At 61.1% G+C, this 56044-nt stretch carries 54 protein-coding genes, 1 pseudogene and 1 riboswitch (1 of these 56 cut by a window edge); of the genes and pseudogenes, 27 read left to right on the forward strand and 28 right to left on the reverse strand.

Translation table 11 applies throughout. The features are described from left to right. Positions 1-57: 57 nt before the first annotated feature. Together ppk2 and ABLV54_RS13940 are read right to left on the reverse strand one after the other, a co-directional pair. Positions 58-804, reverse strand: a pseudogene (gene ppk2, locus ABLV54_RS13935) (polyphosphate kinase 2); the annotation flags it as partial. Between the two features lie 86 nt (positions 805-890). Further along, positions 891-1328: a VOC family protein gene (locus ABLV54_RS13940; protein ID WP_101881155.1), complete on the reverse strand. Its 438-nt coding sequence runs from the start codon at positions 1326-1328 to the stop codon at positions 891-893. Between the two features lie 278 nt (positions 1329-1606). Here ABLV54_RS13940 and araJ point away from each other — a divergent pair, with 278 nt between their 5' ends. Then, on the forward strand, positions 1607-2761 hold the full coding sequence (gene araJ / locus ABLV54_RS13945) for an MFS transporter AraJ (RefSeq protein ID WP_101867243.1): 1155 nt from the start codon (positions 1607-1609) through the stop codon (positions 2759-2761). A 6-nt stretch (positions 2762-2767) separates the two neighbouring features. Here the strand turns inward: araJ and ABLV54_RS13950 are convergent, their stop codons facing one another. The 7 genes from ABLV54_RS13950 to adhP form a co-directional block, all read right to left on the reverse strand. After that, entirely contained in the window at positions 2768-3859 is a 1092-nt protein-coding gene (locus ABLV54_RS13950; RefSeq protein WP_101881157.1) for an alkylhydroperoxidase domain protein, read from the reverse strand. Between the two features lie 9 nt (positions 3860-3868). Continuing rightward, on the reverse strand, positions 3869-4855 hold the full coding sequence (locus ABLV54_RS13955; RefSeq protein ID WP_164481505.1) for a putative FMN-dependent luciferase-like monooxygenase: 987 nt from the start codon (positions 4853-4855) through the stop codon (positions 3869-3871). Further along, entirely contained in the window at positions 4855-6471 is a 1617-nt protein-coding gene (locus ABLV54_RS13960; protein ID WP_101881159.1) for an ABC transporter ATP-binding protein, read from the reverse strand. The genes ABLV54_RS13955 and ABLV54_RS13960 overlap by 1 nt, the downstream gene beginning before the upstream one ends. Further along, entirely contained in the window at positions 6468-7316 is an 849-nt protein-coding gene (locus ABLV54_RS13965) for an ABC transporter permease (protein WP_101881160.1), read from the reverse strand. Before ABLV54_RS13965 ends, ABLV54_RS13960 begins: the two co-directional genes overlap by 4 nt. Then, positions 7313-8257 carry an ABC transporter permease gene (locus ABLV54_RS13970; protein WP_023289836.1) on the reverse strand — a complete coding sequence of 315 codons (945 nt, stop codon included), beginning with the start codon at positions 8255-8257 and terminating at the stop codon, positions 7313-7315. The genes ABLV54_RS13965 and ABLV54_RS13970 overlap by 4 nt, the downstream gene beginning before the upstream one ends. 10 nt (positions 8258-8267) lie before the next feature. Next, the gene (locus ABLV54_RS13975) at positions 8268-9890 is read right to left on the reverse strand and encodes a TIGR04028 family ABC transporter substrate-binding protein (protein WP_101881161.1); all 1623 of its coding nucleotides are present in this window, start codon (positions 9888-9890) and stop codon (positions 8268-8270) included. A gap of 171 nt (positions 9891-10061) precedes the next feature. After that, positions 10062-11072 carry an alcohol dehydrogenase AdhP gene (gene adhP / locus ABLV54_RS13980; RefSeq protein WP_002906221.1) on the reverse strand — a complete coding sequence of 337 codons (1011 nt, stop codon included), beginning with the start codon at positions 11070-11072 and terminating at the stop codon, positions 10062-10064. A 253-nt stretch (positions 11073-11325) separates the two neighbouring features. On the opposite strand from adhP, the gene ABLV54_RS13985 reads away from it, so the two are divergent. Both ABLV54_RS13985 and ABLV54_RS13990 read left to right on the forward strand, forming a co-directional pair. After that, complete coding sequence (locus ABLV54_RS13985; protein ID WP_023289834.1) at positions 11326-11925, forward strand: inorganic diphosphatase; 600 nt, start codon at positions 11326-11328, stop codon at positions 11923-11925. 143 nt (positions 11926-12068) lie between these two features. Then, positions 12069-13022, forward strand: coding sequence for a helix-turn-helix domain-containing GNAT family N-acetyltransferase (locus ABLV54_RS13990; protein WP_032452996.1), 954 nt, complete (start codon positions 12069-12071; stop codon positions 13020-13022). A gap of 35 nt (positions 13023-13057) precedes the next feature. On the opposite strand, the gene ABLV54_RS13995 is transcribed toward ABLV54_RS13990, so the two are convergent. Both ABLV54_RS13995 and ABLV54_RS14000 read right to left on the reverse strand, forming a co-directional pair. Beyond that, positions 13058-14770, reverse strand: a complete 1713-nt coding sequence (locus tag ABLV54_RS13995) for an ABC-F family ATP-binding cassette domain-containing protein (protein WP_101881162.1) — start codon at positions 14768-14770, stop codon at positions 13058-13060. A gap of 522 nt (positions 14771-15292) precedes the next feature. Then, positions 15293-16990 (reverse strand): NAD-dependent malic enzyme, encoded by a 1698-nt coding sequence (locus ABLV54_RS14000; protein ID WP_101881163.1) that lies wholly within the window; start codon positions 16988-16990, stop codon positions 15293-15295. 78 nt (positions 16991-17068) lie between these two features. Between ABLV54_RS14000 and ABLV54_RS14005 the strand changes: the two genes are divergently transcribed. Then, positions 17069-17176, forward strand: a complete 108-nt coding sequence (locus ABLV54_RS14005) for a hypothetical protein (protein WP_032425875.1) — start codon at positions 17069-17071, stop codon at positions 17174-17176. Here ABLV54_RS14005 and sra read toward each other — a convergent pair. Next, on the reverse strand, positions 17173-17313 hold the full coding sequence (gene sra, locus ABLV54_RS14010) for a stationary-phase-induced ribosome-associated protein (protein ID WP_012541615.1): 141 nt from the start codon (positions 17311-17313) through the stop codon (positions 17173-17175). The genes ABLV54_RS14005 and sra overlap by 4 nt on opposite strands. Before the next feature lie 177 nt (positions 17314-17490). Then, positions 17491-18342: a Vmh family MBL fold metallo-hydrolase gene (locus tag ABLV54_RS14015; RefSeq protein WP_050533468.1), complete on the reverse strand. Its 852-nt coding sequence runs from the start codon at positions 18340-18342 to the stop codon at positions 17491-17493. Positions 18343-18456: 114 nt separating this feature from the next. Between ABLV54_RS14015 and ABLV54_RS14020 the strand changes: the two genes are divergently transcribed. After that, the gene (locus ABLV54_RS14020; protein WP_101881164.1) at positions 18457-19350 is read left to right on the forward strand and encodes a LysR family transcriptional regulator; all 894 of its coding nucleotides are present in this window, start codon (positions 18457-18459) and stop codon (positions 19348-19350) included. A 67-nt stretch (positions 19351-19417) separates the two neighbouring features. Here the strand turns inward: ABLV54_RS14020 and ABLV54_RS14025 are convergent, their stop codons facing one another. Together ABLV54_RS14025 and ABLV54_RS14030 are read right to left on the reverse strand one after the other, a co-directional pair. Then, the gene (locus ABLV54_RS14025) at positions 19418-19663 is read right to left on the reverse strand and encodes a DUF2543 family protein (RefSeq protein ID WP_101881165.1); all 246 of its coding nucleotides are present in this window, start codon (positions 19661-19663) and stop codon (positions 19418-19420) included. 190 nt (positions 19664-19853) lie between these two features. Next, a complete protein-coding gene (locus tag ABLV54_RS14030) occupies positions 19854-20768 on the reverse strand; it encodes an SDR family oxidoreductase (protein WP_023289828.1) in 915 nt (304 codons plus the stop codon). A 655-nt stretch (positions 20769-21423) separates the two neighbouring features. Here ABLV54_RS14030 and ABLV54_RS14035 point away from each other — a divergent pair. The 5 genes from ABLV54_RS14035 (at position 21424) to ABLV54_RS14055 (ending at position 24556) form a co-directional block, all read left to right on the forward strand. Beyond that, on the forward strand, positions 21424-21609 hold the full coding sequence (locus ABLV54_RS14035) for a general stress protein (RefSeq protein ID WP_008804757.1): 186 nt from the start codon (positions 21424-21426) through the stop codon (positions 21607-21609). Positions 21610-21955: 346 nt separating this feature from the next. Then, the gene (locus ABLV54_RS14040) at positions 21956-22171 is read left to right on the forward strand and encodes a hypothetical protein (protein WP_226563928.1); all 216 of its coding nucleotides are present in this window, start codon (positions 21956-21958) and stop codon (positions 22169-22171) included. Between the two features lie 23 nt (positions 22172-22194). Then, on the forward strand, positions 22195-22701 hold the full coding sequence (locus ABLV54_RS14045; protein WP_060589514.1) for a ferritin-like domain-containing protein: 507 nt from the start codon (positions 22195-22197) through the stop codon (positions 22699-22701). A 16-nt stretch (positions 22702-22717) separates the two neighbouring features. Beyond that, positions 22718-22891 (forward strand): hypothetical protein, encoded by a 174-nt coding sequence (locus tag ABLV54_RS14050; RefSeq protein WP_044523443.1) that lies wholly within the window; start codon positions 22718-22720, stop codon positions 22889-22891. A 39-nt stretch (positions 22892-22930) separates the two neighbouring features. Next, positions 22931-24556 (forward strand): alpha-amylase family protein, encoded by a 1626-nt coding sequence (locus ABLV54_RS14055; protein ID WP_348814184.1) that lies wholly within the window; start codon positions 22931-22933, stop codon positions 24554-24556. Here the strand turns inward: ABLV54_RS14055 and ABLV54_RS14060 are convergent. The 3 genes from ABLV54_RS14060 to ABLV54_RS14070 form a co-directional block, all read right to left on the reverse strand. After that, positions 24553-25548 carry an SDR family oxidoreductase gene (locus tag ABLV54_RS14060; RefSeq protein ID WP_023289824.1) on the reverse strand — a complete coding sequence of 332 codons (996 nt, stop codon included), beginning with the start codon at positions 25546-25548 and terminating at the stop codon, positions 24553-24555. The genes ABLV54_RS14055 and ABLV54_RS14060 overlap by 4 nt on opposite strands. Before the next feature lie 320 nt (positions 25549-25868). Then, on the reverse strand, positions 25869-26315 hold the full coding sequence (locus ABLV54_RS14065; protein ID WP_023289822.1) for a YetF domain-containing protein: 447 nt from the start codon (positions 26313-26315) through the stop codon (positions 25869-25871). Between the two features lie 8 nt (positions 26316-26323). After that, positions 26324-26827, reverse strand: coding sequence for a hypothetical protein (locus ABLV54_RS14070; protein ID WP_101881166.1), 504 nt, complete (start codon positions 26825-26827; stop codon positions 26324-26326). Between the two features lie 145 nt (positions 26828-26972). Here ABLV54_RS14070 and ABLV54_RS14075 point away from each other — a divergent pair, with 145 nt between their 5' ends. From ABLV54_RS14075 to ABLV54_RS14090, 4 genes are all read left to right on the forward strand, one after another. Further along, positions 26973-27377 carry a YdeI family stress tolerance OB fold protein gene (locus tag ABLV54_RS14075; protein ID WP_032452981.1) on the forward strand — a complete coding sequence of 135 codons (405 nt, stop codon included), beginning with the start codon at positions 26973-26975 and terminating at the stop codon, positions 27375-27377. Positions 27378-27392: 15 nt separating this feature from the next. Beyond that, positions 27393-27539, forward strand: a complete 147-nt coding sequence (locus tag ABLV54_RS14080; RefSeq protein WP_032452980.1) for a hypothetical protein — start codon at positions 27393-27395, stop codon at positions 27537-27539. A 114-nt stretch (positions 27540-27653) separates the two neighbouring features. After that, positions 27654-28085: an OsmC family protein gene (locus ABLV54_RS14085; protein ID WP_004202630.1), complete on the forward strand. Its 432-nt coding sequence runs from the start codon at positions 27654-27656 to the stop codon at positions 28083-28085. A gap of 113 nt (positions 28086-28198) precedes the next feature. After that, positions 28199-29068 carry an oxygenase MpaB family protein gene (locus ABLV54_RS14090; protein WP_050533451.1) on the forward strand — a complete coding sequence of 290 codons (870 nt, stop codon included), beginning with the start codon at positions 28199-28201 and terminating at the stop codon, positions 29066-29068. Between the two features lies 1 nt (position 29069). Here ABLV54_RS14090 and ABLV54_RS14095 read toward each other — a convergent pair whose 3' ends face one another. Beyond that, entirely contained in the window at positions 29070-29756 is a 687-nt protein-coding gene (locus ABLV54_RS14095; RefSeq protein ID WP_023289818.1) for an ABC transporter substrate-binding protein, read from the reverse strand. A 220-nt stretch (positions 29757-29976) separates the two neighbouring features. Here ABLV54_RS14095 and ABLV54_RS14100 point away from each other — a divergent pair, with 220 nt between their 5' ends. From ABLV54_RS14100 to ABLV54_RS14115, 4 genes are all read left to right on the forward strand, one after another. After that, positions 29977-30918 (forward strand): cation diffusion facilitator family transporter, encoded by a 942-nt coding sequence (locus ABLV54_RS14100; protein ID WP_101881167.1) that lies wholly within the window; start codon positions 29977-29979, stop codon positions 30916-30918. 242 nt (positions 30919-31160) lie between these two features. Then, the gene (locus ABLV54_RS14105; protein ID WP_060589518.1) at positions 31161-32078 is read left to right on the forward strand and encodes a bestrophin family ion channel; all 918 of its coding nucleotides are present in this window, start codon (positions 31161-31163) and stop codon (positions 32076-32078) included. A 320-nt stretch (positions 32079-32398) separates the two neighbouring features. Next, positions 32399-34699, forward strand: a complete 2301-nt coding sequence (locus tag ABLV54_RS14110) for an FdhF/YdeP family oxidoreductase (RefSeq protein ID WP_101881169.1) — start codon at positions 32399-32401, stop codon at positions 34697-34699. Positions 34700-34845: 146 nt separating this feature from the next. Then, positions 34846-35727 carry a LysR family transcriptional regulator gene (locus ABLV54_RS14115; protein WP_101881170.1) on the forward strand — a complete coding sequence of 294 codons (882 nt, stop codon included), beginning with the start codon at positions 34846-34848 and terminating at the stop codon, positions 35725-35727. An 8-nt stretch (positions 35728-35735) separates the two neighbouring features. On the opposite strand, the gene ABLV54_RS14120 is transcribed toward ABLV54_RS14115, so the two are convergent. Then, on the reverse strand, positions 35736-37142 hold the full coding sequence (locus tag ABLV54_RS14120) for an MFS transporter (RefSeq protein ID WP_023289806.1): 1407 nt from the start codon (positions 37140-37142) through the stop codon (positions 35736-35738). 590 nt (positions 37143-37732) lie between these two features. Here ABLV54_RS14120 and ABLV54_RS14125 point away from each other — a divergent pair. Both ABLV54_RS14125 and zapE read left to right on the forward strand, forming a co-directional pair. Continuing rightward, a complete protein-coding gene (locus ABLV54_RS14125; protein WP_064154571.1) occupies positions 37733-38413 on the forward strand; it encodes an MgtC family protein in 681 nt (226 codons plus the stop codon). 96 nt (positions 38414-38509) lie between these two features. Further along, positions 38510-39571, forward strand: a complete 1062-nt coding sequence (zapE, locus tag ABLV54_RS14130; protein WP_101881172.1) for a cell division protein ZapE — start codon at positions 38510-38512, stop codon at positions 39569-39571. Positions 39572-39604: 33 nt separating this feature from the next. Here the strand turns inward: zapE and katG are convergent, their stop codons facing one another. Continuing rightward, entirely contained in the window at positions 39605-41782 is a 2178-nt protein-coding gene (gene katG, locus ABLV54_RS14135) for a catalase/peroxidase HPI (protein ID WP_060589523.1), read from the reverse strand. Between the two features lie 343 nt (positions 41783-42125). Next, a riboswitch (ZMP/ZTP riboswitch) is annotated at positions 42126-42205 on the forward strand. A gap of 17 nt (positions 42206-42222) precedes the next feature. Between katG and ABLV54_RS14140 the strand changes: the two genes are divergently transcribed. From ABLV54_RS14140 to ABLV54_RS14150, 3 genes are all read left to right on the forward strand, one after another. Beyond that, positions 42223-42855: a LysE family translocator gene (locus ABLV54_RS14140; RefSeq protein WP_023289802.1), complete on the forward strand. Its 633-nt coding sequence runs from the start codon at positions 42223-42225 to the stop codon at positions 42853-42855. 221 nt (positions 42856-43076) lie between these two features. Further along, positions 43077-44987, forward strand: a complete 1911-nt coding sequence (mrdA, locus tag ABLV54_RS14145) for a penicillin-binding protein 2 (RefSeq protein WP_181939565.1) — start codon at positions 43077-43079, stop codon at positions 44985-44987. Positions 44988-45096: 109 nt separating this feature from the next. Beyond that, the gene (locus ABLV54_RS14150; protein ID WP_226564139.1) at positions 45097-45834 is read left to right on the forward strand and encodes a glutamine amidotransferase; all 738 of its coding nucleotides are present in this window, start codon (positions 45097-45099) and stop codon (positions 45832-45834) included. On the opposite strand, the gene pqqF is transcribed toward ABLV54_RS14150, so the two are convergent. From pqqF to ABLV54_RS14185, 7 genes are all read right to left on the reverse strand, one after another. Then, positions 45831-48116, reverse strand: a complete 2286-nt coding sequence (gene pqqF / locus ABLV54_RS14155) for a pyrroloquinoline quinone biosynthesis protein PqqF (RefSeq protein WP_101881174.1) — start codon at positions 48114-48116, stop codon at positions 45831-45833. The genes ABLV54_RS14150 and pqqF overlap by 4 nt on opposite strands. Further along, complete coding sequence (gene pqqE / locus ABLV54_RS14160) at positions 48116-49258, reverse strand: pyrroloquinoline quinone biosynthesis protein PqqE (protein ID WP_032452962.1); 1143 nt, start codon at positions 49256-49258, stop codon at positions 48116-48118. Before pqqE ends, pqqF begins: the two co-directional genes overlap by 1 nt. After that, a complete protein-coding gene (gene pqqD, locus ABLV54_RS14165; RefSeq protein WP_044523416.1) occupies positions 49245-49523 on the reverse strand; it encodes a pyrroloquinoline quinone biosynthesis peptide chaperone PqqD in 279 nt (92 codons plus the stop codon). The genes pqqE and pqqD overlap by 14 nt, the downstream gene beginning before the upstream one ends. 2 nt (positions 49524-49525) lie before the next feature. Beyond that, positions 49526-50281 (reverse strand): pyrroloquinoline-quinone synthase PqqC, encoded by a 756-nt coding sequence (pqqC, locus tag ABLV54_RS14170; protein ID WP_023289796.1) that lies wholly within the window; start codon positions 50279-50281, stop codon positions 49526-49528. Beyond that, the gene (pqqB, locus tag ABLV54_RS14175; protein WP_101881175.1) at positions 50275-51201 is read right to left on the reverse strand and encodes a pyrroloquinoline quinone biosynthesis protein PqqB; all 927 of its coding nucleotides are present in this window, start codon (positions 51199-51201) and stop codon (positions 50275-50277) included. The genes pqqC and pqqB overlap by 7 nt, the downstream gene beginning before the upstream one ends. A gap of 54 nt (positions 51202-51255) precedes the next feature. After that, positions 51256-51327, reverse strand: coding sequence for a pyrroloquinoline quinone precursor peptide PqqA (pqqA, locus tag ABLV54_RS14180; protein ID WP_002905689.1), 72 nt, complete (start codon positions 51325-51327; stop codon positions 51256-51258). Positions 51328-51463: 136 nt separating this feature from the next. After that, positions 51464-52483 (reverse strand): dipeptidase, encoded by a 1020-nt coding sequence (locus ABLV54_RS14185; RefSeq protein WP_049013689.1) that lies wholly within the window; start codon positions 52481-52483, stop codon positions 51464-51466. Positions 52484-52725: 242 nt separating this feature from the next. Here ABLV54_RS14185 and ABLV54_RS14190 point away from each other — a divergent pair, with 242 nt between their 5' ends. The 4 genes from ABLV54_RS14190 to ABLV54_RS14205 all read left to right on the forward strand — a co-directional run. After that, complete coding sequence (locus ABLV54_RS14190; protein WP_072421627.1) at positions 52726-53718, forward strand: alpha/beta hydrolase; 993 nt, start codon at positions 52726-52728, stop codon at positions 53716-53718. An 86-nt stretch (positions 53719-53804) separates the two neighbouring features. Then, positions 53805-54545: a response regulator gene (locus tag ABLV54_RS14195; protein ID WP_017900551.1), complete on the forward strand. Its 741-nt coding sequence runs from the start codon at positions 53805-53807 to the stop codon at positions 54543-54545. Continuing rightward, positions 54542-55885, forward strand: a complete 1344-nt coding sequence (locus tag ABLV54_RS14200; protein WP_101881176.1) for an ATP-binding protein — start codon at positions 54542-54544, stop codon at positions 55883-55885. Before ABLV54_RS14195 ends, ABLV54_RS14200 begins: the two co-directional genes overlap by 4 nt. A 102-nt stretch (positions 55886-55987) precedes the next feature. Then, a protein-coding gene (locus ABLV54_RS14205; protein ID WP_226564135.1) for a cytochrome c biogenesis protein/redoxin crosses the window boundary here: on the forward strand, positions 55988-56044 show its 5' portion. 1134 nt of this gene lie beyond the right edge of the window; 57 of the gene's 1191 nt are visible here — the first part of the coding sequence; its start codon is at positions 55988-55990; its stop codon lies off the right edge, out of view.

A 56044-nucleotide genomic window follows, 5' to 3' on the forward strand; every position in this document is an offset into this window, starting at 1 on the left:
ACACAACCCGCTACGGGGGAGACTTACCCGAAATCTGATTTATTCAACAAAGCCCAACGTGACATGCTCCACTGGCAAGGCTTCGTAGGGGATCTGCGACAGCAGGTGGGTAATGATATTCAGACGCACCCGCTTTTTATCCTCGGAGCGGGCGACGAACCACGGCGCCCAGGCGGTGTCGGTGGCGGCGAACATGGCGTCGCGGGCAGCGGTATATTCATCCCAGCGGTTGAAAGACTTGATGTCCATCGGCGAGAGCTTCCAGATCTTGCGCCCGTCGTCGATGCGATCCCGCAGGCGCCGCTCCTGCTCCTGCGGCGAGACCTCCAGCCAGTACTTGAGCAGGATAATGCCCGACTCGACCATGCCGCGCTCCACCATCGGCGCGCCGTCGAGGAACTTCTGCACTTCCTCCGGGGTACAAAAGCCCATCACCCGTTCGACGCCGGCGCGGTTATACCAGCTGCGATCGAAAATCACGATTTCGCCAGCCGCCGGGAGGTGCTTGATATAGCGCTGAAAATAGAGCTGACTTTTCTCGCGTTCGGTGGGCGAGGGTAAGGCGACGACCCGGAAGATCCGCGGACTGACGCGCTCGGTGATCGCCTTAATCGTGCCGCCTTTGCCGGCGCCGTCCCGGCCTTCAAAGACGATGCATACCTTCAGCCCTTTATGCACCACCCAGCGCTGCAGTTTTACCAGCTCAACGTGGAGCTTGCGCAGCGCCTTCTCGTACGCTTTATTGTCGAGCGGGGCGATCTTCACCGCCGCGTCGACAGGATGACCGCTTTTCTTATTACCCATCGCCATGCTCCGTGTTGCCGAGGTATCCCTTTGAAGTGTAATCCTTCACAGGCGTGGCGGTGGAAAATATTCGCGCCCGGGACGGGCTAGCTGACGTTCCCCGCGGCAATGACTTCCAGCCCCACCCGCTGCCCCCATGACAGCTCCAGGGTGTTACCGTCCGGGTCGGCAAAGAAAGCGAAATAGCCCACAGGATCGCCCAGCTGCTCCGGTTCCCGGCGCAGAACGCCTTCCCGCCGCGCCTGGGCGACCTTCTCATCGATCTCCGCCTGGGTGGCGCAGGCGACGCCCAGATGGCCGAACAGACCCAGCGGCGTGTCGGCAGGGTCATCACTTTGCACCAGCACCAGGGCGAAAGGTCGGGTGCGATCGCTGAGCCACGCCACTTTACGCGCCGAGGGGAGGTTGGGTTCGCGCTGGTGAATAACGGTCATCGCCGTGTAGCGGGTATAAAAATCGATGCTGCTGGCCAGACAGCGGACGGTAAAGGCGACATGGGTAAAGCCAACATCAACATTTTGCATGGATGATTCTCCCGAGGTGAACGATGTCTCGACTTTACAACCTCAAGTTAACTTGAGATCAATCCACAATGTGTCCCTGCGTGCCCACCAATTTTTACAGGGAATTATCCACCGCCAGGCGCCTCTGCCGCCAGCAGGACCGCCATGGTGGCGCTGGCGAGCGCATGAACGAATCAGGCCGTTGTATGGAGGATACTGCCGTCGGGCGTTTTTAGCTGGTGTGGCGAGGCGGGATGGTCAATAATGCCGGCCGTCTCCTCAATACCCCTATAAGATGTATGAAAAAAACGATTTTTTCACTGGCGCTGGGCACTTTCGGACTCGGCATGGCGGAATTTGGCATTATGGGCGTGCTGCCGGACATGGCGCGCGATGTCGGGATTTCAATCCCCGCCGCCGGCAATATGATTGCCTGGTATGCCTTCGGCGTGGTGATCGGCGCGCCGATCATGGCGTTGCTCTCCAGTCGGTTTTCGTTGAAATCGGTGATGCTGTTTCTCGCCGCCCTGTGCATTCTCGGCAATACCCTGTTTACCTTCTCCAGCAGCTACGCCATGCTGGCGCTTGGCCGGCTGGTTTCCGGGTTTCCCCACGGGGCTTTCTTCGGCGTGGGGGCGATTATCCTGTCGAAAATCGCGCCGCCGGGGAGGGTGACCGCCGCGGTGGCGGGGATGATCGGCGGCATGACGGTGGCTAACCTGGTGGGCGTTCCCGGGGGCACCTGGCTTGGGCATCATTTTAGCTGGCGCTATACCTTCGCGCTTATCGCGGTGTTTAACGTCGCGGTGTTTATGGCCATCTTCTGCTGGGTCCCTACGCTGTATGATCGGGCCACCACCCGGCTGCGCGAGCAGTTCCGTTTCCTCACTTCCCCGGCGCCGTGGCTGATTTTTGCCGCCACCATGTTCGGCAACGCCGGGGTATTCGCGTGGTTCAGCTACATTAAGCCCTTTATGCTCAACGTTTCCGGCTTTGCCGAAAGCCGGATGATGCTGATTATGATGCTGGCGGGGCTGGGGATGGTGGTCGGCAACCTGTTCAGCGGCAAAATTTCCGGGCGCTACAGTCCGCTGCGCATCGCAGCCATCACCGACGGGGCGATCGCTGTGACGCTGCTGCTGATCTTTGCCTTCGGGGAGCATAAAATCGCTTCGCTGACGCTGGCGTTTTTCTGCTGTGCCGGGCTGTTTGCCCTGTCGGCGCCGCTGCAGATCCTGTTGCTGCAGAACGCCAAAGGCGGCGAGATGCTGGGGGCGGCAGGGGGGCAGATCGCCTTTAACCTCGGGAGCGCCATCGGCGCCTTCTGCGGCGGAATGATGATTGCCCAGGGCTTCGGCTGGAACAGCGTGGCGCTCCCCGCCGCCACGCTGTCGTTTCTGGCGATGAGCGCCTTGCTCATCTACGGCCGCCATCAGCGCCGACAGGCTTGCTAACGACGCTTACTCACGCCAGGGCTCGCCGAGCGTCAGCATCAGCCGGTTGGCCCAGGCGAAAAAGGCCGCTGACTGCAGCAGATCCAGCTGGGCCAGAGTATCTAAGCCCTGTTCATCAAGCGCTGCCAGGTGGCTGGCATTCAGCGCGGGCGGCGTCACCGATAGCGCGGCGGCGGCGTCGATTTCCGCCTGCCAGCGCGGCGACTGCCCACCGCGCAGATCCTCTCCCGGCGTCACCGCCAGCAGCGTGTCGACGGCGGTCTCGTCCTTCGCCAGCTGCGCCGCTTTGCGGGCATGCACCGAGGCGCAGTAAATACAGCCGTTGATTTTACTGGCCACCGTGGCGGCCAGTTCACGTTCGGCGCGCGGCAATCCCCCCGGGGTATAGAAAATGCCTTTATCGGTCAGCGTCCGCTGCTCCAGCACCGGCTGGTTGCGCGCCAGCAGGCGGAAGTAGGGCGAATCGCTATGGCCATATTTGGCCAGAATCGCCTGTTCTTCAGCGCTAAATTCCACCAGCGGTTTATCCGCCAGCCAGGGTTCCCAGTGCAGCTCCTCGCGGGTGAAGCGCACGGGGGCCGCTTTACCGCTCTGCGCGTGCGGGGTGGTGTGCCAGTACCCGGCCACCACCGGCGTATCGGCGCTGACGATGGGCTGGTGGTTGAGCGCCCGCAGACCCAGCAGCAGGCGGCTCTGGAAGCTGACAAAGGCCACCAGCTGCGCCAGGGTGACAATGCCCCGCAGGCTCCAGCCCGCGTTTGTCAAAGCCTGCAGCGCGCCGGGTGTCGCTTCGACGGGGGTGAAGGTCAGCAGGCGGGCAAAGGCCAGCGCCGGAACCAGACGATCCGTGGTCGGATCGGCCAGGCCGAAGCCGGCATAGTGCGCCGCCAGCGCGTCCGCCTGATGGAGCTTCGCCACCTTTGCCGCCACCGCGAAGCGTTCATCGAGGGGAAAGTCGGCGTCCTGCTGGCTGAACAGCACTTCATAACTTCCCTGCGCATGTCGGGTAGCGGCATCGCGGACTGCGCGCGCCCGGTCGAGCGGGGAACCGGCGGCGATCTCCGCCAGTTCGGCCAGAATATCCTGACTCAGCGTCATGGTGACTCCTTATCTGATGTGGGGGGCAATATGCTGAGCGATCAGCTCAATGGAACGCAGCGTATCCCGGTGCGAAGGCTCCACCGAGTGCACCTGGAACGAAACTTCGGTGGCGCGGGCCAGCACGCTGTCCTGCGCCAGGGAGGCAACAACATGCTCAGGATCGCCCACGTGGGCATCCAGCTGTTGCAGATAGTCAGTGACACTGTCACCTTCTATCAGATGACCCGCAGCCCGGTGCTGTGCCGCCTGCTTGCGCAGGCCGGGTTCGGCGACCTGCAGGGCGTGGGCGTGACTGTCGGCGACGAAGGCGGTGCGCGAAGCGAGGATCCGCGGCGCAACGCCGTCCGGCAGCGCCGCCAGATAGGCGTCGACGATCGGGTTCTGAATGACGTCCAGCGGCAGGCGTGGCTCACCGGGCGGCCGGGGCTGCGTGCGCGACAGCATCAGCCCGTGCCCCGCCTGACCGGCGCGGATGGCGCCTTCCACCGAGAAGGTGGCGATCCAGATGCGCGCCGCCAGCTGCGGCGCGGGCGGATAGAGACGGTTGTCCGGGTGGCTGAGGGTGTCGCCGCGCCAGGCGCTGTGGATCAGGTGCAGATGGTCGGCAAACACCGCCCCGCGCTGCTCGCTGGTCAGGCCGAAGGGCAGAAACGACGTTGGCGTGCCGCCGGAACCAAATCCCACCTCCAGACGCCCGTCGGTGAGTAAATCCAGCACCGCCGCGTCTTCGGCGACGCGCAGCGGATTCTCCATGGGCAACGTGATAATCGCTGTGCCGAGGCGAATGCGGTCAGTCTGCGCCGCCACGTGGGCGAGGAACACCAGCGGGGAAGGCAGGCCGCCTTCCTGTTCATGAAAATGGTGCTGGGCAATCCATGCGCTGTCGAAGCCGACGCGCTCCGCGTGGCGGATCTGTTCGGCTGCCAGCCGGTAGCGCGTTTGTGCGGAGCCCTGATCGAGCAGACGGGTAAAAAAGCCGAGGCGTTTAGGCATTATGCGTTCTCCATGTGGGCCTGAGCCAGGCGTGGGGAAACCTGGGGAATGGCGGCGATCAGTTCGCGGGTGTAGGCCTGCTGCGGAGCGGCGAACAGGCGCCCAACGTCGCCATGCTCCACCACCTGGCCGGCGCGCAGCACCGTGACGCTGTCGGCAATCCGCCTCACCGTCGCCAGATCGTGGGTAATGAACAGGTAGCTCAGACCAAGCTGCTGCTGTAGCTGCTGCAGCAGGGCGAGGATCTGCGCCTGAACGGTGACATCGAGCGCCGAGGTCGCTTCGTCAAGAACCAGTATCGCCGGCTCGAGGATCAGCGCCCGGGCAATCGCCACCCGCTGCCGCTGGCCGCCGGAAAGCTCCCGCGGCGTCCGCGACAGTAGCTCCGGGGCCAGGGCTACCCGGGCGGCGACGCTTTCAACCCGCTGGCGACGCGTCGCCGCGCTGAGGCGCTCAAAGTTTTTTAACGGCTCTTCGATAATCGCAAACAGCGTCTGGCGCGGGTCGAGCGAAGCGAAGGGGTTCTGGTAGACGAACTGGATTTTGCGCCGCAGCTGACGCTGCGCCTCGCGGCTGAGATGCCCGGCGTCAATACCGTCGATGGTCACCTGTCCGGCGTCGGCGCGCTCGAAGCCCAGCAGGATCCGCGCCAGGGTGGTTTTCCCGGAGCCGGATTCGCCCACCAGCGCATGGGTGCTGCCGCGTCTGACCTCAAAGCTGACGCTGTCGAGCGCCTGCAGGGCCTGTTTGCCCAGCGAGAAGCGTTTGCTGATCCCTTCGACGCGAATGGCCGGCGTGGCCAGCGGACGGTGACGATCCGCCGTCAGCCTCAGCGGCGCGTCCTGCAGATCGTGGAGCAACTGGCGGGTGTAAGGGTGCTGCGGACGCCGGATAATCGCCTCGGTGGCGCCCTGTTCCTGAATCTCGCCCTGGCGAAACACCATGATCCGGTCGGCGCGTTCGGCGGCCAGCGCCAGATCGTGAGTGACAAACAGCACGGCGGTTCCCGACTCGCGCCGCAGGATGTCGAGCAGATCGAGAATGCGCTTTTGCACCGTAACGTCGAGGGCGCTGGTGGGCTCGTCGGCAATAATCAGATCCGGCTGCAGGGCGATGGCGATGGCGATCAGCACCCGCTGTTTCATCCCGCCCGACAGCTGATGCGGGTACTGGTCAAAACGCTGTTCCGGGTGGCTGAGCCCGACTTTAGCCAGCAGGTTGAGGACCTGCTGCCGGCGTTCGGCGGCGGAAAGGGACTGATGCAGCCGCAGGATCTCTTCCACTTGCTGACCAATGGTTTTTACCGGATTAAGCGAATTGCCGGGGTCCTGCGGCACCAGGCTGATGCTCACCCCGCGCAGGCGGTTCAGGCGTTTTGCCGACCAGTCGCTGATCACTTCGCCATTGAGGATAACCCGCCCGGCGTCGCGGCGGGCGTTATCCGCCAGCAGGCCGATAATGGCCTGCGCGGTCGTGGTTTTCCCCGAGCCGGATTCACCGACGAAGGCCAGCATTTCGCCGCGCTGAATGGAAAAGCTGACGTTATGCACCACTTCGCGCCATTCGCCCCGCGACCGGTAGCTGATGCGCAGATCTTCAACAGAGAGAACGTTCATGGGCGTACTCCACTCCACTGGCGGCTAAGACGATTGGCGGCCAGGACCACCGCGGCCACGGCGAGGCCGGGGAAGGTGGTCAGCCACCAGGCGGTCGACAGGTAATTACGACCTTCGGCGATCAGTAATCCCCACTCCGGGACCGGCGGCGGGGTGCCGTAGCCAAGGAAGCTGAGGGTGGCCAGCGCCAGCATCGCCTGACCAAACTGCAGCGTGGCGAAGGCGAGTACCGCGGTGAGCGAGTTGGGCAGGATATGACGCCAGAAGATGGCGAGAAAGGTGCCGCCGCTGCCCCGGGCCGCCTCGACGTAATCACTGTGGCGCACGCGCACCACCTCCGCCCGCGCCAGGCGCGCGAAGCTGGCGATGGCCGCCACGCCGACCGCCACCGCCGCATTCACCGTGCCAAAACCCAGCAGAATGATTACCGTCAGCTGCAGCAGCAGAGAAGGGATAGCCAGCAGGACATCCACCAGGCGCATGATGGTTGATTCCACGCGGCCGGCCAGCGCCCCGGCGAGGGTGCCAAGGGCGGTGCCCGCCACCAGACCGATGGCGACGGCGATCAGCGCCGCCGACAGAGAATGTACCGCGCCGTAAACCACCCGCGTCCACAGGTCGCGGCCCAGCTGGTCGGTACCCAGCCAGTAGTGCGCCTGCGGCGCCAGGCGCTGAGCGCCGGGGATCCCTTCCAGCGGGTTAGCGGAGGTAAACCACTGTGGGGCAAGGGCCATTAACAGGGCGGTGATCATCACCGCCCACGCCAGCCACAGGCCTGGCTGCAGACGCACTTTGCGCCACTCCGGGCGGCGGCGAACCGCGATGGCATAGTCGACCAGGCTCATTTCGCACCTCCGGTCTGTAATTGGAGTCGGGGATCCAGCCGCGGCATGACCAGGTCGACCAGCAGGTTGATCAGGACAAAACCGAGAGCTGAGATCATCACCACCGCCTGCAGCACGGCGATATCCTGGTTATTCACCGCCTGCTGGGTCAGCTGGCCGAGGCCGCTGCGGCCGAAGACGGTCTCGGTGATCAGCGCCCCGGCAATCAGCTCGCCCAGCAGCAGCCCGGCTATATTCAGCGCCGGCAGCAGGGCGTTACCCATCACATGGCGCCAGAGGACGCCGGTCTCGCTCATTCCCTTGGCGCGGGCGACCGCGACGAAGGGCTGAACCGCCACCTGATCCATGCTGCGCATCAGGATCTGCGCCAGCGGGGCGGAGATGGGCAGCGCGACGGCGATAACCGGTAAAATCAGCCCCTCCAGCGGACCGGGGTTGATCACCGGGATCCAGCGCAGCTGAAACGAAAAGAGCTGGATCAGGGCGATACCCAGCCAGAAGGTGGGCAGCGAGATAAACAGCACCGGCAGCGACTGCAGGAGGTTGCTGAGCCAGCGCAGCCCCGGCAGACGTGAGGCGAAAGCGAGGGCAAACGCCAGGATCACGGCCAGCAGGAAGGCCGGCAGGGCGAGGCTTAAGGTATCCGGCAGGTTGCTGGCAATCAGGCTACTGACCGCCAGACCCGCCTGCAGGGAATAGCCAAAGTCGCCGTGCAGCATCGCCAGCAGCGTGTGCAGGTACTGGCGCCACAGCGGGCTGTCGGCGCCGTAGGCCAGCCGCATGTCGGCGATTTGCGCCGGGCTCAGACCGAGGTCCGGGTTCTGAAACTTGATCAGCACCGCATCCCCCGGCAGCACCTGCAGCAGGAAAAAGGTGAGGGTAAACGCCGCCCACAGGACCAGCAGCCCCTGGCCGAACCGTCGCAGAAGATAAGCGCTCATATCCGGCCTCTTAGTGTTTATCCAGCCAGGCGCCGTAGAACGACGGACGCCCGACGGCTTCGAAGCTGACGCCTTTCACCCACGGCGCGCCGGCGAACACCTGCGGCTCTTCGAAAATGGGGATCACATAGGCGTTATCGATCAGATAGCGCTGGGCATCGCCGGTTAACTGCAGGCGCTGCTGCGACTCCACCGCCGCGGAGATGCCGGTCAGCAGGTCGTTCAGCTTATCATCGCGGAAGTGCTGCACTTTATCGCTGGAGCCGCCTTTCTGCAGCAGCGCGTCACGGTTGTTAGGAAAGAACATGCTTTTCACTACATCCGGGTCGGCGCGGCCCACTTCCGAGACGGTGAGCGGGGTTTTCTGCGGGTCGAGGTTATCGAGCGTCCGGCTGCCGGCGTCCCCGGCTTTGACCGTTAACGCTACCCCCACCTGGCGCCATTGCTGGGCGATCAGCTGCAGCACTTCTTTATTCTGCGGCTGCGGGAGCGACTCATAGACCGTCAGCGCCAGCCGCTGCCCGTCTTTGCTGCGAATGCCGTCGGCGGCGGGTTTCCAGCCGGCCTCATCCAGCAACTGTCGGGCTTTGGCCTGGTCGAAGGTGAGCTTATCGCTCAGATTGACATAGCCGGCGGCGGAGCTGGCCAGCACGGAGGTGGCTTGCGGGTAGTTAGCGGAGAACAGCGTCTCCACCACCTGCCGGGCGTTGGTGGCATGGAGCAGGGCCTGACGCACCCGCAGGTCGGCGACCAGTGGGTTATCCGGGCGGAAGCTCAGGCTGTCGTTGACCCCGCGGGTAGGCGCGGCGTAGACCGTAAACCCCTGATCGGTCGCCTGCTTTTCATCGTAGGCCTGCACCTGGCGAATAAAGCCCGCCTGGCCCGCCAACAGCGCGCCGATGCGCACGCTGTCTTCCGGGGTGACAATATAGGTGATGCCGTCGAGGTTAGCGGGGCCCTGTTGGGCGATGTTTTTCGGCCCCCACTGATAATCCTTGCGCGCCACCAGCGTCAGCTCGCGGCCCGGTTTTTCTTCCTGCACCACGAAGGGACCGGAGCCGATGATGTGCCGGGCATCGCCCAGCTCCTCGAAATTGCGCTGCAGGGTGCTGAGAGAGACCAGGCCGGAGCCGATGGTGGCGGTCCCCTGCAGGAAGCCCGGCGACGGCTTGTTGAAGTAGAATTTCACCGTCAGCGGGTCGATCACTTCGCTGCGCTGGTAGTTATTGATCACCTCCGAGACGGGCAGGCGATGGGCTTTATCCCCCAGCCCATAGGTGTCGAAGTTTTTGGCGACCGCGGCGGCGTCCAGCGGCGTGCCATCCGAGAAGGTGACCCCTTTTCGCAGGTGAAAAGTGTACTCGGTTTTATCGGCATTGCTGGTCCAGCTTTCGGCGATCCACGGCTCAATCTCCAGCGTTTTCGGGTTCTGCCAGGTCAGCTTGTCGGTGATCTGATTGAGTATGCCGCCATTGGGATAAAAGCCGCCGGCGGGTGGATAGAGATTGGTGTGCGGTTGCTGCTCCAGATAAATCAAGGTACCGCCTTTAACCGGCGTGTCGGCGGCCCAGACGGAAAAGGCGCCGGAGAGAAACAGCGCGGCCAGCGCGGGCAGGCGAAAATGACGATGCATGGTGAATTCCTTTGTTATCTATTGTGTTGCCATCATCGGGCGCGGCTAAAAACAAAGGAACCAAGGAATTGCGCTAAGCATTTGCGGAAATTGCATTTACTTTACGCGGCGGGAAGCGAGGGGAAGCGCGAAAGGAGAAGCGCCTCGCCCGGGCGGGAGAGGCGCTGGCGATTAGCTACGCAGATCGATAACCATACGGCCGCGGATCTGACCTTGTTCCATCTCTTTGAAGATGGCATTGATATCTTCCAGCGGACGCAGGGTGACTTTCGGCACCACTTTGCCTTCGGCGGCGAACTGGAACGCTTCCACCAGATCCTGACGAGTGCCGACCAGCGAGCCGACCACCTCGATACCGTCGAGTACCAGACGTGGAATATCGAGGCTCATCGCCTCTGGCGGCAGGCCTACCGCCACCACGCGGCCGCCGGCGCGAACGGCATCCACCGCCGAGTTAAAGGCCGCTTTGGCCACCGCGGTCACCACCGCAGCGTGGGCGCCGCCGGTTTTTTCCTGAATCACTTTCGCCGCATCTTCATTGCGCGAGTTGATGGTCAGGTCAGCGCCCATCGACGCCGCCAGCTCCAGCTGGCCGTCGTTGACGTCGATAGCGATCACTTTGGCGTTAAAGACATTCTTGGCATACTGCAGCGCCAGGTTGCCCAGCCCGCCGAGGCCGTAGATAGCGATCCACTGGCCCGGCTTGATGTGGGAGACCTTAACGGCTTTGTAGGTGGTGACCCCAGCGCAGGTAATGCTGCTGGCGGCGGCGGAGTCGAGGCCGTCCGGGACTTTAACCGCGTAGTTGGCGGTGACGATGCACTCTTCCGCCATGCCGCCGTCGACGGTATAGCCAGCGTTTTTCACCGAGCGGCACAGCGTCTCGTTGCCGCTGTTACAGTAATCGCAGTGGCCGCAGCCTTCGAAGAACCACGCCACGCTGGCGCGATCGCCTGGCTTCAGGGAGGTGACGCCAGGGCCGACTTTTTGTACTACCCCGATCCCTTCATGACCGAGAATAACGCCGGTTTTATCGCCAAAATCGCCGTTTTTCACGTGCAGGTCAGTATGACACACGCCGCAGCATTCCATTTTCAACAGCGCTTCGCCGTATTCCAGCGGGCGCAGCGTTTTTTCCGTAACGTTAACCTGATGGTCGTGAGTAACAACAGCTGCCTTCATGCCTGTCTCCTTGAGAGCGGATTGATTAATTTTATTAATGCAATATTACCCAATAAGGATTAGACGCTATGGAGAAAAAAACAAGGCGCTTTAGTACAGGATGTGGTTTTTTGCTACAGCCGTAGCACAAAATTCAGACAATACCTCTAATTTTGGTAGGTAATAATAGTGTCACGAAATGGTCATGTTTTCTTCATCACCCAACTCTATTGTTTTGCGCATCAATTTCTTATAACAACAGAGTGATACAACAATGCATCTGGTCAAAACGCTCCTCACCGCCGGTCTGCTTTTTTCCGCCGCCGCGCAGGCTCACAATGTGCTGGAATTCCCGCAGCCGGAAAACAATCCGGAAGAGTTTTACGCGGTCACCGAGATCCCGGCAGGCGGGATCATTAAGTATGAAACCGACGCTAAAACGGGGTTTATCGTCGCCGACCGCTTTCAGTCGATGCCGGTGGCTTACCCGGCGAACTACGGTTCATTAACCCAGTCGCTGGCCGGGGATGGCGACCCGCTGGACGTGGTGTTTTACACCCGCGCGCCGATGGCCCCGGGCACGCTGATTAAGCTGCGGCCGATCGGCGTTCTTAAGATGATAGACGGCGGTGAGAAAGACGACAAAATCATCGCCGTCCCGGCCAGTAAAATTGATCCGACCTATGACGACATTCAGACCATCACCGATCTGCCGAAAATCGAGCAGCAGCGGCTGGAGGCCTTCTTCCGGGTCTACAAAGAACTACCAGAGGGGCGGAAAAAGGTCGAGCTGGCCGGTTTTAATGATGCCGCCGCCGCGAAGCAAGAGATCAAATCGGCCTGGGAGGCCTGGAAGGCAAAGAACCCGCAATAATACTTATCGCGGGCGCAGTCCGGCGCCCGCGGCACGCCATCATCCGATACGCTACCTTGCCATGCTGGATAGTTTATCCTCTTGACGCGGCCTGAAGTAAATGGTTGTATTATACAACTATCTACTTCACTGGACGCCTCACGATGTCTGACACGCCTTTAATCCAACAAATTCGAACGGCCTCGCGATTAATGGTGCGCGAGCTGGGTTTTATGAACACCACGCTGGCCGCCACCCACTATTCACCCTCGGCGGTGCATACCCTGCTGGAGGTGTCGGTCAGGGGGACGATAACCGCCGCGCAGCTGGTCACATTGCTCGGGCTGGAAAAATCGAGCGTCAGCCGGATGGTCGCCCGTCTGCTGGCCGCCGGAGAGCTGGAGGAGCGCCCCTGCGCGGAGGACGCGCGGTCTAAATCGCTGGCGCTGACCGCGAAAGGGCACGACACGGTGGCAACGATTAACGCCTACGGTACCCGCCGGGTGGTGGAGGCGTTAGCGCATCTCGATGAGACGCAGCAGCGGACCGTCGCCAGCGGACTGGCGGCCTATGCTCAGGCGCTGGCGCAGTGTCGGGATGCTGCGCTTGCGGAAACGACGCCGCAAATTTCGCTGGTGACCGGCTATCAGCCGGGGGCGATCGGCCGGATAGCCCAGATGCACGGGGAGTATTACGCCCGGCACCATGATTTCGGCGCTTTTTTTGAAGGCAAGGTTGCCAGCGGCGTCGCGGAATTCGCCACCCGGCTCTCCTCGCCGGTCAACCAGATCTGGCTGGCGATGCGCGAGGGGAAGATTGTCGGTTCGGTGGCGATCGATGGCGAGGATCTCGGCCAGCAGCAGGCGCATCTGCGCTGGTTCATTCTCGATGACAGCTGCCGGGGAACCGGCATTGGCAGGCGGCTGCTCAGTGAGGCGATGGCTTTCTGCGACAGTCGTCAGTTCAGCGCCGTTCAGCTGTGGACGTTTAAAGGTCTGGACGCGGCCCGCAAACTGTATGAGTCCTTTGGCTTCACGTTAACCCGCGAATGGCAGGGGGACCAGTGGGGAAAGATGATGACCGAGCAGCAGTTTACCCGGCCAGGAAACGCCGGCTAAGGGCGTGGTGCCTTAGCCGGCGGGGAGCGCGAAGATTACGCCAGCTGGTTAAGCAGCCGGGCGATCTCCTCTCGCCACTGGGTCTGCAGCGAGGGCTTTTGATGTTTCGGCTTACGGGCCATATCGTCCGCCAGCCATTGCTCCAGGGCTATCAGGCGCGTCAGCAGCGCCTCTTCATCATCAGCCGCGAGTGACGGCTCCTGGGATGAGGAGGCCGCCGTCAGGGTGGGGGTCTGCGCCTGCAGACGGGCATAGACCTCCTCCAGACTGTGCCACTCCGTTAACCCGGCGCTGTCGATCAGCCAGAAGCGGTTACAGCTTTCGCTAATAAGCTGGCGGTCATGACTGACCAGCAGCACGCCGCCGGGATAGTCGCGGAGCGTCTGCGCCAGCGCCGCTTTGCCCTCCATATCCAGATGGTTGGTGGGTTCATCCAGCAGCAGCAGGCTGTAGCGCGCCAGCGACAGACCGACGAACAGCAGCCGCGACCGCTCGCCGCCGCTGAGGGTGCAGACCTTCTGTCCATGCCTCGCCCAGCCAAACCCGGCGGCGATCAGCGCCCGTTTACGGGTGTCCGCCGACGGGGCGAAGGGCGTCAGGGCGTCGAGCAGGCTGGCCTCGTCCGGCAACTGCGCCAGGGTCTGGTCGTAGTACCCGGGGTGAAGCCGGGGGTGCAGACGCAGCCCCGGAAGCGGCGATGCGTCGTTCATCTGCTGCCACAGCAGGCGCAGCAAGGACGATTTACCGCCGCCGTTGCGGCCCATGATGGCCACGCGATCGCCGCTGCGCAGTCGCGCCACGCCGGTGGTGAACAGGGCCGGTAGTCCCGGCGCGGGAGCCACCGGCAGCCTGTCCATCTCCAGCAGGCGGTCCGCCGGCAGGGCGTCCCCCTGCAACACCAGGCGCCACGGCGGGCCGATGCTGAGCTCGGTCTGCTCGTCTTTCAGGCGGGCGACCTGCTTCTCCATCTGTTTGGCTTTGCGGGCGAGATCTTCGTTGTCATACACCCGACCCCAGGTGGCCAGCCGCCGGGCGCTGGCGCTGACCCGGTCGATCTCTTTTTGCTCCGCCTTATGACGTAACGCGGCGCTCTCATCCTGCTCCTGCAGTGCCTGACGGGCAGCGCTGCAGGGCAAGGCGAAGCTGTGCAGCGTCTGGTCGCGGAGGATCCAGCTTGCATTAGTTACAGCATCCAGTAAAGCGTTGTCGTGTGACACCAGCACGAAGCTCCCCTGCCAGGTCTGCAAGAAGCTTTCCAGCCACAGCAGGGTGGGCAGATCGAGATGGTTGCCGGGCTCATCCAGCAGCAGCAGGTCAGGCTGGCGGATCAGCGCCCGGGCCAGCAGCAGGCGTGTATGCTGTCCGCCGCTCAGGGTGCTGGTTTGCTGCTCCATCACCGCCGGCGTGAAACCCATCTGCGCCAGCAGGCGTTCGGCCAGCCAGCGCTGTGCTTCCCGCGCGTCGGCGGGTAACAGGGCCAGCACCGCCTGCAGCAGCGACTGCGAACGCAGCGCCTCCGGCAGATGCTGTTCAACGCGGGCCATCAGACACTGACCGGCGAGTGAGACGCTGCCCGAGGTGGGCGCGAGGGTGCCGTCCAGCACCTGCAGCAGGGTGCTTTTGCCGCAACCGTTATGGCCGATGAGACCGATGCGGTCGCCTTTCTTCAGGGTGAAGGAGAGGGTATTAAACAGCGGCCCAAAGGCAGTCTCCACGTGGAGCGCATGGGCAGTTAGTAATGTACTCATAGTCAACTTACTCAAGAGTTACAGGCATGCGAATGCCTCGTCAAAACTCGCTGACGATAACCCGGTAAGCCGGAGAGAAGGGATTCTGTGAAGGGTCTTCGCTCAAGCCAAAGTTATCGCAGCACGATACCGATAACGCTTGAGCTGGCGCCATTGCCTAAGGCATGTGAAACAATAAACATTTCACAATACAGCATGGGGGGCCTCCTTTTATATTCAGTAAGTGAATGGGTGATGGCAGTGTAGTGGGGAAAGGAAAAGCGCGCCAGTGACAAAACTGGCAGGGTGTGGAGAAGCGTCGGATATCGATTGTCCCGCCCAGCGCGGCTGTAGTTTCTGCCTGCGGATCGTCTGCGAGGGGGCAGAGGCCATGATTTTGCGTGGCACAGGGCGTGCGGCAAATGCTATCTTTTTTATATTTTTACGATAAATGAATATGGGCGAAAAAGGCGTTTCTGTGGCGGGGAATATTATCCGGACGCTATTAATAACCGGGCCGATCGTGCGGCCCGGTGAGTGCGATTAAATTGAGGTGCGGCGGTAATTACGATATTCCGGCAGCCAGAAATTATCGCTGATGGACTGCAGCAGCGCTTCCGCGGACGTTTTCACCGCCACGCCCTGCTCCTGAGCCACCTTACCGACCGCGAAGGCGATCGCCCGCGAGACGGTCTGGATATCCTTCAACTCCGGCAGAACCGGACCTTCGCCGTTGTTGACCAGCGGCGAGTGTTTCGCCAGGGTTTCGCTGGCGGCCATCAGCATCTCGTCGGTGACCCGCGACGCGCCGGAGGCGATCACCCCCAGACCAATGCCCGGGAAGATATAGGAGTTGTTGCACTGGGCGATGGGATACTGTTTGCCTTTCACGGTGACCGGGGCAAACGGGCTGCCGGTGGCGACCAGCGCCTCGCCGTCGGTCCAGCTCAGGATATTCTGCGGCGTGGCTTCCACCCGTGACGTTGGGTTGGAGAGCGGCATCACGATCGGCCGCGGGCAATGCTTATGCATCTCGCGGATAATCTCTTCCGTGAACAGCCCCGGCTGACCCGAAACGCCGATCAGGATGTTCGGTTTCACGTTGCGCACCACGTCCAGCAGGGACAGGACATCGTTAGTGGTATCCCAGCCCTGCAGATGTTCACGCTTCTGCACCAGCTTGTTCTGGAACGGCAGCAGATTAGGCATGCCGTCGGTTAACAGGCCGAAGCGGTCAACCATAAATACGCGCTGGCGTGCCTCTTCTTCACTGAGTCCTTCGCGGACGATCTGGGCGATAATTTGCTCGGCGATGCCGCAGCCGGCGGAGCCCGCCCCGAGGAAGACGATTTTCTGTTCGCTCAGCTGGCTGCCGGCGCCGCGGCTGGCGGCGATCAGCGTCCCGACGGTGACCGCCGCGGTGCCCTGAATATCGTCGTTAAAGGAGCAGATCTCATTGCGGTAGCGGTTGAGCAGCGGCATGGCGTTCTTCTGCGCAAAGTCTTCAAACTGCAGCAGCACGTCCGGCCAGCGGGCTTTAATCGCCTGGATCACATCGTCAACGAACTGGTAGTACTCGTCGTCGGTAATACGCGGATGGCGCCAGCCCATATACAACGGATCGTCCAGCAGCTGCTGGTTGTTTGTCCCGACGTCCAGCACGATGGGCAGGGTGTAAGCCGGGCTGATGCCGCCGCAGGTGGTGTACAGCGACAGTTTACCGATCGGGATCCCCATCCCGCCGATCCCCTGGTCGCCGAGGCCGAGGATACGCTCGCCATCGGTCACCACAATCACTTTGACATTATGGTTCGGGACGTTTTGCAGAATGTCGTCAAGGTTATGGCGATTCTGGTAGGAGATAAAGACGCCGCGGGCGCGACGGTAAATCTCGGAGAAACGTTCGCAGGCGGCGCCCACCGTCGGGGTATAGATAACCGGCATCATCTCTTCGAGATGGTTGCCAATCAGGCGATAGAAAAGGGTCTCGTTGGTGTCCTGGATATTACGCAGGTAAATGTGTTTGTCGATTTCTGTTTTGAATCCCTGATACTGGATCCAGGCGCGTTCCGCTTGCTCTTCGATGGTTTCAACCACTTCCGGCAGCAGGCCAAGCAGGTTGAAACTGCTGCGCTCTTCCATACTGAAGGCGCTGCCCTTGTTGAGCAGAGGGAATTCAAGCAGAACGGGGCCCGCGTAGGGGATATACAGGCAACGGTTTTTCTTATGGGTAAATTGCATCGCACTAACTCCTTGATCGTGTCCACAGTCCCGGCGCGGCGATAAGCGAAGGGCGGGTGGAAAAGCAGCGGGCAGAGTATAGAGCAGAAGGTCTTCAAGCGGGTAAACAAGCCGTCAATTGCCATAAAAAAACACCATCCTGGCAACAGGACGGTGTTGTTTATCATCACTCAGGCTGAAAATTAACCACCGCGGCGTTTGCGGCCGGTAGCATGGATATGGTTGAGGGTGGTTTCTTCATCGCCTTCCAGCACCACTTTTTTCTGCTGGGAAAGCTTGTAGTTCAGACCGAGAAGATGACGTGCCTGATGGTTCGATTTCATTCTGACTCCTTTATCCTGTTCTGGTTTCAAGGGCAAACCCGGTGGTGACCGGATGAAATGTAACCCAAAGTTGGCCGCACGTTTTTTATGCGGCCTCAGGTAGGGTGGTCCATTTTCAGGGCAATAGCAACCTTAGCGCGCCAGATTAAGAACAGTCTCCCTCGCGCAGCGCCGGCATTACCACTTCATCTCGCCGGTATTAACTTTGGCGCTAAGCTCCAGCGAGCTGGTTTCCGCCAGCCCCGGCCACTGCGTCTCCATGGCCTTGATCACCCCGGCGGAATCCTTATGTGTCTTCAGCGCCTGCTCAAACTGCTGGAGGTAGGTTTTTGTAAAGCGCACCGCGCGGTCACCCTCCGGCGGCGTGCCGAGGTAATGCCCCGGGATCACCTGCTGCGGGCGTAGGGCAATCATCTGGTCCAGCGTAGTGCGCCACTGCTGGCGACTGGCCGGCGTCTGGGTGTCGGCGGTCCAGAGATGCATGCCCCACGCCACGCCGGTGCCGCCGAGGATCGTTTTGTTCGCCCGGATCCAAACGAACGCCGCGTAGTCATGCGGCTGCATAATCGTCACTGTTTCGCCATCGATGGTAAAGCTGTTGGCTTTCAGCGCCTGCGGGACGTATACCTGCGTCGGCGCGCCGTCTTTCATTTGCGGGCCCCAGTACGCCAGCTTTGCCGCTTTGGTGGCTTCAATATGTTTAACCACTTCCGGCGTGGCGACCACTTCCGCCTGCGGGAAGGCTTTCACCAGCGGCTCAAGGCCAAAGTAGAAGTCAGGATCGCCGGAGGTGATCACAATCCGCGACAGCGGTTTGCCGTTTTTCTTGATCATGTCCACCAGCTTTTCGCCGTCTTTGACGCTGAACTGGGCGTCAAACAGCACCGCTTCATGCGGGCCGGAAACGAGGGTGGAGTTGACGGCAAAAATACCTTTCTCCTGAGGGTTGTAAGTCTGCAGCGTCAGCGGCGCCGCGAAGACCGCGCCGCTGAACAGGGCGGTGGCAATAGCAAGGGCAGATAATTTCATCATTCATTCTCAGTCACAGGGGAATGCGTAGCATTGTACGGATTTCGCTATTTGATAGAATTCCTGAAATAAGAGATGCTGAGTTTCATAAATCGTGCAGATGAAGGGGGCGTGATGGACAGGGTGATTGCGGCGCAGGTATATCTGCGCATTTGCGAACTGGGAAGCCTCAGCGCCGCGGCGCGCGCGCTGGGGATGTCGCGCCCGATGGTCAGCCGCTATCTGGAACAGATGGAGAGCTGGGCCGGCGCCCGGCTGATCCATCGCTCAACCCGGCGGCTGACGCTGACCCCGGCGGGGGAGAAGGTGTTGCTCAAGACCCGCGGGTTGACGCGGATCGCCGATGAAATCGCCGGCGAGCGCCAGCGGGCCGACCCCAGCGGCACGCTGCGGGTGGCGTGCGCGCATTTTACCGCGATGCAGCTGATCTCTCCGCTGCTGCCGGACTTTCTCGCTCGCTATCCGCTGTTGCGCCTGGAGCTGGATATCAATAACCATCCGGTCAGCCTGATCGGTGAGCGCATCGACGTGGCCATTCGCATTACCGATAATCCGGAGGCCGGGGCTATCGCTCGCCGTCTCGGCGTGTGCCGGTCGCTACTCTGCGCTGCGCCGCGCTGGCTCAGCCAGCATGGTCCGCTGACGACGCTTGACGATCTGCAACAGCATAACTGCCTGTTATACAGCCATTTTGCCGGCCAGCGCTGGCAGTTCAGCGATGCGCAGGGGCAGGAGGCGTCGGTGTCGGTGAACGGTAATCTGAGCGCGGGGATCTCTTCCTTGCTGCTGGAGGCGGCGGTCGCCGGGTGCGGCATCGCGATGCTCCCCGAACTGGAGGCGCGGGGCGCGATTGCCAGCGGCGCGCTGGAGGTGGTGCTGCCTGACTGGACGCCGAAGGCGCTGAGCGTTTACGGCATCTATCTTTCCCGCGACTATCAGCCCGATGGGCTGCCGCTGTTTCTGGATGCGCTGCAGCGACGTCTGGGGGAGACGCTCGCCGATGCCTGAGCAGCGGCGATGCCTCCAGCGGCAACACCGGCGGGCGGCGGCCCTGCCGGTGAGCTGACGATAAGACTTACTCGTTGCCCCACTGATTGAGGAAGTTAGCGATATCGTCAATACGGCCCTCGTCAATGGCCGCCTCGCGGGCCATCTCCTGCTGCGCTTCTTCGTCGATCTCTTCGTTATGGGTTAACCGCGCAATCAGCAGCTGAAAATAGCGCGCCAGCGCATCGCGTTCCTCATCCTTAACCGGGGCAGCCGCTTCGGTCTCGTATTCGTCCACGATGTCATAAAATTTCAGGGGGATGTCATTACTCATCTGTCGTCCTCAGGATTGGCGTCAGGGCCGGGGTTAGCGCACAGCGGCGGGCGAGTATCATAGCATGCGGCCGGTAGGCTGCAGGAGAGGAAAAATCGCCGCGCCGGCGAGGCGAGAGGGCAGATTCCGATCCCCGGGGAGCGGAAGGTAAAACCGGCGCGCGATGTCGCACGCCGGTCTGCCGGGAGGCTTAGACTACCCCGTCCCCACCGTCAGAGCACCAAACCTGGCCGGAGGTATAAGAGCAGGCATCGGATGCCAGGGTGACGTACAGCGGGGCGATCTCGACCGGCTGTCCCGGACGCCCCATCGGCGTGTCCTTCCCGAACTGTTTCACTTTCTCGTCCGGCTGACCGCCGCTGGACTGCAGTACCGTCCAGTAAGGGCCTGGCGCCACGGCGTTAACGCGAATGCCGCGTTTTGCCACCTGTTTGGCCAGCGATTTAGTGAAGATCGCCAGGCAGGCTTTGGTCTGGGCGTAATCGAGCAGGATCGGACTGGGTTTATAGGCCTGCACCGAGGTGGTGTTGATGATCGCGCTCCCGGCCTGGAGATGGGGCAGCGCGGCGCGGGTGATCCAGAACGGCGCGTAGACATTGGTTTTAAAGGTGGCGTCAAAGTCTTCGGTGGTGAGCTCCTCGAGAGTCTCACAATATTGCTGACGCCCGGCGTTATTGACCAGGATGCTCAGGCCACCCAGCTGTTCCACCGCATCGGCCACCAGCGACTGACAGAAGGACTCGGAGCGAATATCCCCCGGCAGGGCCACCGCGGTGCGGCCTTCGGCTTTAATCAGGGCGATGACTTCATCGGCATCCTCTTGCTCTTCCGGCAGATAGCTTATGGCGACATCGGCCCCTTCGCGGGCAAAGGCGATCGCCACCGCGCGGCCAATGCCGGAGTCACCGCCGGTAATGAGCGCTTTCTTACCGGCCAGCCGCCCGGTGCCGGTGTAGCTGGTTTCCCCATGGTCCGGTGACGGCTCCATTTCCGCATCCAGACCCGGCGGGTTTTGTTCTTGCTCCGGGAACTCCGGACGTGGAGCCGTCTCTTCTGGCAACATGGAGGTGGGTAATTTCTTCATTGGCGGTTTTTCATCTTGCATAGTCATCTCCTTCAGACAGAACGGGCCAGCTGTAAGGATAGGTCAGGTTCCCCCATCGCCGGACCCCGTGTGATTCGCCCAGGGCCAGTGAATGCCCGGGAAAAGAGGTACTGTTATTCCTTAACCGACTGATCCCCAGCGTATTTAAGTGAATAGCGCTGCGTTAATATCGCTGGGGTGAAATTAGGATTATTCCATCAATATTTAACGTGGCTGGGCTATTTTTCTCCCCGGGGAAAATTTTTTAAAGACGGAGAGGAAGACGCGTCGTGAAAAAGGCAATATTAAGTTAACCCGCTACGCATGGCTAATAACGCCATGCCTCTTAGGTGGTATTTTTTGTAAGGGTGGCTGTCCGGGAGTGGAAGAAATATTTATTCATCACTTTATTTTCATTTGTTTACAAACGAGGATCGCTGTCCGCAGAACAGACCATAATGGGCATATAATCCAAAGCGAAGAAGGGGTTGCGGAAAGATTAATTTTTAGTGCCGCTTCGCTGTGGTTAATTTATTTATTGGTAACGCTGATTAATGGCCGGAATTAATTTGACTCCTGCGGGTATTCCTCTAGTGTTAGATATCGAGGGCGATGATTTGTAACAGGGTCATTTTCCATTTACCAACCGATATTGATCAAACCAAAGGTGAACATTATGGCAGAGCATAGAGGCGGGTCAGGTAATTTTGCAGAAGATCGTGAAAAAGCATCCGAAGCCGGGCGTAAAGGTGGACAGCACAGCGGCGGGAACTTTAAAAATGATCCTGAGCGTGCATCCGAAGCCGGTAAAAAGGGTGGTAAGAACAGTCATGGCGGCGGCCGTAAAGCCGGCGACAGCTAGCGACTGATGACCCGTGACGCCGTTTCGACGGCGTCGGGACAGAAACCTGTGGGCCTGGCGGTCCGCAGGTTTCTGTTTATTTGCGAACGCTTTCCTTCACCCATCGTCTATTGTCCGCGATGGAAGAAAAGGAGCAGGATAATTAAATTATAGCAACCTTAATTATTAAGCGCTGTTTACCGCAGCGGCAATGTGCCGGCGAAGCGGTAAGGGCGAGTAAATGACGGCACTGTTTTTATGGCTGTGAAAAGGGAAGATATTGTCAGCCGGGTATTAACCGCCGGATGCCAGGGGTGGGCAGCAACACATCCGCTTGATAAATATTGTTCAGATCTAAGGTAATAAAATGAAACTGACGCCGGTATTTATTAAACGTTGTCATCTTATGGCCGCCGTTATGTGGGTGGGTCTGGCGATACCCTCGTTAATCTGGTGGAAAGACAGCGTCCTGTGGGTCATTCTCATCAGTATTTACGCTAATATTGTTGGCCATTTATCCGGATATAGCGCAGCGCGAGCTGACCAGGCGGCGGAAGAGAATGAAGATTCCCCGTCAAAATAAAAAATTAATGATCAGAGGTGTATATGACGGATAGTGAAAATTACCATAATTGGCTTCGCGATGCCCATGCCATGGAAAAACAGGCCGAGTCACTGCTTATGGCCACCATCAGACGCCTCGATAATGAACCGCAATTACGGACCCGCCTTGAACAACATCTCTATGAAACCCGTCGGCAACTGTCGGCCCTGCAGGACCTTATCGCCCGCAACCACATTTCCCGCTCGGCGCTGAAGGATGCGATGAGCCGGGTCGCAGCCCTGGGCCAGACTATTGGCATCATGCTGCCCGGCGATGAGCTCATTAAACTGATTATCACCGCCTACGTTTTTGCCCAATTTGAGGTCGCCTGCTATACCGCTTTATTAACGGCGGCGAAGCGAGTGGGGGACCATAGCGCGATGCCTACTCTGGAAGGGATCCTTGCCGAAGAGAGAGGGATGGCTGACTGGCTGCTGCATCATCTGCCGGCGCTGACCGGGCAATATCTGATGCATAACAATCTGCCCGGCGTTGAGGCCGGACAATAAGCCGCCGGAGTCAATTATGGTTAAGCGCCACACCATCGCGCTGCTCGCCACGGAGAAAGCGGTTCCGCTGAAATTAACCGCCAGGCAGCAGGCGCTGGTGGACGCGGTGGCGAACAGGGCCCCTCCTGCAGAGCCCGATCCCGTACCGCCTGTCGGCAAAGCAGACGTCAGGAACAGGAGGGCGCGCTGAGGAAGCTGACAGTGGCGGGCAGAACGCAAGGTGATAGTGATGCAACAGGAAGAGTGGTTTCACAGAGCGGTCATCTATCAGGTGGACAGTTCTCTGTTTTACGACGCCAACGGCGATGGGTTTGGCGATCTTGCCGGTATCCGCCAAAAGCTGCACTACATTCGTAGTCTGGGGGCGACGGTGCTCTGGCTGACCCCTTTCTATCTCACCCCACTGCAGGATGATGGCTATGATATCAGCGACCATCTGCAGCCCGATCCCCGCTTCGGGACCATCGCCGATGTGATTGAGCTGATTGCCCGCGCCCGGGAGCTGGGACTGCGGGTGATCGTTGAGCTGGTTATCCAGCACACCTCCGCCCGGCACCCGTGGTTTCAGGCGGCGCGACGCGATCCCCGCTCGCCGTGGCGGCCATACTATCTTTGGGCCGATCGGCCGCCGGAGAACGACGATCCCCCCATGTTTCCCGGCGTCGAGGAGAGCGTCTGGAGCTGGGACGACCAGGCCGGACAATACTATCGTCACATGTTTTATCGGCATGAGCCCGACCTGAATCTCGCTCATCCGCCGGTGATCGCCGAAATAGAAAACATCATCACCTTCTGGCTGCAGGCCGGGGTGTCAGGATTTCGCCTCGATGCGGCGTCACATCTGGTGAAGCAGGCCGGGAAGGGTGAAGAGGCGCGGGGCTACCCGCTGCTGACGCATCTTCGCCAGGTCGTGCAGCGCCTCAACCCCGACGCGATACTGCTGGGTGAAGTGGACGTGGAGGTGGAAGCGTATCGCCATTATTTCGGCCGCGGCGATCGGCTGCAGATGGTGCTCAATTTCTGGCTTAATAAATACCTCTATGTCAGCCTGGCGCAGCAGCGCGCCACCCCGGTGGTGAAGGCGCTGCAGGCGATGGTGGCCCCGTCGGACGGATGCTGCTTCGTCAACTGGCTGCGTAACCATGATGAACTGGACCTGGAGGGGATTGGCGAACGCAACAAGCGCCAGGTTATCCGCACCTTTGCCCCGGATAAATCGATGTCGGTTTACCAGCGCGGCGTGCGCCGGCGGCTGGCGCCGATGCTGGGTGGCGATACCCGACGCATCGCGCTGGCCCATGCTATCCTGCTGGCGCTGCCTGGCGTGCCGGTGATGCGCTATGGCGACGAGATTGGTATGGGCGACGATCTGCGCTTACCGGAGCGCTACGCGGTCCGAACGCCGATGCAGTGGTCGGCGGCGCCCAACGGCGGCTTCTCCCGGGCGGCGCGGGAGGATTTGCCGGTAAAACCGGTGGCCAGCGGACGGTTTCGCTACCAGCGGATCAATGTCGAAGCGGCGCTGCGCCACCCCCGCTCGCTACTGCATCGGGTGCGCAATATGGTGCTGGCGCGCACGGAATATACTGAACCGGGATCCATCCCTTTTACCCTCCTTGCGGTGAAGCCTGCCGCGGTGCTGGCCTTGTGCTATCGCAGCGAATCGCGGGAGGTGTTGATGCTGGCGAACTGCGGCCAGCAGGCGGTAGAGGTGCAGCTCCCGCCGCTGGCCGAGGGCTACTGGAGCCCGATTCTGGAAGATAAGTTCTACCAGGACGGGCTGCACGGTGGGAAAGAGGCGCGGCTGGCGCTCTCAGGGTATGGCTACCGCTGGTTCAGCCGCAGCCTGCCTTAGCGCCGTCTCCCCGGTCGACGGAACAACGCCCGCAGGGCCATCGTCGCCACCGCCACGCCGACGCCGGCAGCCACTTTTCCCGGTAGATCGGCGCTGATGGTCACTGCTTTACGCCGTGCGCCATCGTTAAAGGGGCCGTGTCCGGGATGATTGCCGCGCACCGGCGTGAACAGGTCGTCCTGGTGCTCTGCCGGCTTCGGCTGGCCGGTAAACTGTCCCTCCCACGCTTTCTTCACCATCAGCCGATCGAGCAGACGAGGGAAGAAGACCTGGCCGAGGATCGACTGGATGGTGCTTTTCCCCACCCACAGCTCGTTCACCGGCCGCTGGATCACGCTGTAGATAGCCTCGGCGGCGACCTCCGGCTGATAGACCGGCGGTACCGGCTGCATGGCCTGATCCATTTTGTTGCGTGCCCAGCCAAACTGAGCGGTGTTCATCCCCGGCAGCTGGACCATGGTCAACTGGATGTGGCTTTTCTCATGCATCAGCTCGGTGCGCACGGCATCGGTGAAGCCGCGAATGGCCGCTTTGGCTCCGCAATAGGCCGACTGCAGGGGGATCGAGCGCCAGGCCAGCGCCGATCCAGCCTGAATAATCACCCCCCGATCCCGGGGCGTCATCACCTCCAGCGCCGCGCGGGTGCCGTTGACATAGCCAAGATAGGTCACCTCCGTCACCCGGCGAAATTCGTCGTCGCTCATCTGACGAAAGGGCGCCAGCACGGTGGTCATGGCGTTGTTGATCCAGACGTCTATGGCACCGAGGGTGGCTTCCACCTCGGCGGCGGCGCGCTGCACAGCCCCGGCATCGGCAACATCGGCGCTAATCGCCAGCGTTTTGACGCCAAACCGTTCGCAGGCCTGCTGCGTCTCCTGCAGACCCGTTTCATCGCGGGCGATCAGCGCCACGTGATACCCTGCGCGGGCGAAACGCAGCGCGGTGGCTTTTCCTGCCCCGGCGGTTCCGCCGGTAATAACCATCACGGACATAGTGACCTCATTCATTTTTTCGCTATCGTAAATTTAAGCTGCACGGATCGAGTAATTATTAAGCACAAATAACAACGGTGAGGTGGGAAATATCCTGGAATAAGCGCAGTGTGAATCAGGCGACATATCCTGATGACTCTGGCCTGTTTCTGCATAAGCAGGCGTTGAGGTTCTATAATCTCTAAGGTCCCTGACAACCCGCGAGGAGGAAAAATGTTGACATTAAACACGCGTAGCGTTGAAAAAGAAGAGGATGACGCCACCCGCGCCCCGGAATCGGGGGATAAACAACCGGAGCGCGATAAATAGCTATTCCGCTGTTATTCCTGTTGCGGAATAATGGATATTTGGCCGTTACGTTCGAGAATAGCGAATTTGATCGCTTTCAGTTCATAAATCCCATGGTGCTGCCTGGCCGCCAGCAGGATATCATCGACAGAAATATTGACGAGCTTGATTTTCTCATCGATGACAGCACCATTTTCCACCACGATAACCGGCGTGCCATCAAGGAAATTTTCCGCCTGGGCAAATTTTTTCTTAATATAACCAAATAAAATATCAATACTGACCAGGGTGACGATAGTCAGCATCGAACCGGTGACGGAATAGTCTGTGCTGAGCATCGCCTGCTGGGTGGCTTCGCTGATAATCAGCAGCAATATCAGGTCAAAATTCGTTAACTGCATCAGGGTTCGTCTGCCGGCAATCTTGAAAATAATCAGCAATATCAGATAGATTGCTGCGGCTCTAAGGACCATTTCCATCGCGACTCCTACGGATAGACAAACTGCTGCCAGCTGACGGCAGGGCGATCGTTGACGGCCGCCTGCAGGGAGAGCGTGCCTATGGTTTTGGGGGTAATCGCTAACCACACCGAGAGCGGCGAGCGGCTGGTCGTCCGCTGATACACCAGATATAATTTCCCGTCGGCACTGTACATTTTATCCGGCTGCGGGCGGATATCGCCAAGCTGGTAGCGAGTTAATAACGTGGCGGCGAAGCTGATCGTGGTGTCATTTTCCTTGGTGGGTTTGATCTGAATATTGAGTTCGGTTTCACTCATCAGTCTGGCATAACGCTGGTAATCGACGATTAATTCACCTCCGGCGCTTTCCCGGTGCGCCTCACTGAAATAACCAGAGGACCACAGGCCGCTTAACGCGGTAAGGATAATGAGGCTGAGTGCAATTATCCCATAGCGCCTGAAGCGATATTCAAAGCGGAGGGCTCGTTCATTTTCGTCGACGATGGGACAAGGCTGTTGATTCTCAATCATTATTATTTTTCCCGCGTTTCGTTTCGGCATCAGCGCAACGATAAGGACATTCTTATATTAGACGATATCAGAACAATTGACTTTGTAAAAATGGCCAGCCTCAGCCAGGCTTTATTCTGTTCATCAGCAAAAACAAGGAGGCATGATGAAAAAATTAGCCTTGGCCATGGCCTGTTTGTTTGCCGCCGCTGTCGCGCAAGCGGACGATAAGGGCGGTTTTAGCCAGGATGCCGCGCCGCCGCCGCCGCACAAACTGGATGACGGCTATCGCGGCGTCGAGGAGGGGCGGATCATGACCGTTGAGCAGGCGAAAACCATGCACGACGGCGCCACGATTTCGCTGCGCGGCAATCTGCTGACCCGGCAGGGAGATGACCGTTATCAGTTTCGCGATAAAAGCGGCACCATCACCGCCATTATTCCGGTTGCCGCGTTTAATGAACAGCATGTAGAGCCTGACGATCTGGTCAGTATTAACGGTAGCCTTGATCGCAAAATGACGCCGCCGGTAGTGCGTATCGATCGCCTGCTCAAACAGTCGCCTAAATAAGGGGGGCTTGCCGGTATGAGCACAACATCTCACCCGCATGGCGAGGAGCGCGGGAAGCATCCTGCGCGCGAGGCGCCGGGCGAACAGGGCGAAGTGCCGCGTAAACGGGACGACAGCGAGGATGACAAAACCGATCCTTATCATCCTCACGATGGCCGTTAGCGTCACCCGCAACGGGTACTTTTCGGGAACGCCGGGGTGGCGGGCTGCAGAATAGACGCAGGTTCGGCATCAGGCACTATACTTTTTGTTCGACATCATCACAGGAGGAGTCATATGGCGATTCATAAGAAAGGGCTGGCGCACTGGGAAGGCGATCTCAAGCATGGCAAAGGCACCGTGTCGACGGAGAGCGGGGCGCTGAGCCAGCAGCCCTACGGCTTTAACACCCGTTTTGAAGGGGTGAAAGGCACCAACCCCGAGGAGCTGATCGGCGCCGCGCATGCCGCCTGCTTCTCGATGGCTCTGTCGCTGATGCTCAGCGAAGAGGGCTATACCGCGACGTCCATCGACACCACCGCGGTGGTCACCCTCAATAAAACCGACGGCGGGTTTGCGATAACCGACATCGCGCTGCAAAGCCAGATTGTCCTGCCGGGCGTCGCGCCGGCGGCGTTCGATGAGATCATCCAGAAAGCGAAGGCCGGCTGCCCGGTATCGCAGGTGCTGAAAGCCAATATCACCCTCGACTACCAGCTGAATCCGTAAGCTGTCGTGCCCGCACTCTGCGGGCACCGTTCCCGCGATCTCTCTCCCCGCCACTGCCTCCGCTGCGCAATAGTGGTATCTTTGGTCCTTTCGCAAACGTAAAGGATTCCATCATGATCGGCATTCGCGGGATGATCGAGGCGCAGGTGCTCGGCCTGACCGGCATGGCGCTAAAAGAGATTGATTTTGAACAGCCCAAAGGGGAGCCGGGGCTGTTTGGTCCGCAATCAGCCATCTGGCAGGTGCATGGCGATTTTACCTCTATGTTGTGTGGCGGCATTAGCGCGCTGCTGCTGCAGATGCTGCATCCCCTGGCGCTGGCCGGCGTCTGGGACCACTCCCGTTTTCGCGAGGATATCTTTGGCCGCCTGCGCCGCACCAGTCAGTTTATCTCCGCCACCACCTTTGCCGCCACCCCTGACGCGGAGCGGCTGATCGCCAAAGTGCAGGGGATCCATCAGCGGATCGCCGGGGTGGACAAGGACGGCACGCCGTATCAGGCAAGCGACCCGGCGCTGTTGACCTGGGTGCATGTCGCCGAGTGCAGCCGCTTTATGGCCTCCCACCTGCGCTATAAGCGCACGGTGGTCAGCGACCAGCGCCAGGAGGACTATTTTCGCGAGTCGGCGGAGATCGCTCGCCGGCTGGGGGCCGAGGATATTCCCCGGACGCCGAATGAGGTCGCGGACTATCTTGAGGCGATGCGCCCGCAGCTGCGCTGTGACGAACGTACCCGGGAGGTGGCCGAGGTGCTGCTCACCACCCGTCTGCCGGGTCGCCTGAGTCAGCCGGTTGGCCAGGTGATGATGCGGGCCGGGATCGATCTTCTGCCGCCATGGGCGCAGGAGATGCTGGGACTGTCGCTGACGCCGCTGCAGCGGCGCACGACGCGTCTGATGGTGCAGGCTATCGCCCGCGTGCTGCGCGCCTCGGTACGCAACGGCGCCTGGCATTGCGCCATGCGCCGGATGGCAGAGGCGTGATTCAGCCCGCCTCGCCCAGGTGCCGGGCAATCAGCGCCTCCAGGCTACCGTCCGCTCGCCATTCGTTCAACGCGTCGTTCACCGCGCTAAAGCGGGCCACGTCTTCCCGGGCGACGCAGATGGCCTGGTGGATCTCGGTAAAATTATCCGCCAGGACCCGCACCTCCGGATGGCGGCGCGCTGTCGCCTCCAGCGGCTGACGGATGCCGGCGACCATATCCCCTTCACCGGCGAGGAAGGCGTCGATGGCCTCCTGTGAGGAGGGGAGACGATTCAGGCTGGCGTGCTGCAGATGGCGGGTTAGCCACAGATCGTAGGCGGCGTTTTGCCCGACGTTAATCGTGGTTGCCGGGCGATCCATATCGGCCACGCTCTGGCAGGGCGAACCGGCTCTCACCAGCGCGGTTCCCTGGATGGTGATATAGGGAGAGGTAAAGCGCAGGGTCGCCTCCCGTGCCGGATCGATGGCCAGAAAGGCAATATCCCAGCGTTCGCCGCCGGCGTCGGCCACCACTTTACCGGCGGCAGGATAGGTGACGAACTCGGCGGCGACGCCCCAGCGCTTCGCCAGTCGATGGCTGAGCTCGGGGGTAATGCCTGTCGGCACGCCCCTTTCGCCAGGATGGGCCAGTACCGCATTGCCCAGATTAATGGCAAAACGCAGCCGGGAGGGTGTGATATCTGACATCGCTGACTCCTGTGGTGGCTAAGAGAAGGCGGCCGACCTGTCGGCGCCAGTGATAAGATAGTCCATCCGCGCGCGGTTGTACCTCTCCGGCCACACTTTCAGAATCTATTCATTAACGACCGCAGCGAATTCGTTAAACCGCAAGGCAATGGCTTTTATATTGTTAAGCATAAACTCAGCTTGTCAGTTTATTCTTCCCGCTCACTGAGGGAGAGAAATAATGACACAACATAATTTTGACAATGATAATAAATATCATCAGCGTTCGGAGCAGGCGCGAAAGAGTACCCTGGTTAGCGTGGTGGTCAATATTCTTCTCTCCGCGTTGCAGATTGCGGTGGGAATATTCTCGGGTTCCCAGGGGTTAATTGCCGATGGAATGCACTCTTTTTCCGATCTGCTCGCCGATGGCGTTGTGTTGGTGGCGAATAAAAAGAGTCGCCGGCCCTCTGACCACGATCACCATTATGGCCACTGGCGCTATGAGAACGGCGCCTCTCTGATCCTCGGCGCGATCCTGGCGCTGGTCGGGGTCGGTATGCTGTGGTCTGCAGCGGATCATCTCGCGCAACCGCAGACGATTGCGCCGGTGCACAGCGTGGCGCTGTGGATGGCGCTGACGGCGCTGGTGGTCAAAGAGGGACTGTTTCGCTATATGTTGGCGGCCGCCAGGCGGCTGAACTCCTCGCTGCTCATCGCCAACGCCTGGCATGCCCGCTCGGACGCCGCGTCATCCCTGGTGGTGGCGCTGGGGATCATCGGTAATCTGGCCGGGTTTGCCTGGTTCGATCCGCTCGCCGCGCTGGCGGTGGGGCTGGTGATTACGCGGATGGGCTATCGTTTCGCCGCCACCGCGCTGCACGATTTAATGGACCGCGCCGTCGATGAAGAGACGCAGCGGGCGATCGCCGGCACGCTGCGGGCCACGCCGGGCGTGGCGGGTCTGCACGATTTGAAAACCCGTAAGGCGGGGGATCTGGTGCTGGTGGATGTCCATCTCGAGGTGGCCGGAGAGCTGTCGGTAGCCGAAGGGCATCAGATTGCCCGGCAGGCGCGGGCGCGGGTCATAGCGCACCATCCGGTGCTCAATGTGATGGTGCATCTCGATCCCAGCGCGGCGGTTGCCGGTTCGCCGGGGGAGGCAAACTGCCTGACGTCATAAGCGGAAAACAGACTGGCTCAGCGGCTATTTTATCCCTGAGCCATTATTCCTCGGCCACCCGCTCGCACTTTGATTGCCCGAACGATAAATAAGGCTCATACTGAGCCGGCCATGACCATCGCTAAATAATGGCGCAGATCTGCCCGTTGCAGTTAACGATAAAATAAACCAATCGGTTCATCGATACTCTCTATTTTTTATTTAGAGATAATAACCAGAGCGGTAATTCAGGAAGTCAGACAATGATCATTCGGCCAGAACAACACTGGTTTCTTCGCCTATTTGACTGGCACGGCTCCGTGCTGTCGAAAATCATCTTTCGTCTGCTGCTTAATGTGCTGATGTCCATCATCGCCATTATCAGCTATCAATGGTACGCGCAGCTGGGGATCCACTTAACGGTGGCGCCGTTCAGCCTGCTGGGGATCGCGATAGCGATTTTCCTCGGCTTTCGCAACAGCGCCAGCTACAGCCGCTTCGTCGAGGCGCGCAATCTGTGGGGGACGGTGCTTATCGCCGAACGTACGCTGGTGCGCCAGTTGCGCAATATCCTGCCGGCCGAACACGATGCCCATCGCCGCATTGTCAGCTACCTGGTGGCTTTTAGCTGGAGCCTGAAGCACCAGCTGCGCAAAACCGATCCGACGGCTGACCTGCGGCGGTTGCTGCCGGCGGACCAGGTGGCGGAGATCCTCGCCAGCTCAATGCCCACCAACCGGATCCTGCTGCTGGTCGGCAACGAAATCGGCCAGCTGCGCGAGGCGGGCAAGCTTAGCGACATCACCTATGGGCTGATGGACAACAAACTCGATGAGCTGGCGCACGTGCTGGGCGGCTGCGAAAGGCTGGCCACCACCCCGGTGCCGTTCGCCTATACCCTGATCCTCCAGCGCACCGTGTATCTGTTCTGCACGCTGCTGCCGTTCGCCCTGGTCGGGGATCTGCACTACATGACGCCGTTTGTCTCGGTCTTTATCTCCTACACCTTTTTGTCGTGGGATTCACTGGCGGAAGAGCTGGAAGATCCCTTCGGCACCGCCGCCAACGACCTGCCGCTGAACGCGATGTGCAATACCATTGAGCGCAATCTGCTCGACATGACCGGTCAACATCCGCTGCCGGAGACGCTGCGTCCGGACCGGTACTTCAACCTGACCTGAGCCCCTGCGCACCGGGCAGTTTCCGCTGCCCGGTCATCACTTTCCCGCGCCCATGCGACCCGCCGCGCGGAGGGGGCGATAAAAGCAAAATTTGCAAATAAGTTAAATTTAACACCCGATAGATAACATCAATTATACAGATTTGTGGTGTATGTTATTATTCGGTTAACAAACGCAGTACCTACGCTTTCCCATCGTACTATCCTTGAGAAACAGCATTCTTATCAGGTGACGCCGCGCACACCACGCCTCGTCGCCGGGGTCGTCGCACGCTTTTTTTCCGCCGGCGGCGGCCAGAACAGAGCAGCAGGAGTAAAAAGATGACCAATAAAAGACGCGCGGTTCCCGGTGTTCACCCTTATGACGGTCCGGCAGGCGGGTGGGGCGCGTTGAAGGCGACGGCCATCGCCGTGCGTACCCAGATGGATGCCTTTGAAGCGCCCGCCACGCTGCTGCGAACCAACCAGCCTGACGGCTTCGATTGCCCGGGCTGCGCCTGGCCGGATAAAGAGCATAAATCCACTTTTCAGTTTTGCGAAAACGGCGCCAAAGCGGTGACCTGGGAGGCGACCACCAAACGGGTGACGCCAGCGTTCCTCGCGGCTAACACCGTGACCTCCCTGCTGGCGAAAAGCGATTTTGAACTGGAGGGCTATGGCCGCTTAACCCATCCTTTGGTTTACGACCGCGCCAGCGACACGCTGCGCCCGGTGGCGTGGGAAGAGGCTTTCGCCCGTATCGGCGAGATCCTTCGCGGCCTGCAGCCGGATGAAGTTGAATTCTACACCTCCGGACGGGCCTCCAATGAAGCGGCGTGGCTGTTTCAGCTGTTTGCCCGCGAGTATGGCACCAATAACTTTCCCGACTGCTCTAACATGTGCCATGAATCCACCAGCGTGGGCCTGCCGCAGTCGATCGGCATTGGCAAAGGCACCGTTTCCCTCGACGATTTTGACCAGACCGAGCTGGTGATCTCTATCGGCCATAATCCGGGCACCAACCACCCGCGGATGATGGGCACCCTGCATGAGCTTTCCCGCCGCGGCGTGCCGATTATCGTTTTTAATCCGCTGCGTGAGCGGGCGCTGGAGCGTTTTGCCGACCCGCAGAACGTGATGGAGATGGCGACATATCGCTCGACGCCGATCGCCTCGACCTACTACCAGGTGCGGGCCGGCGGCGACGCGGCGGCGCTGAAAGGGATCGCCAAAGCGCTGCTGCAGCTGGAGGAGCAGCAGGGCCAGGTGCTCGACCACGCGTTTATTGCGCAACATACCCAGGGGTTCGCCGCCTTCGCCGAGGATCTGCACGCCACCCGCTGGCAGGACATTGAGCAGGAGTCCGGCCTGACGCGCGAGTCGCTGACCCAGGTCGCCGTGGCCTACGCCAAATCCAGGGCCACCATCGTCACCTACGGCATGGGGATCACTCAGCATAATAAAGGCACTTCCAACGTCCGGCTGATTGCCGACCTGCTGCTGATGCGCGGCAATATCGGCAAGCCGGGGGCCGGCATCTGTCCGCTGCGCGGCCACTCTAACGTGCAGGGAAACCGCACCGTTGGGATCAGCGAAAAACCTTCCGCGGCCTTCCTCGACAGCCTGCAGCGGGTGATGGGGATCACGCCGCCGCGGCATCATGGTCACGATGCGGTGAAGGCGCTGGAGGCCATGATCGCCGGCGACGCCAAAGCCCTGATCTGCCTGGGGGGCAACTTCGCCGTGGCGATGCCGGATCACGAACGCGCCTTCCCGGCGATGCGCGGCCTTGAGCTCAGCGTGCACGTCGGCACCAAGCTCAACCGCTCGCACCTGCTGACGGCGAAAGAGACCTTTATTCTGCCGTGCCTTGGCCGCACCGAGCTTGACCTGCAGGCCAGCGGCCGACAGTCGATCACCGTCGAGGATTCGATGTCGATGGTGCATGCCTCGTCAGGCAAGCTAAAGCCCGCCTCGCCGACGCTGCGCTCGGAGCCGGCGATTGTCGCCGGTCTGGCGAAGGCCACTCTGCCGGCCAGCAAAGTGGACTGGCTGTATCTGGTGGAAGATTACGACCGTATTCGCGATCTGATCGAACAGACCATTCCGGGGTTCGAAAATTATAACCAGCGCATTCGCCACCCCGGGGGCTTTCGCATGCCGCTGCCGCCGACCGAGCGCATCTGGCCTACCGCCACCGGCAAAGCCATGTTCTCGGTTTTCAAAGGCGTGCATGAGAACGTGGTGGTGGAGGGCGAGGAGGTGATGCGCTTAGTGACCCTGCGCAGCCACGACCAGTACAACACCACCATCTACGCCATGGATGACCGCTACCGCGGCGTCTTCGGCCGTCGCGACGTGCTGTTTATGAACGAGCAGGATATGGCCGCCCAGGGTCTGGAGCATGGCGATCGGGTCAATATCCACACTGCGCTGCCGGGTAGCTCGCTGACGCTCAGAGATATCACGGTGGTGGCCTACGGCATCGCGCCCGGCACCGTCGGCGCCTATTATCCGGAAGCCAACGTGCTGGTGCCGCTGAACTATCTGGATGAAGAGAGCGGGACGCCCTCCTATAAGTCGGTCCCCGTCCGCCTGACGCTGCGCTCGAAAGAGATCCGCCCGCTGTCCGGCGTGCGTTAAAGAAGGAGGGCGTTGGGCGGCGTCGCGCCGTCCTGCGCCCGTCGCTCCCTCGTCTCCTCGCTTGAATTTATCGGTTATGAAACTAACATTCTGGTAACCTGTGCGCGGCCCCTGGGGTGAACGGCGGGGTTCAAACGGGAAAAAGAATGGACATTAAGCAACTCAAGTATTTGATCGCGCTCGATCAGACGCGCCATTTTGGCCAGGCGGCGGCAGCCTGCCATATTACCCAGCCGACCCTCTCCATGCGCATTCGTAATCTGGAAGAGGAGCTGAACCTGACCCTTATCCAGCGCGGCCAGCGCTTCGAGGGTTTTACCCCGGAGGGGGAGCGGATCCTGGCCTGGGCGCGGGCGGTGCTTGCCGCCCATGACGGTCTGGCGGCGGAGGCGGCCATTTGTCGCGGACAGATGGTCGGTCAGCTGCGGGTTGGCATGGTGCCGCTGGCGAGCCTCAATCCGATGCAGCTGATTAAACCTCTCGCGGAGAAATACCCGGCGCTGCAGTTCAGCCTGCTGTCAATGACCTCGGAGCAGATTATCGATGGCGTCAGCCGCAACCAGCTGGACCTGGGGATCTGTTACCTGCAGCATCTGGATGAACGTCTGTTTAAGATCGCCCGGCTGCCGCAAACCCGGATGGGACTGTTGCACGATAAACGCCATTTCGACTTCAGCGGCGGGACGCCGGGGTGGGATACGCTGGCGACGCTGCCCCTTGGCTTTCTGACCAAGGGAATGTACTACCGGGAATCCATTGAAATCAGCTTTAAGGCCAAAGGGCTAACGCCGAAGTCTGTCTTTGAAAGCGATTCGACGTTTCAGATAATCCAGGCGGTGCAGGCGGGGATCTGCTGCGCCATCATGCCGCTCAACAACGGCCTGGAAGCCCTCAGCGACAATCTTGACATCCTGCCCATCGCCGAAAGCCAGGTCGATTCGCAGCTGGCGCTGATTATGCGCCAGCAGGAGCCGGTCTCGACGCTGGCGGAAAAATGCTTCGCCGAGGCGCAGGGGATTTTTGGCTAAGGCCAGCCTCAGATATTCTCCAGTCGAATGCCCCGGGTTCTCGGGCCGAAGATCCCCACCGACAGCATCACCATCAGCATACTGACGACGATAAAGCTAATCACCCCCGGCGTGCCGGCATATTGCAGAATAATGCCGATCAGGATGCTGGTCACCGCGGTCGAGAGCCGGCTGAACGAGTAGCAGAAGCCGACGGCGCGGGCGCGAATATGGGTCGGGAAGACCTCGGCCTGGTAGGCGTGGTAGCTGATGGTCAGCCAGGCGTTGGACCAGGTGATCATAAACCCGCAGATCACCAGCAGAACCGGACTGTTCTGCAGGGCAAACAGGGTGCCGAAGATGACGGTCATCAGCGCGGAGAGGACGATCTGCCACTTGTTCTCAAAGCGATGCACGAAGCGGGTGCAGAACAGGCAGCCCAGCGGATAGGCGAGGGTGATAAAGAAGGCGTACAGCAGACTGTGGGTAATGCTGGCGCCCTGACCGGAGAGCAATGCCGGCAGCCAGTTGCCAAAGCCGAAGAAACCGATCGCCTGGAAGAAATTCATCACCATCAGCATCAGGGTGCGCTGCCGATACTGCGGCGCCCAGATTTCGCGGAAGGTGCCGCGTTTGACGACGCTCTCCGCCGCCTGCGCATGCTTAGGCGACGGCGTCAGGCCGCAGCGGGCTTCCATCGCGCACATCACCGCATGCGCCTCATCATGCCGCCCTTTGGTTTCCAGCCAGCGGGCTGACTCCGGCAGTTTTTTGCGGATAAACCAGATCGCCAGCGAGAACAGCGCGCCGAAGATGATCACCCAGCGCCAGCCGCTGAGGCCGAAGAGGGTGGTTGGCACCAATATCCAGGACATCAGCGCCACCGCCGGAACCGACAGAAACTGGATAAAGAAGGCAAAGGCGAAGGCTTTATTGCGCAGGTGGGTAGGGACCCATTCGCTGAGGTAAGTGTCAATGGTCACCAGCTCAATGCCGAGGCCGATTCCCACCATAAAGCGGAAGAAGATCACCCCTTCCGCGCTGCTCTGGGTCGCCATCAGCAGCGAGAAAAAGCCGTACCAGGCGAGCGCCACCATAAAGGTCAGCCGGCGTCCCAGCTTGTCCGCCAGCGGCGCCAGCAAGCTCGCGCCGATAAACAGCCCCATAAAGGTGGCGGAGGCAAAGGCCGCCTGATCGGCGATGCCAAAGATCCCCGCCGCGCCGGTGTGGAAAATACCCTCCGCCAGCAGGCCCGCGCTGATGTACCCGGTCTGGAACAAGTCATAGAGCTCGAAGAAGCCGCCGAGGGAGAGCAGGGTGATAAACGACCATAACCCGAAGGAGGCGGGCAGCGCGTCAATGCGTCCGGTTAAGCTGGCGTGCGGTTGTCCTGGCGAAGCATAGGGCGTTTCGCCGAGAACCTGGGTAGTAGACATGGTGTTGTGTTCCTCAGGAAGAATGGTTTGCCTGCTAATGTTAAGTGATTGTTAATAGTTTTAAATTTTTAATCTTCAGCGTTAACGGCAATCTTTAGCGCAAGATCGCGCCGTACAGGAGGAAAGTTGAGATTCATGCTGCTTTTCGCCGCACGCCAGGGGAAGAATTGAAGTAAATCACCGTGGGCGGCAATGTTCCCCGCCTGGCGTTATCGCGCTGCCCAGGGTCCGGGCCAGACAGAGTAAACGAATCCTCACCGGCGGCGTTTTCCCGCTTTACCCGCTATTACGCCGGGCTATAATGTGCCCACTTTCATACAGGAGTCATGCGTTGGACAGTCATCCTTATTGTTTTTCTCCGGCAAGCTAACGCGACTGTTTTCGCTGCTTGCCGAACCGGCGGGCAGCAATCTTTGATTACCGGATTGCCTCCCTTAATGTAGTGATTCGCGACCGTACGCGAGAGGCACCGTTATGTTTCTGTTTCCCACCAGCTTATTTCCTCCACCATCACCCGCCCGCTAATTGCCCGGCGCGGCTGAGCGCGACATCAATAATTTTTGGCTTTCTGTTATCTGGAGGAAGGCGCGATGGTATTTCCTTATATGACACATTTACTCGCGGCGATGCTGCTGGGAGCGCTGATCGGCGCGGAAAGACAGTGGCGGCAACGTATGGCCGGCTTGCGGACCAATGCGCTGGTGGCCACCGGCGCGGCGGTGTTTATTCTTAGCGCGATGTCGGCGTCGCCGGACAGCCCCGGGCGCATTGCGGCGCAGATCGTCTCCGGTATCGGCTTCCTTGGGGCGGGAGTGATTATGCGCGATGGCATGAACGTTCGCGGCCTCAATACCGCTGCCACCCTGTGGTGCTCGGCCGGTATCGGTGTCCTTTGCGGCCTGGGACAGTTCTGGAACGCGACGGCGGCGACGCTGATTATTCTGTGCGCCAATATCCTGCTCCGCGAAGCGGCGCAGCGCATTCATGCCTTGCCGGGCGCCGGAGACGAAGAGAAACGCTATATTTTGCGCGTCACCTGTTTACGCGAGCATGAAAAGGCCGTGCGTCAGCTGCTGCTGAATATTGCTCAGCAGCAGAGGTTCACCCTGCAGGGGCTGCAGTCGGCGGCGGCAGATACGGCGGATCAGCTGGAGATTTGCGCGGAGCTGATTAGCCATAAGCAGCATCACAAAACGCTGGCGCAGATTATGGCGCAGGTGGCCGGCCAGCAGAACGTCACCGCGGTTCACTGGCGCGTCGGGGAAGCGTAGAGACAGGCGGCGGGGCAGCAGACATGGCCGCTCGCCGCGCGATTCGCCAACCTGCAGGAAAGCGGCTAGAATGGCCTCCTGCCGGAGGTTATAAGAATGTTAAATAATGGATGTGTGTCGTCGGGATCTGGCCAGACTATGACGACGGCTGATTTTCGCTTTACCCGCGTGATGGCCGAGCAGGCGGCGCGTGCCCGTCTGACGCTGGACGACGATCAGCTGTCGCTCATCGCCCGCCTCGACGCCCTGGGCCAGCAGCTGTTGTCCGCGCCCGGCACGCCGCAGGGACTGTACGTTTGGGGACGCACCGGGCGAGGGAAAAGCTTTATTCTCGACCACTTTTTTGCCAGCCTGCCGCTCGCCGCCAGGCGTCGGGTCCATTTTCATCAGTTCTTCCGCGAACTGCATCAGCGGCTGAATGCCCCCGGCGCGCCCGGCCTGCAGGCGGTGATGATGCAGATGACCTCCGGCTGCCGCCTGCTGTGCTTTGACGAATTTCATCTTCATGACCCCGGCGACGCCATGCTGATAAAGGCGCTGCTGGAACACCTTTTTCAACGGGGCATCGTGCTGCTGGCAACCTCTAACTACCCGCCGGAGATGCTGCTGCCTAATCCGCTGTATCACGATCGCTTTTTACCGTCGATCGCGCTGATCCGCGCCCACCTGGCGGTCGTCGCGCTTAACGGCGAGGAGGATTATCGCGAACGGCACCTGAGCCAGGATAACGCCTTCTGCAGCGGGCGGCTATGGGTTAACCCGAGCGAACAACAGCGTCAGCTGTACGATCTGCCCTCGCTGCCTGCCGAACCGGTTCCGCTGGCGGTAGGCTATCGCACGCTGCAGGCGGCCGCGGCGTCACCCGACTTGCTCCATTTCTCTTTTGCCCAGCTCTGCCAGGCCGCCACGGCGGTGATGGACTATCTGGCGCTCAGCGAACGTTATGCCGTCTGGTTGCTGGACGAGGTGCCGCCGCTGGCCACGGTAGGGCCGGCGGCCCAGCAGCGCTTTATCAACGTGATTGATGTGCTGTATGAAAAGCAGATCCGCCTGCTGCTGGTGACCCGCTGCGACCTGGAGACGCTGGTGGCCGGGGTGGAACTGGAGGATATTCAGCGAACGCGGAGCCGCCTGCAACAGCTGCCGCGGGCGGTATAAAAAAACGCCCCGGCGGGTGCCGGGGCGAGGGGATCACAGGTCGAAACGGTCGAGGTTCATGACCTTGGTCCAGGCGGCGACAAAGTCATGCACCAGCTTCTGCTGCCCGTCGGCGCAGGCGTAGACTTCCGCCAGCGCGCGCAGGACCGAGTTGGAGCCAAACACCAGATCCACGCGGGTGGCGCTGTACTTCGCTTCGCCGGTTTTACGGTCGCTGCCGGTAAACAGCTCCGCCCGATCATCGGCCGCTTTCCAGACGGTGGCCATATCCAGCAGGTTGACGAAGAAGTCATTGCTGAGCACGCCGACGCGGTCGGTAAACACCCCATGTTTGCTGCCGTCGTAGTTGGCGCCCAGCACGCGCAGTCCACCCACCAGAACCGTCATCTCCGGAGCGGTTAAGGTCAGCTGCTGCGCTTTATCGATCAGCAGCGTTTCCGTCGACACACCGCCCTCGATGCGACGGTAGTTGCGGAAGCCATCCGCCAGCGGCTGCAGCAGGTCAAACGACTCGACGTCGGTCTGCTCAGGCAGGGCGTCGACGCGGCCTGGAGTAAACGGCACGTTGACGCTGACGCCGGCCGCCGCCGCAGCCTGCTCAACGCCGACCACGCCAGCCAGCACGATGATATCGGCCAGCGACGCTTTGCCGGAGGCGCGCTGGATCGCCTGCAGGGTCGGCAGCACCCGACTGGCGATAGCATTGACCGGCCAGTCTTTCTGCGGGGCCAGCGCCAGACGCGCGCCGTTGGCGCCGCCGCGCTTATCACCGCCGCGGAAGGTGGAGGCGGAGGCCCAGGCGACCGACACCAGCTCACTCACCGACAGGCCGGCGCCGGCGATGGCGGTTTTCAGGCTGGCGATGTCTTCCGCGCTCGGCTGATGGGTCGCCGCCGGCAGCGGATCCTGCCAAATGAGATCTTCTTTCGGCACTTCCGGCCCGAGGTAACGGGATTTCGGCCCCATATCGCGGTGGGTCAGCTTGAACCACGCCCGGGCGAACGCCTCGTTAAAGGCCTGCGGATCGTTGAGGAAGCGACGGGAGATCTTCTCAAACTCCGGGTCGAAGCGCAGGGTCAGGTCGGTGACCAGCATGGTCGGTTTGCGCTTTTTACCCGGGTTAAACGGATCCGGGATAATTTCCGGCGCGTCTTTGGCTTCGAACTGGATAGCGCCCGCCGGGCTGCGGGTCTGCACCCATTCGTATTTAAACAGGTTCTCGAAAAAGTAGTTGCTCCACTGGGTGGGCGTCTGCGTCCAGACCACTTCCAGACCGGAGGTGATGGCATCCGCGCCTGCGCCGCTGCCGTAGCTGGAGTGCCAGCCCAGACCCTGAGCTTCCAGCGGGGCGGCTTCCGGCTCGGCGCCGACGTGGCTGGTCTCGGCTGCGCCGTGGGTTTTACCCAGGGTGTGGCCGCCGGCGATCAGCGCGACAATCTCTTCATCGTCCATCGCCATATTGCCGAAGGTGGCGCGAATGGCCGCCGCGGCGGACAGCGGCTCGCCGCTGGCGTTAGGGCCTTCCGGGTTAACGTAGATCAGCCCCATTTCAGTGGCGCCGATGGCCTGTTTCGCCAGGCTTTCCGGGTGACGGTGGGCCAGCCACTCTTTCTCATCGCCCCAGTCGACGTCCAGATCCGGTTCCCAGACATCTTCACGGCCGGCGCCGAAGCCAAAGGTGCGGAAGCCGGCGTTTTCCAGCGCCACGTTACCCGCCAGCATGTAAAGGTCGGCCCAGGAGATTTTCTGGCCATATTTCTGTTTCACCGGCCACAGCAGACGGCGGGCCTTATCGAGGCTGACGTTATCAGGCCAGGAGTTCAGCGGCGCAAAGCGCTGCTGTCCACGACCCGCGCCGCCGCGACCGTCAACGGTGCGGTAGGTGCCAGCGCCGTGCCAGGCCATACGAATAAACAGACCGATATAGCTGCCCCAGTCTGCCGGCCACCACTCTTGCGAATCGGTCAGCAGCGCTCTGAGGTCAGCCTTCAGCGCGGAGTAATCGAGCTTTTTAAACTCTTCCCTGTAGTTAAAATCCTCACCCAACGGGTTGGAACGACTGGAGTGCTGGTTCAACAGATCGACACGCAGCTGGTTAGGCCACCAGTCGCGGTTGCCGGTGCCGCTGCCGGCGCTCTGCTTGGGCGTCTCGGCGTGGAAAGGGCACTTTCCGGCGGATGCGTTGTTGGATGGGTCGTTAGACGTGCTCATATCAGGCTCCGTTTGCTTTTGTGAATGCCGTTACGATATACACTGCTACCAATAAGCGATATTTGAATGAGTCTACGGATTTAATAGCTAATTCCGTTCAACGAAGGGCGAAACACCCTCTTATATGCCCTGGCGGATCCAGGGGTAAAAAATACACCTCATCATTAACCATAGTCGTAACGAGACGGCAAAGGAAACGATCTGTGTCAAACGGGCAGAAGGAATGCTAATTGTTTGAGATATGACAATTTTACTATGAGAAAAGGATGAGGGTTTTCCGCTGCGCGAGCGTAACGAATGCCCGGCGCAGGGGTTGTTGGCAGACACAGAATAAGCTAATACTTAGACACCATGTGACTGGCGCTAAAGACAGAATACTGTTGGGGAGCATGGTCAACGTCGCCGCGCGCCTGGGCATTACCGCTATCTGGAGATAAGTTATGCCTGAATTAGCTTCATTAATGGCCTTTGCCGCGGTGGCGCTGGGGTTAGTGTTAACCCCTGGCCCCAATATGATGTATCTCACTTCGCGTTCGATTTGCCAGGGAAAACGCGCTGGCTTTATCTCCCTTGCCGGGGTGGCCGTGGGTTTTTTCTTCTATATGTTGTGTGCCGCTTTCGGCATTACCGCGTTGGTTTTCGCGGTCCCTTACGCCTACGATGCATTGCGTTTGTGCGGGGTCGCTTATTTGCTCTATCTGGCGTGGCAGGCGATTAAACCGGGAGGGCGGCCGATATTCGCGGTGCGCGACTTACCCGCCGACAGTGGACGTAAGCTGTTTCTGATGGGATTTATCACCAGCCTGGCGAACCCCAAAGTTGCCATCCTGTATTTGTCCCTGCTGCCGCAATTTATCACCCCCGGACTCGGCAGCGTGCTCAGCCAGTCGTTAATATTAGGCTGTACCCAGGTATTAATCAGCGTGGCGGTGAACGGCCTGATTATCTTGCTGGCCGGGCAGGTGGCGCTTTTTCTTGGTCGGCGGCCGGGCTGGCAACAATTTCAACGCTGGCTGATGGCGACGGTACTGGCCGGGATGGCGGTTAAGATCGCTTTTGAGGCCAGAAAATAACCGGGTTTACCGGGGAAAGGTTAGCCAGCGAGACTTCTCGCTGGCCAACCTCGCGCCCTGATGCCTTTCTCCCACAGGGAAAGGCTCTCCACGCTCTAACATGCTGAAACATTTCTGCCAGATCATTAGCAACCTTTCAGTAGGGCTAACGCCGCGATAAGGCTATGCTTCCCGGCCGTTACGCCGTTGGTTTTTCCCGTGATCCAGGTGATGTACCGCTAATGCCCCTTTTGAGAGATGAAATTCGCGACCACTCCGCGGAAGAGATGCTGTTTATCCGCCGGGCCGCAATCGCCTTTCTGCTGGTGGTGGTCTGCTTTGGCGTGCTGATTTTCAACCTCTACCATCTGCAGGTGGAGCAGCACGATTTCTACCAGACCCGCTCCAACCAAAACGATATCAAAATGCTGCCCATCGCCCCCAGCCGCGGGCTGATATTCGATCGCAACGGCATTCCGCTGGTACAGAATATTACCCTGTATCGCCTGCAGGTGATCCCGAGCAAAATTCCCGATATGGCCGCGCTGCTGCAAAGCCTGACGCCGATTGTCGACCTGACGCCGGACGACATCGCCAGTTTCCGCGACGATATGCACCACAGCAGCCGCTATAAAGCGGTTACCCTCAAGTCCGACCTCAGCGACGTGGAGGTGGCCCGCTTCGCGGTCAACGAATTCCGTTTCCCCGGGGTGACGGTGGAGAGCTACCAGCAGCGTGAATACCCCTACGGCGCAGAGCTGGCGCACGTGGTGGGCTATGTGTCGAAAATCAACGACAGCGACCTGCAGCGGCTGGCGAAAGACGGTGAAGAGGAGAACTATGCTGCCGACCACAATATCGGCAAGCAGGGGATCGAAGGCTATTACGAAAAAGCGCTCCACGGCACCACCGGCTACCAGGAGGTGGAGGTGGATAACCACGGCCGGGTGGTACGTCTGCTGAAAGAGGTACCGCCGGTAGCCGGGAAAAACCTTTACCTGACCCTTGACCTGCACCTGCAGCAGTATATCGAGTCGGTGCTGAAGGGGCAGCGCGCGGCGGTGGTGGTGGTCGATCCCCGGGATGGCGGGGTACTGGCGATGGTCTCCAGCCCCAGCTACGATCCTAACCCGTTCGTCAAAGGCATCGGCTTTCAGGCCTATAAATCGCTGCTGGATAACCCCGACCGACCGTTAATCAACCGTGTCACCCAGGGGCTGTATCCCCCGGCCTCGACGGTGAAGCCCTATATGGCGCTCTCGGCGCTCTCCGCGGGCGTGATCACGCCGAATACCACCTTCTTCGGGGCGCCGACGTGGACGCTGCCGGGCACGCAACGCCGCTATCGCGACTGGCTGAAAACCGGCCACGGCATGCTCAACGTCACCAAAGCCATTGAAGAGTCCGCAGACACCTTTTTCTACCAGGTTGCCTTCGAGATGGGTATCGACCGGATCCATGAGTGGCTGAGCAAGTTCGGCTACGGCCAGTCTACCGGCATCGATCTCAATGAGGAGTATGCCGGGGTGCTGCCGAGCCGGGCGTGGAAGCAGCGGGTGCATAAAAAGCCCTGGTATCAGGGGGATACCATCTCCGTCGGCATCGGCCAGGGATACTGGATCGCCACCCCCATCCAGATGGTGAAAGCGCTCACCACGCTGCTGAACAACGGCAAGGTGCAGGATCCGCATCTGCTCTATTCGATGAAGCAGGGCAATCATGTGGAACGTTATCAGCAGCCGGCGAACCTGCCGCAGGTCGGCGATCCGAAATCCCCGTACTGGGGCATTGTGCGCAACGGCATGTATGGGATGGCGAATCTGCCCAACGGCACCGGCTATAAACTGTTCCACACCGCGCCGTATCAGATTGCGGCAAAGTCCGGGACCTCGCAGGTGTTCAGTCTGAAGCAAAACCAGACCTATAACGCCAAAATGATCCCGGTGCGTCTGCGCGACCACATTTTCTATACCCTGTTTGCCCCTTATCAGCATCCGAAGGTGGCGATGGCGCTGATCCTGGAGAACGGCGGCGGGGACGGGGTGGTGGCCGGACCGACGGCGCGCGCCATCCTGGACCATATTTTTGTCCCGCAGCAGGCGCCGGCGGCGGCCGCCGACGTGCCGCAGCGGGAGAGCGCGGACGCCCAGTAAGCGGCAGGACTTATTCCGCAGGCGCATCGTTCATAGAAATTGGTTATTTGTCCCCTTATCTTCCCGGCGGCATAGTATTTTTAAGGAATATGACGAGTGAGGAGGAAGGGTGACACGTAAGCGATTATTGCTGGTTCAGACCGGGACGCCCCCGGCAGCCATTCGCGAGGAGCATGGCGATCTGCCGCGCTGGTTCCGCACGCTGCTGGCGCCATGGCAGGCGCAGCTCACCGCGGTACGGGTGTTTGAGGACGAGCCGCTGCCGGCGCCGGATCGCCAGACGGTGGCGGTGCTGACCGGCTCCTGGGCGATGGTTTCCGACCGCCTGGCGTGGAGCGAACGGACCGCCGACTGGATCCGTCAGGCGGTGGCTACCGGCATGCCGCTGTTCGGCGTTTGCTATGGCCATCAGCTGATGGCTCATGCCCTGGGTGGCGAGGTGGCGTATCATCCAGCCGGACGGGAAAGCGGCAGCCAAACCGTTTCGCTATCGCCGTGGGGTGTCGACGACCCGCTGCTCCGGGACCTGCCGGCCGCCTTTCCCGCGCATCTGAGCCATATGCAAACCATTACCCGCCTGCCGGAGGGGGCCACGGTGCTGGCCGCGTCCGCACACGACCCCCACCAGATCGTGCGCTACGGGCCGCATGCGGTCTCCACGCAGTTTCACCCGGAATTCACCGCGCCGATTGCCCGCGCGCTGATCCGCTACCGGGAGGCGGTGCTGCAGGCAGAGGGCATCGACCCGCAGCGGTTATACGATGAGGTGCAGGAGAGCCCGCAGGCCGCGGCAATCCTCACGCGCTTCGTCAGCGCCTTTCTGCCCCCTGATGCACCCGGCCATTAATCCCCTGCAGTGAACAGCACCCGCCAGCGGCGACGCCGGCGGGACATCTCGTGGGCCAGGTCGACGACCGCTTCGACGCGCAGCGCGTCAGCCGCCTGCGCCGTCAGCTCCGGTAAAGCATACTTCTGACGCAGGGCGGCCAGCGCCTGCGCCTCGGGCGGCGTCCGGGCGCGGACCTGTGCGGCCAGGCGCTGCTGTAGCGGCCTGAAGGCCGCCTCATCCAGCGGCGGCAGCTGGCGCAGAAAGGTTTTGCAACAGCGCAGCAGTTCCACGGCGCGGCGATCCGGGGACTGGAGCGCCATCAGCAGCCCGTCGCGATCGGCGACGCGCTGATAGCGGCAGCTCACCACATAGCCAATCTGCTGCTCTACCCGCAGGCGCTGGAAGAAGAGCGGTTCGCAGCGCTGCGCCAGCACCCGCAGAGCCGCCAGCGAGGCGCCATCCCGCAGCGGAATAAAGACCAGCAGCGCCGTATCGCCCCCGGGGAAAGCCAGCCGTTCGACGCCGCGACGGCAGGGGCCGGGGAGGCTGCCCGGCGGGTTGACCGGGACGGTAAGCAGGCTCAGCTGGCGCGCGACCCACCGCGCATCCTCCGCGCTGCCGCCGGCCAGGGCCGCCAGCCAACCAGCCTGATGCTCTGATGTGGCTAACCGTTCGGGGAGCTGGGCCATGAGATGACGGATAGCAATACTCTCCGGTGGCGGGGTCAGCGGGTCGGCCGGGAGCGCGAGCTGCCGCACGATGGCCTGCAGAATAGCCTCCGGCCGACGGCCGGCAGCTGGCAACTGCAGGAACAGCTGCCAGCTGCCGTCGAAGCGATGCCACTCGCCGTGGCCCCCGGCGTGGCGCAGCGCGGCGAGCAGCGGGCGCAGCTGTTCCCCGCGCGCCAGCCCCTCGGCCTGAGTGGGCGAGCAGGAGAAGGGCGGTCGGAGCAGGAGCCTCGGCGGCTCTCCCGGTAACGGGAGGTGGAGCAGCGGCGCGGCTTGCGCCGGGCTTTCGGCCACGAGGCCGCCAGCGGCTTGCGGATAAAAAGCGAATTTCAGCGCCGGGGCAGTGACCGGGCGGCGGCGCCAGCGGCTGAGCGGCAGGCTAAAGCCCTGGGTGGCAACAGGCTCCCCTGGGGAAAGGGTCTGGCAGGCCAGGCTGACCATAGGGGCGGCTTGCAGGGCGGCGCAAAAATCGGCGAACCCGACGGGCGGCGCGCCGGGGGCAAAGCCGAATGCCCGCTGGCGCAGCTGATCGAGGGGCGACAGCGCCTGAAAACGGCGCCGGGAGAGCTGATAGTAGTGTTGCTGCTGGTCTGGCGTCGTCCGCTGTAGCGCCTGCAGCCAGTGGGTTATCTGCCGGTCGACCTGTTCCGGCTGGTCGCTGGCGAAGACCAGCGCCAGCCAGCCGAGGTGCCGATCCTGATACAGCCAGTTCAGCGCTACCTCTTGCGCCTGACCACGCTGGCGCAGCCCGGCCATCAGGCTGCCGGGGGCTTCATCGAGCAAAAACTCGCGCAGTAAGGTGACGTTGTCACTTAAGGCGATCAGCGGACAGCGCCACAGGGCGGGCTGGGCGTCGACCGCCAGCTGCAGTTCAGTGGTCTCGTCCAGGCGCAGCGGCGGCGCCGGCGGCGGAGCCTCGCCTGCGGCAAGCCCGGCGGCGAAACGGACCGCCAGCTCGCCGAGCGCCTCCAGCGACTGCGGCCCCTGCAGCCAGAGCTGCATCCGCCGGGCGACGTAATGGGTGTGGTGAAAATCGCGTAAGGCCGTCTGCAGTGCAGGGAGATCGCCCGCCAGCGCGTCGGCGCTGCCTACCTGAAAGCGGCGAAACGCCGCGGGCGCGCTGGCGGCGTGACGCACGGCGGCTTCCCGGCGCGACGGCTCATGCTGCTGGATAAGGCGGTACTCGGCGTCAATCACCGCAACTTCGCGCTGAATATCTTCCCTGAGCAGCCGCGGCGCCTGCAGCATCTCCTGTAGACGCGCGACACCGTCAGCCAGACCATCGGCGGCGACCTCGAAAAAAAACGCGCTATGGCGGGCCAGGGTGGTGGCATTTACGCTTCCGCCCTGGCGCTGCACCCAGCCCATCAGCCGGTCATCATCCCGGTAGCGCTCACCGCCGTAAAACAACAGGTGTTCCAGCAGGTGCGCCAGCCCGGGGAAGCGCGAGGGTTCGTGGTGGCTGCCGGCGGCGACCCGCGCCAGGGCCGCCGCCCGTTCGGCCTGCGGCTGATGGACCAGGGTGGCCTGCAGGCCGCCCGGCAGCGTGACGGTGCGGGTCGCCAGCGTCATTACAGGTCCCGGGTTTTGTAGATCAGCTGCGAGCTGGCCCGGTTGCGGAACTGCAGCTGGCTGACTTTTATCTCGCTGCAGGCCGCTTCGCGCCGGGCGTCGAGGATTTTGTGATGATGCGGGGATTTGCTGCACACCGGGTCGGCGTTATCGGCGCTGCCGGTCAGCATAAAGGCCTGGCAGCGGCAGCCGCCGAAGTCTTTCTCTTTTTCATCACAGGAGCGGCACGGTTCCGGCATCCAGTCATACCCGCGGTAACGATTGAAGCCGAACGAGTCATACCAGATCGACTCCAGACTCTGCTCCAGCACTGACGGAAACGCCACCGGCAGCTGGCGCGCGCTGTGGCAAGGCAGGGCGGTGCCTTCCGGGGTGACGCTGAGGAAAATCGATCCCCAGCCGCCCATGCAGCCTTTCGGTCGCTCTTCGTAATAGTCCGGGGTGACAAACAGCAGGTTGGTGAGGTTGCCGCTGGCGGCCATTTTCTGCCGGTAGTCGGCGACCACCTGCTCGGCGCGGGCGATCTGCTCCCGGGTCGGCAGCAGCCCCTCGCGATTGAGGAACGCCCAACCGTAGAACTGGCAGGTGGCCAGCTCAACGTCATCCGCTTCCAGCTCAATGCACAGCGCGATAATTTTATCCAGCTGATCGATGTTGTGCCGGTGCAGAACGAAGTTGAGCACCATCGGATAGTCGCGCGCTTTCACCGCTCTGGCCATCGCCAGCTTCTGCTGGAAGGCTTTTTTGTTGCCGGCCAGCGCGGCGTTGAGCACTTCATCGCTGGCCTGGAAGCTAATCTGGATATGGTCCAGACCGGCCTCGCTGAAGGCGTCGAGTTTGCTCTCCGTCAGCCCTATCCCGGAGGTGATCAGGTTGGTATAAAACCCTAGGTCGCGCGCGGCGCGGATCAGCTCCGGCAGATCTTTACGGGTCAGCGGCTCGCCGCCGGAAAAGCCCAGCTGTACGCTGCCCATCGCCCGCGCCTGGCGAAAGACCTCGATCCATTGTTCGGTCGTCAGCTCTTTTTCCTGTTGGGCGAAGTCCAGCGGATTCGAACAGTAGGGGCACTGCAACGGGCAGCGATAGGTTAGCTCCGCCAGCAGCCACAGCGGCGGATTGACGGCGGGTTTACGCTGGCTCACGGCAGGTGATCCACTTCTGTTGACAGGCTATCTGCAGGAACTCGATGACGTCGTCATCAACACCCCCGGCTTCCGGGAAGCGGTCGTTGAGCATGGCGATAATCGCCGCGACGTCGCGCCGGCCATCCACCAGCTCGAGGATCGCCGCGGCGGTCTCATTGAGTTTGGCCATTCCCTCCGGATAGAGGATCACATGGCTCTCCTGGGCGGCTTCCCACTGCAGGCGGTAGCCGCGACGAAAGGCAACGATGGAGGTTTTTTGCATGATTACACCAGTCGGGTCGTGTGCCAGGCCGCCTTGTCGGTGACCGTATGATAGGGCGGGCGCTGCAGGGCATAGGCCATGGTCATGGCGTCGAGCATCGACCATAAAATGTCGAGCTTAAACTGCAGGATCTCCAGCATCCGGTTCTGTTTCTCAGCGCTGTCGCAGTAGGCCTTCGCCAGCGCCAGGCCATGCTCCACGTCGCGGTTGGCCTGGCTCAGACGGCTGCGGAAGTAAAAATAGCCTTCCTCTTTGATCCACGGATAGTGCTGCGGCCAGCTGTCGAGGCGCGACTGATGGATCTGCGGGGCGAACAGCTCGGTCAGGGAGCTGCAGGCCGCCTCCTGCCAGCAGGCGCGACGGGCGAAGTTAAGATAGGCATCCACCGCGAAGCGCACGCCGGGCAGCACGTGGCGCTCGCTGAGCAGATCGTCGCGGCTCAGACCGACCGCTTCCCCCAGCCGTAGCCAGGCTTCAATCCCGCCGTCCTCGCCGTGGCTGCCATCGTGGTCGAGGATCCGCTGCACCCATTTGCGCCGGGTCTGCGCGTCCGGGCAGTTGGCCATGATCGCCGCGTCTTTCAGCGGGATAGTGGTCTGGTAATAAAACCGGTTCGCCACCCAGCCCTGAATTTGCTCGCGGGTCGCGTCGCCGTTATGCATGGCGATGTGGTAAGGGTGGTGAATATGGTAGAAGGCGCCTTTAGCCCGCAGGGCCGCTTCAAAGGCCTGCGGCGACAGCGTGTCGGTGATCAGCATGCGATATCCTGAAGGGTGATAGCCATCCCGTCCCAGCTCACTTCAATCCCCTGCTGCGTCAGCGCCTGACGCTGGGGAGAGTGCTCGTTAAGGATCGGGTTGGTGTTATTGATATGAATAAGAATTTTGCGTTTTGCCGGCAGGGAGGCCAGCAGGGCCATCATCCCGTGCTCATCGCCGAGCGCCAGGTGGCCCATATCGCGGCCGGTATTGCGCCCGACGCCGGCGGCCTGCAGTTCGTCATCCTGCCAGACGGTGCCATCGATCAGCAGACAGTCCGCTTTTTGCAGCCAGGGCAGAATGGTCTCATCCGGCTCACCGAGCCCCGGAGCGTAGAACAGCGTCTGCCCGTTGCGGCGGTTTTCGATAAACAGCGCCACGTTATGGCCCGGCAGCGGCCGGTCGCGATACGGCGAATAGGGCGGCGCGTTGCTGGCGATAGGCACCGCGGTAAACCGCAAATCAGGACAGGCGTCAACGGTAAAAGGCTGCTGCGGCGCGATGGGGTGATGCACCAGGCCGCCGTTCCAGTGGCGCAGCATGGTAAACACCGGGAAGCCGGTGGAGAGATCCTCATGGACCTCCGGGGTGCACCACACCTGGTGCGGGCAGCCTTCGCGCAGGCTGAGTAACCCGGTAGTGTGGTCGATCTGGCTGTCGGTGAGAATAATGCCGCCGATATGCGTTCCGCGCAGCACGCCGGTTTTATTTAACTCGGGCGTGTGGGCAATCTGCTGGCTGATATCCGGCGAGGCGTTGCACAGCACCCACTCTTGACCGTTATCGCTGACGATGATCGACGACTGGGTGCGGGTGCTGGCCTGGATCGTGCCGTCGCGCAGACCCTGACAGTTGGCGCAGTTGCAGTTCCATTGCGGGAAACCGCCGCCGGCGGCGGAACCGAGGACTTTAATGAACATGAAGACGGACCGGGTAATGAAAAAAGAGGCCCGCGCGAACGGCGGGCGGGGCGATTAGCGGTTAGAAATGTACAGCGTCACTTCCAGACCGAGACGTAAATCGATAAAAGCAGGTTTCTTCCACATGTTTTGTTCCTCTTAAAAATGACGACAGGCCTCACGGATAATGCAGGATCTGTGACGGCCGCCGCATATTGCGCTTCACCGGGAGAGAGATCAACCCGGAATCTGTAAGGAATTAACTTTATGTTTACAATATAACCTATTGTTGCCAAACATTTTTTAATACCCGCAGCCAGTTACGCCACAGCAGCTTATCCAGCACCAATTGATCATAGCCGCTGTCACGCAAGGCATTGATAAGCCGCGGTAAGCCGGCCACATCCCCCAGCGCGTCCGGCAGGGTGACGCCGTCAAAATCCGAGCCAAGGGCCACATGATCCTCACCCATTATGTTAATAAGATAGTCGATATGCCGGATGATGGTGGCGAAGGGCGTGTCGCTATCGCGCCGTCCGTCGGCGCGCAGGAAGGCGTTGCCGAAATTAACGCCCACTACGCCGCCGCTGTCGCCGATCGCCCGCAGTTGCCGATCGGTCAGGTTGCGCGGCTGCGGGCACAGGGCGTGGGCATTCGAGTGGGTGGCTACCAGCGGGGCGGTGGAGTGACGGGCGGTATCCCAAAAGGCCTGTTCATTCATGTGCGAAACATCGATCTGCATCTTCAGGGCGTTGGCCTGGGCGATGAGCGCGATACCCTCGCCGGTAAGACCCGGCCCGCTGTCCGGACTGCCGGGAAAGGCGCCGGTGACCCCGCAGCCGAAGCGATTGGCGATGTTCCAGAACGGACCTATGCTGCGCACCCCGGCGCGATAAAAGTCCTGCAGATCTTCGCCCTGGGCGTCGAACCCGCCGGCGCCTTCGATGTGCGCCACCATCGCCAGCGCATTATCCTGACGGCAGCGTTCGATATCCGCCGCGCTCAGGCACAGCCGCGCGCGGCTGGCGTCATGGGCGCAAATCGCTTTGAGGATAGCCAGCTGCTGCCAGAGGATCGTTAATGGGTCCCACGCCTGACTGGCGTACTGGGGCGCCACGCGGGCGATATACTCCTGCGGAGGTACAAAGAGGGCGAACAGGCCGCCGGCCAGACCGCCCTGGCGAATACGCGGATAATCGAGGTGGCCGTTCTCTATCCCGGCAAAGAAGGCGGTCACCGGATCCTCGCGATGGTGAAGCCAGAGATTCAGCAGCAGGTCATTGTGACCATCAAAAATCGCCACAGCGGGCTCCTGGGTTATCAGGTGGTAAAAATGGCTGTCACGGTAGCGGATTTATGCCCGGGGGCAAGCAGAAATTCACAAGCCAGCAACAATTGCCAACATTGATTGTGTATCACACTGTATCCCGCGGCAGATCGCTGACATGAAGAGATAAAAACGGCCCCGGTCGGGCACATGGCGGATACAAATTTCCGCTTAACTGGTTACGTACTCTCTTGATGACGATAAAAGGTGACAAAGCGATGAACAGATTATCCCTGATCCGGTATACCAGCGCCGCGGCGCTGGGGTTATCCACCCTGTGGTCCGCTGCCGTTTGCGCCGCTGAAGACGCGGGGGCGTTCGACAAGATCCACCAGATCCACGCCGGCGATCTTAATATTGGCTACGTGGATATCGGCCCGCGCGACGGCCAGCCGGTGATTCTGCTGCACGGCTGGCCCTACGATATTCAGAGCTATGCGCAGGTGGCGCCGGCTTTAGCGCAGAAGGGCTACCGGGTGATTGTGCCGTATCTGCGCGGCTACGGCACCACCCGTTTCCTCTCCGCCAGCACGCCGCGTAACGGTCAGCCGTCGGCGATGGCGGCCGATATTGTCCATCTGATGGATGCCCTGAACATCAGGCAGGCGGATCTGGCCGGCTTTGACTGGGGGGCGCGCACGGCGGATATCGTCGCCGCGCTGTGGCCGCAGCGGGTGAAATCCCTGGTCTCGGTGAGCGGGTATCTGATCAGCAGTCAGCAGATTGGCGAAAAACCGCTGCCGCCGCAGGCGGAGCTGTCGTGGTGGTATCAGTTCTATTTTGCCACTCCGCGCGGGGAAGCCGGTTACCGGCAGAACACCCATGACTTTGCGAAATTTATCTGGCATCAGGCGTCGCCGCAGTGGCCATTCAGCGACGCAACCTTTGCCAAAACCGCCCGGGCGTTGGATAACCCGGACCACGTGGCGATCACCATCAGCAACTACCGCTGGCGCCTGGGGCTGGAGAAGGGAGAAGCGAAGTATGCCAGCTATGAACAACGGCTGGCGGCGCTGCCGCCGATTACGGTGCCCACCATCACTCTGGAAGGGGCGAATAACGGCGCGCCACATCCGGCTCCCGCCAGCTACCGGGCCAAATTTACCGGTAAATATGAGCACCGGGATCTGCAGGGGCCGGTGGGCCATAACCCGCCGCAGGAGGACCCGACGGCGTTTGCGCAGGCGGTGGTGGACGCCGATCGTTTGTAACCCGCGCCTTGCCGGCGGCGCGACGTTGCGCTTCCGGCAACACGGCTTATGCTTGTGAAGAGTCTATTTTGCCGCAGGAGCAGCCTTTGGAGCGTATTGACCACATCCTGGTCGTCGATGACGACCGCGACATCCGGGAACTGATTGTCGACTATCTGGAAAAATCGGGATACCGCGCCAGCGGCGCGGCGAACGGCAAAGCCATGTGGTCGGTGCTCAAAAACCATCAAATCGACCTGATTGTGCTGGATATCATGATGCCGGGGGAGGATGGTTTAACGCTCTGTCGCCAGCTGCGCGCAAACCCGCAACAGGATATCCCGGTGCTGATGCTTACCGCCCGCACCGACGACAGCGACCGGATCCTCGGCCTTGAGATGGGGGCTGACGACTATCTGGTGAAGCCCTTTGTGGCCCGCGAACTGCTGGCGCGCATCAAAGCCATTTTACGCCGCACCCGGGCGCTGCCGCCCAACCTGCAGATCACCGAGGCGGGCAGGCTGATCGCGTTTGGCGACTGGCTGCTCGATACCGCCGCCCGCCATCTGCTGGACGACAGCGGGGCGATTGTCGCCCTCAGCGGGGCGGAGTATCGACTGCTGCGGGTGTTTCTCGACCACCCCCAGCGGGTGCTGAACCGCGATCAGCTGCTCAATCTGACCCAGGGACGCGACGCCGAACTGTTTGAACGGTCAATCGACCTGCTGGTGAGCCGGCTGCGTCAGCGCCTGCGGGAGGATGCCCGCGAGCCGGCCTATATTAAGACGGTGCGCAGCGAAGGCTATGTGCTGTCGGTCCCGGTCTCCATCCGCGAGAGGCATGAATGAGGTTCTGGCCCGCCTCGCTGCAGTCGAGGCTGATGGCGCTGCTGTTTCTGGCGCTGCTGCTGGCGAATACCTTAACCCTGTCGCTGCTGTTTTATGAGCGTATGAGCAGCGCCCGCAGCGTGATGCTGGGCAATCTGGCCTCTGATGTCGCCACCAGCGTGGCGATCCTCGACCGTCTGCCGCCCGCTGAACGCCCGCAGTGGCTGCCGAAGCTGGCGCGCGGCAACTACCGCTATCAGCTGGACGCCGGCGAGCGCGGCGACTACCCGGACAGCTGGCGCGCCCGGGACGCGGCGCGATCCCTGCAGGAGGCGTTGAGCGCGCAGTATCCGGTGAGTATTGTGGCGATCCCCGGTCCGCGGCAGCATATCCAGGCCCATATTACCCTCCACGATGGCGCCCCCTTAACCCTCGACCTGTGGCCGAAACTACCGCCCATCGCCCGCTGGCTGCCGGTGGTGCTGATCGCTCAGTTTGTCCTCCTGCTGGCCTGCGCCTGGTACGCGGTTCGCCAGGTACTGCAGCCCATCACTCGCTTTACCCATGCGGTGAATGCGCTTGAGCCGGCCAGCGACACGGCGGGAACCATGGCCGAGCAGGGGCCGGAGGAGGTGCGCCGTGCCGCCCGCGCGTTTAACGCGATGCAGACCCGCATCCACGATCATCTGCAGGAGCGGGCGCGGATCCTCGCCGCCATCTCCCACGATCTGCAAACCCCGATCACCCGGATGAAGCTGCGGGTGGAGATGGCCGACCAGCCTGAACTCCGCGACAAACTGCTGCAGGATCTCGACAATATGACCCGCCTGGTGCGCGAAGGTATCGCCTTCGCCCGCACCTCGCAGCCGCTGGAGGAGGCGCGCCAGCGGCTGAACCTTGACGCCTTTCTCGACAGCATCGCCTGCGATTATGCCGATGTCGGCCGGCCGGTGCGGTTTTGCCCCGAGGCGCGCGCCGGAGTGGTGTGGATCCCACCGCAGGCCCTGCGCCGGGTGATGACCAACCTTATCGATAACGGGCTGAAATTCGGCGCCAGGGTAACGGTCGCCCTCAACCGCGACGCCGCCGGGGATATCATCATTCATGTGCTGGATGAGGGGCCGGGGATCCCTGAGGCGTCGCTGCAGGCGGTGCTGCAGCCCTTTTTTCGCCTGGAGGACTCGCGCAATCGCGATACCGGCGGCACCGGCCTGGGGCTGGCGATCGCCGCGCAGCTGGTCAGCCAGATGAACGGCACGCTGCGCCTGGCCAATCGCCCGCAGGGCGGTCTGGATGCCAGCGTGCGTCTCGCCGCGCAGGGATTGTATCCTGCTGTATCACCAGCGCAGATAGAAAACTAAGCCGACAATTCTCCCGCTTTCCCGACACATCCGCCCTACATCCCCTTGCTGTAATGTCGTGGCTGCCACCTTCGGCAGCGATGGCATAATGAGGAGAAGGCGATGTCGATATTCATTGCATTTTTGGGCGGGATGTTAACCCTGCTAAGCCCCTGTACG

Origin of the sequence: Klebsiella sp. JB_Kp042 (genome assembly GCF_040065275.1) — a bacterium.
Classification (GTDB): domain Bacteria; phylum Pseudomonadota; class Gammaproteobacteria; order Enterobacterales; family Enterobacteriaceae; genus Klebsiella; species Klebsiella quasipneumoniae.

Excerpts from the sequence above, each read along its gene's own strand:
- adhP (WP_002906221.1), bottom strand. The coding sequence starts at position 11,072 with ATGAAGGCAGCTGTTGTTACTCACGACCATCAGGTTAACGTTACGGAA.
- ABLV54_RS14030 (WP_023289828.1), bottom strand. The coding sequence starts at position 20,768 with ATGCAAGATGAAAAACCGCCAATGAAGAAATTACCCACCTCCATGTTG.
- ABLV54_RS14000 (WP_101881163.1), bottom strand. The coding sequence starts at position 16,990 with ATGCAATTTACCCATAAGAAAAACCGTTGCCTGTATATCCCCTACGCG.
- ABLV54_RS14065 (WP_023289822.1), bottom strand. The coding sequence starts at position 26,315 with ATGGAAATGGTCCTTAGAGCCGCAGCAATCTATCTGATATTGCTGATT.
- sra (WP_012541615.1), bottom strand. The coding sequence starts at position 17,313 with ATGAAATCGAACCATCAGGCACGTCATCTTCTCGGTCTGAACTACAAG.
- ABLV54_RS14115 (WP_101881170.1), top strand. The coding sequence starts at position 34,846 with ATGGACATTAAGCAACTCAAGTATTTGATCGCGCTCGATCAGACGCGC.
- katG (WP_060589523.1), bottom strand. The coding sequence starts at position 41,782 with ATGAGCACGTCTAACGACCCATCCAACAACGCATCCGCCGGAAAGTGC.
- ABLV54_RS14120 (WP_023289806.1), bottom strand. The coding sequence starts at position 37,142 with ATGTCTACTACCCAGGTTCTCGGCGAAACGCCCTATGCTTCGCCAGGA.
- ABLV54_RS14090 (WP_050533451.1), top strand. The coding sequence starts at position 28,199 with ATGATCGGCATTCGCGGGATGATCGAGGCGCAGGTGCTCGGCCTGACC.
- ABLV54_RS14085 (WP_004202630.1), top strand. The coding sequence starts at position 27,654 with ATGGCGATTCATAAGAAAGGGCTGGCGCACTGGGAAGGCGATCTCAAG.
- ABLV54_RS14025 (WP_101881165.1), bottom strand. The coding sequence starts at position 19,663 with ATGAGTAATGACATCCCCCTGAAATTTTATGACATCGTGGACGAATAC.
- ABLV54_RS14080 (WP_032452980.1), top strand. The coding sequence starts at position 27,393 with ATGAGCACAACATCTCACCCGCATGGCGAGGAGCGCGGGAAGCATCCT.
- zapE (WP_101881172.1), top strand. The coding sequence starts at position 38,510 with ATGTTAAATAATGGATGTGTGTCGTCGGGATCTGGCCAGACTATGACG.
- ABLV54_RS13940 (WP_101881155.1), bottom strand. The coding sequence starts at position 1,328 with ATGCAAAATGTTGATGTTGGCTTTACCCATGTCGCCTTTACCGTCCGC.
- ABLV54_RS13995 (WP_101881162.1), bottom strand. The coding sequence starts at position 14,770 with ATGAGTACATTACTAACTGCCCATGCGCTCCACGTGGAGACTGCCTTT.
- ABLV54_RS13970 (WP_023289836.1), bottom strand. The coding sequence starts at position 8,257 with ATGAGCGCTTATCTTCTGCGACGGTTCGGCCAGGGGCTGCTGGTCCTG.
- ABLV54_RS14055 (WP_348814184.1), top strand. The coding sequence starts at position 22,931 with ATGCAACAGGAAGAGTGGTTTCACAGAGCGGTCATCTATCAGGTGGAC.
- ABLV54_RS14020 (WP_101881164.1), top strand. The coding sequence starts at position 18,457 with ATGGACAGGGTGATTGCGGCGCAGGTATATCTGCGCATTTGCGAACTG.
- ABLV54_RS14070 (WP_101881166.1), bottom strand. The coding sequence starts at position 26,827 with ATGATTGAGAATCAACAGCCTTGTCCCATCGTCGACGAAAATGAACGA.
- ABLV54_RS13985 (WP_023289834.1), top strand. The coding sequence starts at position 11,326 with ATGCATCTGGTCAAAACGCTCCTCACCGCCGGTCTGCTTTTTTCCGCC.
- ABLV54_RS13990 (WP_032452996.1), top strand. The coding sequence starts at position 12,069 with ATGTCTGACACGCCTTTAATCCAACAAATTCGAACGGCCTCGCGATTA.
- ABLV54_RS14110 (WP_101881169.1), top strand. The coding sequence starts at position 32,399 with ATGACCAATAAAAGACGCGCGGTTCCCGGTGTTCACCCTTATGACGGT.
- ABLV54_RS13960 (WP_101881159.1), bottom strand. The coding sequence starts at position 6,471 with ATGAACGTTCTCTCTGTTGAAGATCTGCGCATCAGCTACCGGTCGCGG.
- ABLV54_RS13955 (WP_164481505.1), bottom strand. The coding sequence starts at position 4,855 with ATGCCTAAACGCCTCGGCTTTTTTACCCGTCTGCTCGATCAGGGCTCC.
- ABLV54_RS13965 (WP_101881160.1), bottom strand. The coding sequence starts at position 7,316 with ATGAGCCTGGTCGACTATGCCATCGCGGTTCGCCGCCGCCCGGAGTGG.
- ABLV54_RS14045 (WP_060589514.1), top strand. The coding sequence starts at position 22,195 with ATGACGGATAGTGAAAATTACCATAATTGGCTTCGCGATGCCCATGCC.
- pqqF (WP_101881174.1), bottom strand. The coding sequence starts at position 48,116 with ATGACGCTGGCGACCCGCACCGTCACGCTGCCGGGCGGCCTGCAGGCC.
- ABLV54_RS14035 (WP_008804757.1), top strand. The coding sequence starts at position 21,424 with ATGGCAGAGCATAGAGGCGGGTCAGGTAATTTTGCAGAAGATCGTGAA.
- ABLV54_RS14190 (WP_072421627.1), top strand. The coding sequence starts at position 52,726 with ATGAACAGATTATCCCTGATCCGGTATACCAGCGCCGCGGCGCTGGGG.
- ABLV54_RS14075 (WP_032452981.1), top strand. The coding sequence starts at position 26,973 with ATGAAAAAATTAGCCTTGGCCATGGCCTGTTTGTTTGCCGCCGCTGTC.
- pqqD (WP_044523416.1), bottom strand. The coding sequence starts at position 49,523 with ATGCAAAAAACCTCCATCGTTGCCTTTCGTCGCGGCTACCGCCTGCAG.
- pqqC (WP_023289796.1), bottom strand. The coding sequence starts at position 50,281 with ATGCTGATCACCGACACGCTGTCGCCGCAGGCCTTTGAAGCGGCCCTG.
- ABLV54_RS14060 (WP_023289824.1), bottom strand. The coding sequence starts at position 25,548 with ATGTCCGTGATGGTTATTACCGGCGGAACCGCCGGGGCAGGAAAAGCC.
- ABLV54_RS14095 (WP_023289818.1), bottom strand. The coding sequence starts at position 29,756 with ATGTCAGATATCACACCCTCCCGGCTGCGTTTTGCCATTAATCTGGGC.
- mrdA (WP_181939565.1), top strand. The coding sequence starts at position 43,077 with ATGCCCCTTTTGAGAGATGAAATTCGCGACCACTCCGCGGAAGAGATG.
- ABLV54_RS14015 (WP_050533468.1), bottom strand. The coding sequence starts at position 18,342 with ATGAAATTATCTGCCCTTGCTATTGCCACCGCCCTGTTCAGCGGCGCG.
- pqqB (WP_101881175.1), bottom strand. The coding sequence starts at position 51,201 with ATGTTCATTAAAGTCCTCGGTTCCGCCGCCGGCGGCGGTTTCCCGCAA.
- ABLV54_RS14200 (WP_101881176.1), top strand. The coding sequence starts at position 54,542 with ATGAGGTTCTGGCCCGCCTCGCTGCAGTCGAGGCTGATGGCGCTGCTG.
- ABLV54_RS14140 (WP_023289802.1), top strand. The coding sequence starts at position 42,223 with ATGCCTGAATTAGCTTCATTAATGGCCTTTGCCGCGGTGGCGCTGGGG.
- ABLV54_RS13950 (WP_101881157.1), bottom strand. The coding sequence starts at position 3,859 with ATGACGCTGAGTCAGGATATTCTGGCCGAACTGGCGGAGATCGCCGCC.
- araJ (WP_101867243.1), top strand. The coding sequence starts at position 1,607 with ATGAAAAAAACGATTTTTTCACTGGCGCTGGGCACTTTCGGACTCGGC.
- ABLV54_RS14040 (WP_226563928.1), top strand. The coding sequence starts at position 21,956 with ATGAAACTGACGCCGGTATTTATTAAACGTTGTCATCTTATGGCCGCC.
- ABLV54_RS14100 (WP_101881167.1), top strand. The coding sequence starts at position 29,977 with ATGACACAACATAATTTTGACAATGATAATAAATATCATCAGCGTTCG.
- ABLV54_RS14050 (WP_044523443.1), top strand. The coding sequence starts at position 22,718 with ATGGTTAAGCGCCACACCATCGCGCTGCTCGCCACGGAGAAAGCGGTT.
- ABLV54_RS13975 (WP_101881161.1), bottom strand. The coding sequence starts at position 9,890 with ATGCATCGTCATTTTCGCCTGCCCGCGCTGGCCGCGCTGTTTCTCTCC.
- ABLV54_RS14125 (WP_064154571.1), top strand. The coding sequence starts at position 37,733 with ATGGTATTTCCTTATATGACACATTTACTCGCGGCGATGCTGCTGGGA.
- ABLV54_RS14105 (WP_060589518.1), top strand. The coding sequence starts at position 31,161 with ATGATCATTCGGCCAGAACAACACTGGTTTCTTCGCCTATTTGACTGG.